Source organism: Streptomyces sp. NPDC040718 (assembly GCF_055593565.1).
In genome coordinates, this window is the sequence record NZ_JBVIXO010000019.1 from 56,267 (window position 1) to 113,807 (window position 57,541).

Sequence of the window (57,541 nt, forward strand, 5' to 3'; positions counted from 1 at the left end):
CCTGGCTGGAGCTGTGGCATCTGCCGAACCGGTTCGGGGTACCGGTCATGAGCTGCTACCTGTGGCGCGAGGACCAGCCGGCCCTGCTGGCCTCCGGCTCCGGCGCCCACCTGGACCCCCACGTCGCCCTGTCCCGGGCGATCACCGAAGCCGTGCAGTCCCGGCTCACCCAGATCACCGGAAGCCGCGAGGACATCCACCAGGCCGCCTACCGGCCCTCCGTGTACCGCCGGCCGCTGCCCGCCCTGGACCCGGGCATCGGATGGCGTGAGGTCGCCGCCCAGCACGCCACCGGTTTCGCGACGGACGACGGCGAGGCCGCCCACCTCGCCGCCCGCATCGCGGCCGTCACAGGCCTGGCCCCGCTCGTGGTGGACCTCACCCACGGACTCCACCAGCGGCGCGAGTTCGCCGTCGTCAAGGTGCTGGCCCCCGGCCTTCGGTACGACGCCCGGCACGTCATCCCCCGCCCGAGCCTGGAGGAAGCCGCATGACCGTCCACGTCTTCTGCGGGCCGACGGTCACTGCCGACCGCGTGCGCGAGGTCGTTCCTGGCGCCGTGACGCACCCTCCGATCCGCCACGGCGACCTGATGCGGCTCGCGGTCGGCCCCGGCGACACGGTGCTGATCATCGACGGGCTGTGGCACCAGAGCGCCCCCGTCCGGCACAAGGAGATCCTGGCCCTGCTGGCCGACGGCGTCACCGTGGTCGGCGCGGCCAGTATGGGCGCCCTGCGGGCCGCCGAACTCGCCCCGTACGGGATGGTCGGCGTCGGCCGGATCTTTGAAGACTTCCGCAGCGGCGTCCTGGACGCGGACGACGAGGTCGCCGTCCTTCACACGGACGACGGCTACCCGGTCTCGGAGGCCCTGGTGAACATGCGGACCGCTCTGACCCGGGCCGCCGCAGACGGGCAGCTCGACGACACTGAAGCGGACCGGCTCGCCGATCTGGCCCGCTCCCTCCCGTACACGTCGCGGTCGTGGACCGGGCTGGGCCGCCTCGCGGCCGGGGAGGGGCTCGGGCCGGCGTTCGGCCGGGCGGACGCCTGGCGGCTGGGCAACGGCTGGGACGCCAAGCGGGAGGACGCTGAACGCGCCCTCGCCCTGGTGGCCGCCGGGATACCTGCCGGGCCCGGCCCCGGGGCCTGGTCGTCCGAGCCGTGGGCGACGAGCTTCGTCCGGTACTGGCAGGCGGCCTTCCGGCCGGGGGCGATGGCGGGCGGTCGGCCGGTCAGCTTTCTCGCGCTGCTGCACTACCAGCAGCTCTACGATCTGGGGTTCGCGCTGCGGTGGCGGACCCGCGTCCTGGCCGCCCTGCCGCACGACAAGTGCGCAGGCGAGTGCCGCCCGTCCCAGCCCGCGGTGGCTGAGCGGGCCGGGCTGGACGCGATGGCCGCCGCAGGCGTGGACGTGGAGGCCATGCCGGAGGACCAGCTCGCCTACTGGCTCACCCTCGAGGAGATGCGGCAGCTTCCGCCCGGGGAAGCCCTGGTGAGGGTCGTCGTCCGCTCCGCCCGACTGGACGGCGCCTGGAAGGTGTGGCCCGCCACCATGGCCGAGGCCGGTGACCTCATCGGGTCCGTTCCCGCGGCGGCGGAGGCGGTGGCCGCCGCGTTCGCCTTGAACGCCGAGATCGAGGTGGCTGACCCCCACCGGACCACGGCCCACCTGAGCGGCGACCGGATTGCCTCGCATCTCGCCCAGCGCTGGGGGCTCCCCGAGGGCTCCGGCCGGACCGTCCTGGATGCGGCGGCCCGTGACCGGGCCTTCCGCGACTTCGCCGGAGCCGTCGAAGTGGCCCGAGCGTTCTACCTCTCCGCCCGTACGGACCCGGCGCCCACGGGGTCGCCGGCCGTCTCCGCGGCGAGGGAGAGCCCCCTCACCTGAGAGATCGCCAGCGGTACGACGGCGGCGGCCGTGATGACCACAGCGCCGATGGCCAGGGTCGTACGGAGCCCGACGAGGTGTGCGGCCGGACCGGCGAGGAGGTAGCCGAACGGCACCGGGAGGATTTGTCCGAGCGTCGAGTAGGACAGGGTCCTGCCCAGCCGGTCCGCCGGGATGCGCTCCTGGACCAGGGACGCCCAGGTGGTCATGCTGACCGCCAGCCCGGTCCCGGCCGCCGCCGTGGCCAGCGCGAGGACAGCCAGCGGCCAGGCCGCCGCCATCGCCGCCAGTGGCAGGGCCATCGACCCCGTGCCCGCGCAGACCACCAGCCCGACCTGACGCGGCTTCCACAGCAGGGCCACAGCTGCCCCAGCTACGAGCCCGGCAGTGAACCCCGAGACCACGACACCCCACGGTGCGGCGCCGCCCAATACCCGCTGCCCGTACACCGGGCCCAAGAGCTGGTACCCGGCCAGCCAGACGGGGACGATCACGGAGGCCTGGCAGACCATCACCCACAGCCAGCGGCGGGAGCGGAAGTCGTCCCAGCCCTCGCGCAGGTCGGCAGTGAACCCTGCTCGGACCTTCACAGTCTTGGCCTTGAGGCTGATCCGGGAGAACAGCAGGGCCGACGCGGCGAAGGTCACGGCGTCCCAGCCGATCGCCCAGCCGGGGCCGGCCACGGCAACGAGCACGCCCCCCAGGGCGGGCCCGGCCACCTTCACCGTGTTCTGCCCGATCTTCAGCAGAGCGTTCGCCGCGTGCCGCAGCTCGGCGGGGACGACTTCGACCACGATGCCGCCGGCCGCCGGGGTGAAGAACGCTCCCGCGGCCCCGCAGACGGCCGACATCGCCACCAGATGCCAGACCCGGGCCACACCCGTCAGCAGCAGCCCCACGGCCGCGACCTCGGCGAGAGCACAGACCACGTTCGACCACACCATGACCCGGGCCCGGGACAGTCTGTCCGCGACGACCCCGCCGACCAGCAGCAGCAGGATCTGCGGCACGACGCTGGCCGCGAGGACCGCACCGAGGGCGCCGGGCCCGCCGCCGATGGCCAGGACCGCGAAGGCCAGCCCGATCGGGGCCACCGCCGACCCCGTCCAGGACAGCAGACGGGCGGTGAAGTGCAGCCGGTACGGTCTGATCGTCAGCGGGGCGCCTGCCTCCCGGACCCGGGCCGCCCAGCTGATCTGTGGGACTGGCCCTGCCGAATTCCAGTGGTGCAGACGCGCCTTACGCAAGATCCAACTCCGCCCAGCGAACACGAAATCCCGGTGGAACGAGGCCACCGGGAAGCTGGCCACGACTCTAGGGCAACCCGAAGATCGTGTGTCTCAGACGCACCAACCGACCCTCGACGTATCCCGCCTCGACAGACGGATGAACGTGGCACCGGGCCCGGAATGGCTCCGACCGCAGGCTTGTGCTCGACGGTATCGATGAGCCTATGACCGCACCCGCAGACGATTCCACCGCTGGCCAGCACGTACGAAGATCTGGACGGCGGCGAAGCCTGATGGAACTCCGTGGGCCATCCTCGCGTGCCGAGCCGCCGAACGCGCCGCAGCGGCGGGAGCATGGCTCCATGAGTGAAGCCGCCCGCATTCGCGCCGTCTCCGACACCGACGCACCGGCCGCCGACCCGGCGGCCAGTCCCCTGACGGCTTCTGCGCTCCCGCCGATCATCGAAGCGGCCGCAGGCGCAGGCGGCGGCATTGGGGTGGCGGCGCTGGCCGGGTTCGTCGTCGACCGTGTCGCCGACGTCGCCAAGACCTACATCGCCGAAACGCAAGCTACCGAGCGCGTCCGCATCGAGCACGGCGGGACAGCGGCGGCCGGACCGGGAGAGCCCCCGCAGCAGCCGTAGCCACAGCCGGGCCGTGGGCGTCTCGGTACGGCTGCTGCGGGCCTCTTACCCCCGAGGGGTTGGCAGGCCGCCCACGGGCAGTCTGCGGACGTTCCCGGCCCCGTCCAGTGCTTTCCGCAGCCGCTGGATTTCGGCGTGCTGGGCCGCGAGTCGGGACAGGGCCAGCTTCCGGAACTCGGTCAGCTCGTCGATCGTCTCGTTCCGCGCCGCGACCCGCTCCCGCAGCTCGGCCACCTCGGCCTTCAACCGTTCGACCTGCGCTTCGCGCGGGTCCACGATCTCGCCCGCGTCCTGCTTGGCCCGGACACGCCGCTCGAACTCGTCGGCCAGGTGCTGGTACGGGCCGGGCCGTTCGTTCCCGGCCCGGTCCTTCTTCGGGTAGAACCCGGTGCGGGTCACCCCGGCCTCGGCGGCCAGCGTCTTGAGGTCGCAGCGGCCGCCGGGCGGGATCTCTCCCCGCAGCAGCCGGTCCATGGCGGCCCGTATCGCGTTCTCGTTGTGCTGCTTGGCCTGCTCGCTGATCCGTGCCATCACTGCCCCCCTGCCGCGCCGGTGCCGGCGGCGGCGTCGATCTCTTCCAGGACCCGCACCGTACGAGCCAGGTCAGCCTGCAGTCGCTGCTTCTGCATCCTCTGTGATCGTGGCAGGTCCCGGATCGTCGAGCGGAGGCTGTCGGCGCTGGCCGCCCACACCGGGCGATGCTCCGAATGGTGGGTGGCCTGCGGGCACCGCGCGGAATCACACAGCCCTGCCATCGGCTTGGAGTCCGCGGTGACCTCGGCGCCTGCGATCTTCAGGCAGAGGGCCTTGGACGGGTCCTTGAACCAGCAGTAGTTCGCGGCCCCGACGTGCAGGTACTGGGCCTGGTGCCGCAGCAGGTTGGTCAGCTGCCGGTCCGAGTCCATCACCGCCGGATCGTCGGCTTGGTGGTCAGTGAGCGCGGCGTCAACATGCTCGAACGCGGCGATCACGTCGCGGGCGCCGGGACCGGACGGCATGATGCCGGCCTGGAAGTCCCGAAACGCGGCCGCCGTCAGCTCCATGTGGTGCTCAGCCTCTTCCTTGCCGACCTCGGCAAGGAACATTCCCTGGGCTCCGCCGGGCCGGTACGCGTAGCCCTCGGTGGTGGCTACGTGTACATGTTTCAAATGGACTTTGGCGGCGATGAGCCCCCCGGGCCGGTAGGCCAATGCCATGGACAGATTTCGCCGGAGCCCTCGCGCGCTCACGGGCCCGTCCGGGATCGGAGCGAGGCCGAGCCTGGCCCCTTCCGGGCCGTTCACCCACTTCCTGAACCTGGCATAAATAGTGGTGCTGCAGAACTCCTTCGAACCGAACAGGGAGCCGTTCAGGTATCCACGGCGCCGGGAGATACGTGCGGCCAGGGCGACAGCCTGCCAGGCTTGCTCCACCACCACCCACTCCTCCGGTACACCGCCGAGTTCCTGCCCTTTGACGAGTCGGGACGCCAGCCGGTAGCGCATTGTGCCTCCGTAGGCGGGTGCCGGCGGAAGGCAGGAATCTTCGGTCAGCTCGGCTAGCTCACTGGCTCGCATTCCGCTGATCGCAGCGGTCACCAGCATGGCCGAGGCCTGGACAACGCTTCCCAGTTGGCGGAGGTCGCGATCATCAAGGGGAAGCGTCCACGGCACCATGCGGGTTTCGTCGGCACGTTGGATGAGTGCGGCGTCGCGCCCGTGGATGTGGGTGACGCCGACCTTGGATACGGCGTCCTCGAGAAGACGTCTGTACTGGGGCAGGCTGTTGGACAGGGTGTGCCACCCGGCCCCGCCATCGAGACCCAGCTGGTCGGTGTTGACCTCCAGCAGTGGATCCGACGGATCCCATCCCATGCTGATGCGTCTTCTAACCGTGTTGTTTGCGGCTTGGGGAAGCGGGATACCTCGACGAACGAGCTGGTGAACGTGGAGCACAACGGCCCGCTTATTGCTATCCGTGTACCGCCGGTTACCCGAGTCTGTGGGGCGGCTTACACGCGTCTGGCTCTCGAATGTCTCGGCCACGTGCGGGCCGAGAACTTCAACGATCCAAAGGGCAGCCGACAGCATCGGCTGAAACACGTGATCCGGGACGGGGCCCACGATGTTGCCGCCTCTGCGCTTGCATCCGGCGATCTCGAACGGTGCCCGACCGTCCCAGGGGATGAAGCCGGGCGCGTAGGCGTCACGGGAGAACAGTTCTCGGTAGAAGGCCAGGTACTGGACGGGCGTGATCCGATGCGAGTGCGTGTCGGGGGACACGGTGCCGGCTCCCGTGACGCGGCGTGAAGTCACATCGAAGTACCGATCGCAGTGCCCCTGATCCACATCGGCCAGTGCGCGAACGCCCTCGGCGGAAAGCCAGTTCAACCAGTTGCCCAGATGCTGGACCAGGCCATGCAGGTGACCGAGCGACCTGGGGGTGCGGAAGGCGTAAGGCAGGACGGCCACGAGTTCGTGATGCGGAGCCATCATCGCCATGACCAGCTCCTTCGCCGTCACCCGCCAAGCGGGATGGACGATCCGGGCAAAGTCCCACCGCAGTTTGTACCGGCGCAATCCCTTCGGGGCGTCGGTGAGCCCGGTCAGGTCCCACACGTCATCGTCGAACCGGGGTCTTTCGGACCCGGCGGTCAGTTGTAGTCTCGCCGTCGAACAAACGTCGGCGCCCGCGAAGGGGGACCGGTCCCGGCCGACTACAGCGGTGCCCGTCGCCGTCATGCGGTGGCCTCCTCAGGCCGTACAGGTACTTCGGTGTCGTTGTCGACCACGTCGGCCGCTGCCTGTTGCAACAGCCAGTTGGGGAATGAGGGCAGGACGTCCCGGTCCAGCCGGTCGGCGTATGGGCCGAACACGGCGATGAACTGTTCTGTGGTCATCTGCTGGGACTGCCGCGCGAAGTACGCGCGCAGCCGTAGGAGGTTGGCCGCGTGACGGGGCAGGAAGACGGCGAGGGGGCACAGCAGGCAAACCCACGGCCTGGCTGGGCATGGCTTTCCTGTAGGCCCGTGAAGTCCCGCGAGCGGGTCTTTGCATGATGCGGTGAACACGTCTCGTTCTCCGCTGAGGAGCTCGGCCAGCACGCCGTCTGTGACGCCCAGGCGAGCCGCTGTCTCCGGCAGGGCAGTTGCCGCGTTGGCGGCTTCCTCCAGGTCGAGAACGATAGGCGGCTGTGCCTTGCGGAGGAGGTCGGCCTGGCTCTCCTCAATGATCGTTTCGACCGCGTCCATCTGGGCTGGAGTCTGCGCAGTCAGGTAGTGGTCGCCCTCCACGGCCGAGCTGTGGTTCGGGTCGATCGCCGTGTTCCCGGTCCAGCCCTTGCGGCTGAGGATGTTCAAGTAGGTTGCGCGAATCCGTCCCGTTTGGATACGCAACGGCGCCCCCGAGTCATCCACCAACCCCATGATGTCGGCCAGCCCGGTTTTACTGGCCCGAAGGTTCTCTCTTCTCATGTCAGGCCCGTGGATGGCGTATCCGTTCGCGACGAAGTCAAGGTGGAGGCTTCCAGCCGGACTAGCACGCAGCCACAGTTCCCCGCGGGCACGTGCGTGGGCATGACGTCGCATCGGTGCGGAGTGTTCCAGCCAGCGTTCAATGAGCCGGACGGCGCGACCGTTGAGCGTGACCGATTCCGGTCCGCGCCTGCCCTTGAAATAGTCCAGGAGGACTGAGGTATCTCCGGACCAGGTTACGTTCTTGAGGCCGAGGCCAGAGATGCCGTCGGGCACAACACCGCTGTAGACACCTAGCAGCAGCGCATAAGCGGCTGTGATGGTGCTCGACGGGTACAGGGCCTCGCGGACCGGCCCCAGATCGGATTTACTCACGCGAAAGCGGCTGTGGCCCGTATGGGTGACGAACGCGGGGGTGGACATCGGGCCGTGATCAAGCAGCACGCGGGCGATGTCGGCCCGAGTGATGCTTCCTTTGCTTGGGTCCTCGCCCTCGACGGCTTCGCCAAGCACTTGACGGTGATCGTTCCAAGCCTCTCTGACTACCTTGCGCAATGCCTCAGTGAGACGCTGCCACTCGTCGTCGGTGTACGGCTGGAATGGCTGTGACCGGTTCAAGGGCTTGATGGCCCGTCCGTCCAGGTAGCGGACGACCTCTGGTGCCAGAGCGCCGCTGACCTGGTGGGCGGCGCGGAGCAGACTGCGGATGACGATGGCTTTCTTGGGGGGAATTGCCAACCAGTACCGCAGCATCAACGGGCTCGTGAGTTCGGCGAGTCCGCCATCGAACCCCTGTACATCGAGCCAGCGGAGCATGGCCCGCAGGGTGGACGTGTATGCCATGGCGGTGTTCCTCGCCGCGATGTTTCCGTGAGGGTGGACCAGTTCGGTGAACCCGGCTGCCAGCTCGGCTGCCAGCTTGGGGTTTGCGGTGGTATCGAACCAGCTGGTGTACCGAGCGGTGCGCGGCAGGATGAACTCGACCCTGAGCGGGTCATGGTGGACGTGGGCGGGCATCAGATGTCGTCTCCGAACTCGCTGGCGGCCTCGGCGTCATCGTCGATCGCGCGGCCGGCGGTCGTGTAGGCGTCGCGGTAGATCCGCTGCACGTCCAGGCGCCGCAGGTAGATTTCCGTGGTCGTCACGGAGGAGTGGCCGAGGAGATCCCGCAGGATCAGCAGGGGGTCTGTCTTGGTCAGGTAGAGCGCCAGGCCTGCGTTCCCGTTTGTGTCGGTGACCAGGGCTGCGGCCCGCTGGTAGTAGCCCTGGACCAGCATCTCCAGCGTGTCCATGGCGAACGTGTGGCGGAGCATGTGCGGCGACACGGTCGGGAACCGGGGCTCGTAGCGGTCCCGGATCCGCTGGGAGGTGCGCCGGAAAACGGTGTCCCAGTCCACGAACGGGATGCCGGTGGACTGCACTGCGACCAGGGGGGAAGTGCCGTCGGGGTTGACCAGCCGCAGACGGTCGGCGGGGGAGAGCCGCCGCCACGGGGTGCGGCGGCCGTTGATCCGGCCGCCTTCGTAGTCGGCGCCTTCGATTTGCAGAGGCGGGCCGTACCGGGCAGGTGGCCGGTAGGGGCCGCGGGTGACAGCCGCATCCCGGTCGAGCTCGATGTACTGGCGGATGTCGGCCAGGGCGCTGTAGCTGGTCCATGTGGCCCGAGCCTTCTGGCCCTTGGTGGTGGCCGCCGCGAGCGGGAACCAGACGGGTACGGGCGTTCGCCGTGCGGGCAGGGCGGGAAGCTCGTGTGTCAGGAGGTAGGTGAACTCCTGGGAGCGGAGTCCCGTGGCGCAGACCAGGCTGCCTACGGCGGCGTTGCGGGCCAGCTCGCGCCCTCGGAACCCGTCCGGGTTGCCGTCGGGGTCGAGGCCGGCCAGCGCCCTCAGGAACATGTCGCGGAACTGCGACTCCAGGTACTTCATCGTGACGTGCGGCTTGGCCCCGCGCAGGGTTGCGGTGTTCCGGCGAACGTCCACCGGGCCGACTTCCTTGGAGTAGCGGGTACCGATGGCGTACGTGAAGGGGATCTTCGTGCAGTGGTCGTTGTCCACGGCCCATGTGTAGAAGCAGGACAGCACGTTGATGCGATGGTTCCAGGTGGTGCGGTCCCAGCGCGCTTCGAGTGGTCCGGACAGTCGGAACTCGGCGAAGGCGCCGAGGGCTGACCGAAGGTCTTCCCGATCGGCGAAGGGGTGCACTCTGCGGTCCGCGAGGAACTCCAGCCAGGACCGCAGGGCCTGGGCGTAGGACCGCCACGACTTCACTGCGGGCACACCGGTGGTGGGGAGTTCGCGGAGCCAGGCATTCACCGCGACGGTGGGACGGGGCCCGTTCCCGTCCTCGAACAGCAGGTCGTCGTCGATCAGGACCGGCATGTTCTCGGGGATCAGAGGCTCGCGGCCGGTATCCCAGGATTCCCACCCGTTGCGGGTGAAGTAGGTGAGCAACATGCCCACACCCTAAGCACGCCGACATGCTCAACGGCAGTGGATAGAGGGACAGTTGCAGTCCCGCCATTGTGTTCATTGAGACAGTGTTAAAGTGCAGGGATTAGCAACACCTGGGCCCCGGGCTCGTACTCCTTCAACGCCCCTACCGCCCTCACCCACGACGAGACCCGCTTCGACGGCTGGTACTTCACCGGCGACTCCCTCAAGTCCGTGCTCGACGCCTACACCGACGTCAGCGGCAAACCCTTCATGGCCCCGATGTGGGGCTTCGAACTCGGCAACGCCGACTGCTTCAACGCCTCCAACCCCGACTACCAGGGCGACCACGGCCGGCCCCGCCACCAGACCACCCCCGACGTGGCCGGCTACGCCGCCGACGCCCGCGCCGCCGACATGCCCTCGGGCTGGTTCCTGCCCAACGACGGCTACGGCTGCGGCTACACCGCACCCCTGAAGTCCACCGTCGACGCCCTGAAGGCCAAGGGCTTCCAGACCGGCCTGTGGACCTCGACCGGCCTCGGCTCCATCGCCGACGAGGTGGGCAACGCGGGCAGCCGGGGCGTCAAGACCGACGTGGCCTGGATCGGCAGCGGCTACAAGTACGCCTTCCAGGGCGTCCAGCAGGCCGTCGACGGCATCGAGAAGAACTCCGACGCCCGCCGCTACGTCTGGACCGTCGACGGCTGGGCCGGCACCCAGCGCAACGCCGTCGTCTGGACCGGCGACACCCACGGCACCTGGGACGACATGCGCTGGCACGTCCCCGCCATCGCCGGCGCGGGCCTGTCCGGCCTCAACTACGCCTCCGGCGACGTCGACGGCATCTTCGGCGGCAGCCCGAAGACGTACGCCCGCGACCTCCAGTGGAAGGCCTTCACGCCCGCCTTCATGACGATGTCCGGGTGGGGTGCCGTCAACCCGTCGGCCGGCTACCAGGACAAGCAGCCCTGGCGCTTCGCCGAGCCGTACCTCTCCATCAACCGCAAGTACCTCCAGCTCAAGATGCGGCTGATGCCCTACCTGTACACGATGAGCCGCACCGCCCACGAGACCGGCGTCCCCAGCACCCGCGCGATGGTCCTGGAGTACCCCGACGACCCGGTCGCCCGGGGGAACCTGACCAGCGGCCAGTTCATGGCGGGGGACTCCTTCCTCGTCGCACCCGTCGTCTCCGACACGTCCGTCCGCGACGGCATCTACCTGCCCGCCGGGACCTGGACGGACTACTGGACCGGGAAGACGTACGCCGGCCCCGGCTGGCTGAACGGCTACCGGGCGCCCCTCGACACCCTGCCGCTGTTCGTCAAGGGCGGGGCGATCGTGCCGATGTGGCCGCAGATGAACCACTCCGGCGAGAAGCCCGTCGACATCCTCACCTACGACATCCACCCGCGCGGCGCCTCCTCCTTCAGCCTCTACGAGGACGACGGCCGCACCCGCGCCTACGCCTCCGGTGCCTTCGCCCGCCAGCGCGTGGACGTCACCGCCCCGGCGGCGGGCTCCGGCACGGTCACCGTCTCCGTCGGCGCCCCCACCGGCAGCTACGCCGGCCAGCGGGCGGCGCGCGGCTACGAGTTCAGCCTCCACGTGGCCTCCACCCCCGGAGCCCTCACGGCGGACGGCGCCGCGCTGCCCCGCCTCGCCGACAAGGCCGCCTACGACGCGGCCGCCACCGGATGGTTCTTCGACCCGGCCGACCGCGCGGGCGTCCTGTGGGTCAAGACCGGTACGAAGACGGGCGCGTTCACCGTCACCGCCACCGGGACCTCCGTCCCGGCCGCCGACCCGGTCCCGGTCACCTCGTCGCCCATCTCCCAGTCGGCCTGGACCCTGGTCTCCGCCGACAGCCAGGAGACCGCCGCCGAGAACGGGGCCGCGGCCAACGCCTTCGACGGCAACCCCGCCACCATGTGGCACACCGCCTGGTCCTCCGGCAAGGCGGCGGCCCTGCCGCACGAGATCCGGATCGACCTCGGCGCCCGCTACAGTGTCGACGGCCTCGGCTACCTGCCCCGCCAGGACGGCGGGGCCAACGGCCGGATCGGCGGCTACGAGGTCTACGTCTCCGACACCACCGCCGACTGGGGCACCCCTGCCGCCACCGGCACCTTCGCCGACACCCCGGCGGCCAAATCCGTCACCCTCCCCCCTAGGACCGGCCGCTACCTGAGGCTGCGGGCCCTGACCGAGGCGGGCGGGCGCGGCCCCTGGACCAGCGCCGCCGAACTCACCCTCGCCGGCCGCCCGGCACCGCTCCCGGCCGACGCCACCCTCGTCAACGCGGCCTCCTCGCGCTGCCTGGACCTCCCGCACAGCGACACCACCCCGGGCACCGCACCCACCCTCTACAGCTGCCACGGCGGCCCGAACCAGCGGTGGACCCTCCAGGGCGACGGCCGCCTCACCGGCCCGAACGGGGTCTGCCTCGACGCCGCCGACCCGGCGAAGGTCACGGTCCGGGCCTGCGCCGCCGGCCCCGCCCAGACCTGGCAGCCCGGCCCGGACGGCAGCCTGCGCAGCGCCGGCCAGTGCCTCACCCCGGTGGGATCGGGCACCGCCGACGGCACCGGACTCACTCGGGCCGCCTGTACCGGCACCGCCGCCCAGCGCTGGACCTTCACCCCCTGACCGCGGGTCCGGCCCGGCCCCCCACGCCGGGCCGGACCCGCCCGAGGCCGGGCGTGTACGCGGAGTCCCTCCGGCCCGGCAGCAGCCAGGCCGCGGCCAGGCCGAGGGCGGCCAGTGCCGCCAGGGCCGCCAGCGGCCGGGCCGCCGTACCGGCCCCCGAGGTGCCGGCCCCGGCGCCCGCCGCCACGGCGATGCCCAGGCTCGGGCCCACGTTCATCGCGGTCTGCTTGAGCCCGCCCACCACTCCCGCGTACCCGGCGGGGGCGTCGCCGACCACGGTGCCGGTGGCGGTGACCATCACCGCCGCGAACCCGGCCCCCAGCACCCCGAAGGCCGCCCCGCCGCCCCAGCCCAGACCGGCGATCCCCAGCACCACCAGCGCCGTCCCCGCGAGCGCCGTCCGCCGCGGCCCGTACCGGCGCAGCGCGGCGGCCGCGACCGGCGCCCCGGCCACCATCAGCGCGGTCAGCGGCAGTACCCGGATCCCGGTGGCGAGCGGGCTGAGGCCCCGTACGTCCTGGAGCAGGAACGTGGCCGTGAACAGCGCCCCGAACATCCCGGCCGACACCGCCAGCAGCAGCGCCACCGCCGCCGCCACGGGCCGCGACCGGGCCACCGCGACCGGCACCAGCGGCAGTTCCGCACGCCGCTCACCCCGTACGAACAGCGCCCCGAGCCCGGCCGCCGCCCCGAACCCCAGCAGCGTCGGCGCGGCCGTCCACCCGTACAGCGGTACGCCCGCCAGCGCGTGCACCGCCGCCGCCAGCGCGGCCGCGAGCAGCACCGGACCGGCCGGACCCAGCCGCCCCGCCTCCCGCGGCCCCGGCGCGGGCACGCGTACGGCGAGCGCGAGGCCGGCGATCAGCAGCGCGGCCGGCACGTTGAGCAGGAACACCGCCCGCCAGTCCATCAGCGCCACCAGCACCCCGCCCAGCAGCGGCCCCGCTGCCGCGGCCGCCCCGATCGCGCCGGTCCGCACCGCCACCGCCCGGCCCAGGCGCTGCGGCGGGTACACCAGCCGCAGCAGGGCCAGTGTCGCGGGCTGCAACAGCGCCCCGAACAGCCCCTGCACGGCGCGCAGCGCGATCACCCGGCCGACGCCGGGCGCCAGCGCGATCCCCGCCGACGCGGCGGCGAAGCCGAGCACCCCCGTCAGGAGCAGCCGGGTGTGCCCGTAGCGGTCCCCGAGGCGCCCGGCGACGACCAGGAACGCGGCGACGGCGAGCAGGTAGGCGGTGCTCGTCCACTGGACCTCCGCGACCCCGGCCCCCAGGTCGCGGCGCAGGGCCGGCTGCACCACGACGAGCACCGTGCCGTCGAGCGCGACGAGCATCGCCCCGGCCGCGCTGACCAGCAGCGCGAGCCGCTCCCTCATGCCGGCCCCGCCCCCAGGTGCGCGTCCACGACGGCGTCCACCAGCGCGTCCGGACGCAGGCCGCCCTCGTGGTCGGCACGGTCCGCGCCGGCACCGAGGACCAGCGGCAGGCTGCCGTAGCCCCACAGCTGCGCCACCCCGTGCAGCCCCGCCCACAGAGCGGCCGCCGTCACCTCCGGCTCCGCCGCCCCGCAGGCGCCGACCAGCCCGGTCAGCAGCGCGAACAGCGGCAGGGTCTGCTCCCGCAGCCGGGGGCCGCCCGAGGGCTCCTGGCCGGTGCTGTCCAGCAGGTCGTGCCGGAACATCAGCTCGAACATGCCCGGCTGCTCCAGCGCGTAGCCCACGTACGCCCTTCCGAGCGCGCGCACGTGCTCCCGGGGCGGGGGCTGCTCGGCGCCGACCGCGAGGAACCGGGTGCCGAGGTCGCCGAAGCCGCGCCGGGCGATGGCCGACAGCAGTGACTGGTGGGTGGGGAAGTAGCGCCGGGGCGCGCCGTGGGAGACTCCGGCACGGCGGGCGATCTCCCGCAGGCCGAGGGAGCCGGTCCCCTCGGCCGTGACCAGCTCCACCCCGACGTCGATCAGCCGCTCGCGCAGCGGCGCATCCGGTTCCATTGGCATAGACAGTGTCTACCACTGCTGTATAGACACTGTCTACCCAGGTCTGCCCGGCCTGTCGGTTCCGGCGCCGGCCGGCGGGTAGACGCCAGCCGCGGGGCTCACGCGAGGAGGTTGTCATGGGAACCGGAATCTGGGGCTACGGACACGAGGCCGGCTACGCGCCCGGCGCGGACCTCGTCGGCTACAAGGTCGAGGCCACCGACGGATCGATCGGCAAGGTCGACCGCCACACGGACGACGTGGCCCGCGCCTACCTGGTCGTCGACACCGGGCCGTGGATCTTCGGCCGCAAGGTCGTCATCCCGGCCGGAGTCGTCTCGCGCGTCGACAGCGAGAGCGGGACCGTGCACCTCGGCTGCACCCGCGACCAGGTCAAGGACTCGCCCGACTACGAGAAGAGCGGCCGCCACGAGGACGAGCCCGCCTTCGTCCAGCTGATCGAGACCCACTACTCCAACCCGCACATGTGAGGCGCACCGCACGTCCGAACCCCCTGGCGGCGCCCCCGCCCCACAGGTGATCATCTCCGGATGACCACAGAAACGATCACCGCCTCCGCAGGGGGCACCTGGACCCTCGGCGACCTCGAGGTCAACCGGGTCGGCTTCGGTGCCATGCGCCTGACGCAGAACGGCGCGGCGCTCCAGGCCGGCGCCGCGTCCAGTGACCGGGACCGGGCGATCGCCGTCCTCCGCCGCGCCGTGGAGCTCGGCGTGAACCACATCGACACCGCCGCGTTCTACTTCTCCCCGCTCCGCTCCGCCAACGAGCTGATCAACAGCGCGCTCGGCGGCCCCTACCCCGACGACCTCGTCATCGCCACCAAAGTCGGCCCCGCCCGGGACGCCTCGGGGGAGTGGGCCGAGCACGCCGTCGCCGCCCGGCTGCGGGGCCAGGTCGAGGAGAACCTGCGCCAGCTCGGCCGCGACCACCTCGACGTGGTCAACCTGCGCGTCATGCCCGAGCACACCGATTTCGCGGAACGCTTCGGAGCCCTGGCGGAACTCCGCCAGGCCGGGCTCATCCGCCACCTCGGCGTCTCCAACATCACCCCCGAACAGCTCGCCGAGGCCCGGGCCATCGCGCCGGTCGTCTGCGTGCAGAACATGTACGGCATCGGCGTACGGCCCGAGTACGACGCGTTCGTCCGCTCCTGCGGGGAGCACGGCATCGCCTTCGTGCCCTTCTACGCGATAGCCGGCGCCAATCGGGAGGGCGGCGCGGCCGGCTCCGAGAGCGAGGAGCTGCTCACGGTCGCCCGCGCCCACGGAGCAAGCCCCGCGCAGGTCCGCATCGCCTGGACCCTCCAGCGCGGACCCCACGTCCTGGCCATCCCCGGCACCGGCAACCCGGACCACCTCGCCGACAACGTCGCCGCCGGAGCCCTGCGCCTCACCGAGGAGGACCTGGCCCTCCTGGAGCGTCACCACCACGCGCCCGCACGGTAGGCCGGGCCCCGGCGCGGGCCGGCGCGGGCCGGCGCGGGCAGCACCGCGACCGGCCCCCGCCGGCCCGCCCGCGTCCGGCACAATCGGCGGATGAGCGAACAGACCCCCGCCGGGACCGCCGGCCCGCACGACCACGACCCCTACCTGTGGCTGGAGGACGTGGAAGGCGAGGCCGCACTCTCCTGGGTCCGTGAGCGCAACGCCGAAACCGTCGCCGCGCTGACCACGGACCCGGGCTTCAAGGTGCTGGAGCGCGAGGTGCGCGAGGTCCTCGACGACGACGGGCGCATCCCGTACGTGGTCCGGCGGGGCCGCCACCTCTACAACTTCTGGCAGGACGCGGGCCGGCTGCGGGGCGTCTGGCGGCGCACCACCCTGGAGGAGTACCGCACCGAGCACCCGGCCTGGGAGACCCTCCTCGACCTCGACGCCCTCGCCGACGCCGAGGGCGAGAAATGGGCCTGGGCCGGCAGCGCCGTCCTCGGCCCCGAGAACCGCCACGCCCTGGTCATGCTCTCCCGCGACGGCGCCGACGCCTGCGTGGTGCGCGAGTTCGACCTCCACACCCTGGAGTTCGTCGAAGGCGGCTTCGCCGTCGAGGAGGCCAAGACCCGGGTCGACTGGATCGACGCCGACCACCTCTGGATCGGCACCGACTTCGGCCCCGGCTCCATGTCCCCGTCCGGCTACCCCCTCCAGGTCCGCCGCTGGCGCCGCGGCACCCCCCTCGCCGAAGCCGAAAGGGTCTACGAGGCCCGGCCCCAGGACCTGTCCGCCACCGGCTGGCACGACGACACACCCGGCTTCGAACGGGACTTCGTGTCCCGGCAGATCGACTTCTGGAACGGCGAGCTGTTCCTGCTGCCCGAGGACCCCGCCGCGGCACCCGAGAAGATCGACGTACCCGACGACGCCGGTGCCGGGATTTACCGCCGGTGGCTGATCGTCCAGCCGCGCACCCCCTGGCTGGGCCACCCGGCCGGCAGCCTGCTCGCCTTCGACTTCGAGGACTTCCGGGCGGGCGGCCGCGGGGCGGAGGTCCTGTTCACCCCCGACGGGCGCACCGCCCTCGCCGGCTACAGCTGGACCCGCAACCACCTCCTGCTGCGCACCCGCGCCGACGTCTCCTCCCGCCTGGAACTGCTCACCCCCGGCCCGGACGGCTGGACCCGCGCGCCCCTGGACGGCGTACCGCCGCTGTCCACGGCCACGGTGGTGTGCACCGACCCGGACGAGAGCGACGAGTACTTCCTCGACGTCACCGGCTTCCTCCAGCCCTCCACCCTCTTCCGCGGAGAGGCAGGGACCGCCGGCGGCGAGGCCCTCAAGCAGGCCCCCGCCCTGTTCGACACCGACGGCCTCCGCGTGAGCCAGTACTTCGCCACCTCCCCCGACGGCACCCGGGTCCCGTACTTCGTCGTCGGCCCCGAGGACCGGCCCGGGCCCGGCCCCACCCTGCTCTACGGGTACGGCGGCTTCGAGATCTCGATGGTCCCGTACTACAGCGCCGTCAACGGCCGGACCTGGCTCGCCCGCGGGGGCACGTACGTCCTCGCCGGCATCCGCGGCGGCCGCGAGTACGGGCCCGCCTGGCACCAGGCCGCCCTCGGGGCCAACCGGGTCCGGGCCTTCGAGGACTTCGCCGCCGTCGCCCGCGACCTCACCGCGCGCGGCATCACCACCCCCGCCCAGCTCGGCATCGAGGGCGGCAGCAACGGCGGCCTCCTGATGGGCGCGATGCTCACCCGCGACCCCGGGCTGTTCGGCGCCGTCGTCTCGCACGTACCGCTGCTGGACATGCTCCGCTTCCACAAGCTCCTCGCCGGGGCCAGCTGGACCGCCGAGTACGGCAACCCCGACGACCCCGCCGACCGGCCCCACCTCGAACGGATCTCCCCGTACCACCGGATGACCGCCGACGGCCCCGCGTACCCGCCCCTGCTGCTGCTCACCTCCACCCGGGACGACCGCGTCCACCCCGGCCACGCCCGCAAGGCGGCCGCCCGGCTGCGCGAACTGGGCCACCCGGTCCTCTTCCACGAGCACATCGGCGGCGGCCACTCCGGCGCCACCGACCACCAGCAGACGGCCTTCAACGAGGCCCTCGTCGCCACCTTCCTCTGGGAGCGGCTCACCCCGCCGAGGTGACGCCCGGCGCGCTCCACCGGCCCCGCCGCGCCCGGCCTGGTGGAATGGACCGACCGGCGGCCCGCAGGGGGCCGCCCGCCGGTCGGAGGAGACGTGTCGGACCGCTACGGCCACGCACCGGACCCCGACGGGGCGCTGGAGGCCATCGGCACCACCGACGACGAGCGCACCACCTGCCGGGAACTGGCCGCCTTCCTCTTCCGCACCCTGTGCGACGCGGCGGCCGTCGACCTCACCGCCGAGGGCCGCACCGAGCGGGTGGCCGCCGCCGGCGCCACCGGGCTGCTGCGCGCCCCGGGACCCGCGGTACGGCCCGCCGTCGTCGCCCTGGACGGTGGCCACCCGCTGCGCAGCTGGACCCTGCGCCCGGGCGGCCCCCCGGTGCACGGCCTCTCCGTCGAGCTGGCCCGGCACGGGACCTCGTACGGCACCCTCCTCGCGGTGCGCACCGGCGCGGCGTTCACCGACCGCGAGGCCGCCGCCCTGCACTTCGCCGCGCGCGTCGCGGCCCTGCACATCCGCCACGCCAGGCGGCTCGCCGCCACCGAGTCCGTCGCGCTCGACCTCCAGCGGGCCCTCGTCGCCGACCCGGGCCGGCCCCACCCGAACCTGCTGGTCGCCGGCCGCTACCTGCCGGTCGGGCCGAGCACCCTGGTCGGCGGCGACTGGTTCGAGACCGTCCGGCTGCACTTCGGGCGGACCCTGCTGGTGGTGGGCGACGTCATGGGACACGGCCTGGACGCCGCCGTGGACATGAACGCCTACCGCTCCACCCTGCGCGAGGTCGCCTCCACCGAGCTCGCCCCGCACCGGGTGCTGCGCCAGCTCGACGCCCTCGTCGCCGAGGACGCCGCCCGGCGGGCCGCCACCTGCCTGCTCGTACGCGTCGACCCCGCGCGCGGTACCGCCCTGTACGCCGCCGCGGGCCACCTGCCGCCCGCCGTGTTCGCGGCGGACGGCACCGGCCGGCTGCTCGACGTGCCGGTGGGGCCGCCGCTGGGCACGGGGCTGGGCGGGTACGAGTCGGCGGCCCATCCCCTGGGACCCGGGGACACGCTGGTCCTCTACACCGACGGGTTGGTCGAGCGGCGCGGCGAGGACATCGACCGCTCCCTCGCCCGGCTCACCGGCCTGCGGCTGCCGGCCTGCGGGACGGCCGAGGAGGCCGTGGACGCCGTGCTCGCAGGCCTCGACGCCCGCCACGCCGAGGACGACGTCGCCGTGCTCGCCGCCCGGATCCGCGTCCGCGGCACGCCCGGATGAGGGGTCAGCCGAGGGCGCGGGCGACGAGGAGGGCGACGTCGTCGTGCGTGTCGGGGCGGCGCAGGGCCGACAGCAGCAGGTCGCAGGTCTCCTCGATGGGGCGGTGGGGGCCGGCGAGGAGGTCCGTCAGGGTCAGCAGGCGGGCGTCGATGTCCTGGTCGCGGGTTTCGACCAGCCCGTCGGTGTAGAGCACCAGCTCGTCGCCCTCGCCGAGGGTCACGGCGGTGTTGGAGAAGGGGACGCCGCCGACGCCGAGCGGCACCGCCGTCGGCAGCCGCAGCAGCCGGGGAGGGCGGCCGCCGCGCAGGTGTACGGGCGGCAGGTGGCCCGCGGTGGAGATGTGGCACAGCCTGCTGTGCGGGTCGTAGACGGCGTAGACGCACGTGGCCATGGCCTCGCCGAGGTCGCCGGTGGCCGCGTCGAGGTGGGTGAGCACCGTGGCGGGGTCGAGGCCGAGGCGGCCCAGCGCGCGGGCGGTGGCGCGCAGCTGGCCCATGGTCGCGGCCGCGTTGATGCCGCTGCCCATCACGTCGCCGACGACCAGCGCGGTCCGGTCCCCGGAGAGCGGGATGACGTCGAACCAGTCGCCGCCGGTCTCGTCGGCCGCGCCCGCGGGCTGGTACCGGTAGGCGATGTCCAGTCCCGGGGCCGCCGGGGGGTGCTGGGGCAGCAGGTGGCGCTGGAGGGCGAGGGCGGCGTGGCGCTGGCGCTGGTACCAGCGGGCGTTGTCGATGGACACGGCCGCGTGGGCGGCGAGTTCGGAGGCGAGGAGCACGTCGTCGGGGCCGAACGGCACCGGGTTGCGGGCACGTTTGAGGTCGAGGGTGCCCAGCACCTGGCCGCGGGCGATCAGCGGCACCGCCAGGTACGAGTGCACCCCCGCCTCGCCCAGCAGCCGGGCGGCGGCCTCGTCGCGGGCGATGCGGGGCAGGTCTTCGGGCCGGACGTGCGGGACGAGTTCCGGCCGGCCGGTCCGGGCGCAGCGGGCCACCAGCCGTTCGGGGCGGTACGAGGCCACGTCGCCGACGGGGTCGGCCGCCGCCTCGGCGGGGGTGCGGTACGCCGATTTCACCGCGAGCGCGCGGAACCGTACGGCCCGCTCGTCGGCGGCTCCACCCGGCCGGGGCCCCGTCAGGATGGAGTCGAGGACGTCCACGGCGGCGATGTCGGCGATCTCCGGGACGGCGACGTCGGCCAGCTCCCGGGCGGTGATGTCCAGGTCCAGGGTGGTGCCGATGCGCGCGGATGCGTCGGCGATCAGGGCCAGGCGCCGGCGGGCGTGGGCGGCCGACACGGCCGCGTGGTGCTGTTCGGTCACGTCCACCACCGACACCGCGACGCCGATCACCCGGCCGGCCTGGTCCTCCAGCCGGTAGATCGACACCAGCCAGGCCCGCTCACCGGAGTCCTCGGAGATCCGGCCGGTGGTGAAGTGGTCCAGCAGGGGCGCGCCGGTCGCCATGACCTCCCGCATGCTGGCCTCGACCGCCGACGAGTCCAGGAAGGGCAGGATGTCGGCGATCCGGTGCCCGATGTGCCGCTCGGACGGCACCCCGTTGATGCGTTCCAGGGCCGGGTTGACCAGGACGTACCGCAGATCGGTGTCGAGGACGGCCAGCCCGATGGGGGACTGGTCGACCATGCGCAGGGACAGGGCCAGATCCCGTTCGACGCGGCGGAGGGTGGCCTGCTCGGACGCCAGGCCCAGGGCGTAGAGGCGGCCGTTGGCGGCCTGGAGGCGCATGTTGCGGAACTCCACGAGGACCATGTGGCCGTCCCGGTGGCGCACGGGGAAGGAGCCCGCCCACGCGCCCTGGCCCCACATCACCCGGGCGAACAGCTCCAGGACCTCCTCGCGGTCCCGCTCCTCCACCAGCAGCGTCGCCGCGTACTGCCCGAGGGCCTCCTGCGCCGGGTAGCCGAAGAGGGTCTCGGCCTGGGGGCTCCACAGGCTGATCCGGCCCTCGGCGTCCAGGACCACGGCGGCCACCCCGAGCACGTCGAGCAGGCCGCCCGCCGCCGGAGATCCCGCTCCGGGGCCGCCGGACGGCGGTTCGGGCTGCGCATCGGCCATCACCGCGCCTCCTCACCCGGGCGGACTCCCCACCATGCTGATGCCCCGCCGGGGCCCTGGCGACCCGGTCGCGGCCATCAGGTGGTGGTGCCGCCCCCCACCCGCCCCGGCACCGCCGTCCGGTGGGGACGGCGGTGCCGGGCCGGCGGGTGCGCGCCGGTCAGTGGAAGAGCATGGACGCGCCGCCGGCCGCCGTGGTCACGGATCCCGGGCACAGGAAGCTGCCCGAGCTCTTGGTGGCGGTGAAGGCGCGGTTGAGGTACTTCCCGGTGGCCGCGTCGCGGTCCCACAGGATGTTGGTGGCCTTGTAGCGGCAGGATATGAAGCTCTGCTGGCCGGTGATGTCGATGAGGTCGGTACGGGCGGAGGTCCCGGCGGCGTCGAAGGTGAACGCCGGGTTGTTGTTGAGGCTGGCGGCGATCCCGCCGTCGCAGGCGAGGTTTCCGCCGGGCTTGTTGATGCTGGTGCGGTCGACGGTGAGGGCGCTGGGGGGATTGGCGCTGGTGCGGGCATTGGTCCAGGTGCAGGTGTTGCCCGCTACGACGATGACGCCGTCGACCTTCTGGTCGGCGGCGGTGCCGAAGGCGGCGGCGCTCGTGACACTGCCGGCCGTGGCCGCGAGGGCCAGTGCGGCGACGGCGAGTTTCGCACGGTGCATGATGTCGCTCCTCTGTGACACGTCCTTGTGGGGGTGTGGTGCGAGGGCGGTGCGGAGTGCGCCACGGAATGTGTCACAGCCGTCTTGAAATGTCATGCACGCGTCATGCATTGGCCTGAATGAGGCCCTGCCGGGGACGGGCGCCGGGACGGGGTGCGCCAGGGCGGGGCGGGTGGACGGGGTGCGGCGGGAGGGTCAGGGCACGTCGGTGTCCGTCGGCTCGGCCTCGTACACGTGCGGGGCGTCCCCCTGCCACTCGATGAGCGCCGGCGCGCCTCCGAGCACCACCTCGTCGGGGTCCGGGACCTCCGCGCGGCGCAGGAACTCGATCACGTCCGCGTCGGTGTGCGCCGTGCCGAGGGCCGCGTCTTGGTCCTGGACGCGCAGGGTGACCCGGCGGCCGCCCGAGGGGGAGATGCGGTGGACGACGATCGGCGCGTGCTCCATGCCTCCACCCTGGAGCCGGTCCGCCGCCGACGCATCCGGGGGCGGCCGGCCGCCCCCGTGTACGCCGCTGTACCACCGGGGGAGTAGGCGGGGAACGCTACGCAAGGGTGACGCCGGTGACGGGGGAGCCGGTCTAGCTTGACGGTATGGAAACGCGGAGCGAACGCCCGGACCCCGCGGACTGCCCGTCCTGGGCGGGCAGTCCGGCCGCTCCCTCAAAGACGGTGCCGCCCCTGAGCCCCACCGCGCGGGGCGGCACCGGGGTCCGTGAAATGATCACCAGACAGTCGCGTCGGGGGCGGCCCGTCGCCCCACGTGATCCGACCAGGGGGAGACCGACGATGGAACAGACCGGAGCCGTGGAGATCACCTCCGAGGCCGAACTGCGCGAACTCCTCGGCCCGGTGGGGCCCACGGCCGCCGGGAAGGGGCGGCGGTCCCTGCACGAGCACCACCGGCAGTGGATCGCCCGGTCCCCGCTCTGCCTCATCGGCACCTCCGCCGCCGACGGCAGCTGCGACGTCTCCCCCAAGGGCGACCCGCCCGGCTTCGCCAAGGTCCTCGACGACACCACCCTCGTGATACCCGACCGCCCCGGGAACCGCCGCGCGGACAGCTACCGCAACATCCTCGCCAACCCGCACGTCGGGCTGCTCTTCCTGGTCCCCGGCCGGGGCGACACCCTCCGCGTCAACGGCCGCGCCAGACTGCTGCGGGACGCCCCGTTCTTCGACACGATGACCGTCAAGGGCCACCGGCCCGCGCTCGCCCTGGTCGTGGAGACCGAGGAGGTCTACTTCCACTGCTCCCGCGCCTTCCTGCGCTCCGGCCTGTGGAAGACGGACACCTGGGACCCCGAGGCGGCCCCCTCCCGGGCGAGCATCTCCAAGGCCCTGGAGAAGCCGGAGCTGTCGCTGGAGGAGCTGGAGCGCTACTACGGCCCCGCGTACGGACAGAACGACCTGTACGGCTGACACACCGGGCCCCGGGCAGCGCCCCCCGGGGCCCGGCCGCGTGGCAGGCTGGACGACATGTGCGGCCGATACGTCTCCACCCGCGGTCCCGAGGACCTGTCCGGCCTCTTCCAGGTCTCCGGCCCCGCCCCCGACACGGTGCTGCCGCCCAGCTGGAACGTCGCCCCGACGGATCCGGTCTGGGCGGTGCTGGAGCGCGCCGACCGCGAGAGCGGGGTCCTGGAACGGCAGCTGAGGGCGCTGCGGTGGGGGCTGGTGCCGTCCTGGTCGAAGGGGCCGGGCGGCGCGGCGAAAATGATCAACGCCCGGGTCGAGACGGTGGGGGAGAAGCCCGCCTACCGCCGGGCCTTCGCCAAGCGCCGCTGCCTGCTCCCCGCCGACGGCTTCTACGAATGGGAGTCGGTCCCGGCCGCCGGCTCCGTGAAGGCGTACAAGCAGCCGTACTTCATCAGCCCCGAGGACGGCACGGTGATGGCGATGGCGGGCCTGTACGAGTTCTGGCGCGACCCCGCCGTCACCGACGGGGACGACCCGGCCGCCTGGTGGGCGACCTGCACCGTCATCACCACCGAGGCCACCGACGCCGCCGGCCGCGTCCACCCCCGGATGCCCCTGGCCCTCGCCCCCGCCGACTACGACGCCTGGCTCGACCCCGCGCACCAGGACCCCGACGCCCTGCGCGCCCTCCTCGCCGCCCCGGCCGGAGGCCGCCTGGCAGCCCGCGCGGTGAACACGGCGGTCAACAACGTGCGCAACAACGGCCCCGAGCTCCTCCAGGACGCCCGGGCATCCTGAACCGCCGACCCCTCACACCCCGCGGACAGGACACACACGGGCGCGCTCCCCGGACACCGGGGCCAGGGCCTCGGCAAGCCGATCATGACGGCACGGCCCGCCGGTTCCAGCCGCTACGCCCCCGGCGGCAGCACCACCACCGGCACCCGCTGGACCTGGTTGTTGCCGAACCCGCCGCGGTTCCAGGGCTGTTCGAGGGGCTGGGTGCGGCCCGACGCGTCCGTGGCGCGGACCACGAGCGTGTGGCTGCCGGGGACGGCCGTCCACGGGGCCCGCCAGGCCTGCCACGCCCAGCCGCCCGGCTCCCGCGCCGCCACCTCGGCGTCCGCCCACGTACGCCCGCCGTCGCCGCTGACCTCCACCCGGGTCACCGGCCCGTGCCCCGACCAGGCGCGCCCCTCCAGCCGCACGGGCCCCGGGCGCACCACCCGGACGCGGGACATGAAGTCGGGGAACCCCGGGGGGACCATCAGGGCCCTCGGCGCGATCCGGTTCACCGGCTCGCCGGGGTCCTCGGCGGTGCGCCGGTAGCGGTAGGCCACCGCCTGCTGGAAGCCGGTGAAGGGCTCCTCGGCCAGGGTGATGTCCCGCAGCCACTTCACATGGGCCATTCCGTACCAGCCCGGCACCACCAGCCGCAGCGGGAAGCCGTGCTGCGGCGGCAGGGGCGCGCCGTTCATCGCGTACGCGAGCAGCGCCTCGGGATCCGCCCCGGTGGCGGCCGGCAGCGGCAGGCTGCGCCGGTAGTCCCGCTCCACGCCCCGCTCCACCCCGTGGTCGGCGCCGGTGAACACCGCCTCCACCGCCTCCGGGAGCACCCCCGCCTCCGCGAGCACGGTCCGCAGCGGCACCCCCGTCCAGTCGGCGGTGCCCACCGCCTCGACCAGCCACGGCTGGCTCACCGGCCGGGGCGTCAGCCGCGCCCGCCCGTTGCCCGCGCACTCCATCGTGACCCGGCGGGTGACGGCCGGCAGCGCCCGCAGGGCGGCCAGGTCCAGCGACAGCGGCGTCCGCACCCGGCCGCCGACGCGGAGCCGCCAGCCGCCGGCGCCGGGGTCAGGGCCGGCGTCGGGGATGTCGTAGTGGACCAGTACGTAGTGCAGCCCGGGCGGGGTGACCTCGTACCGCAGTGCCTCCAGGGGCAGCCCGTGGTTGCGGGCGGCGAGGGCCAGCTCCTCGGCGCTGATGCCCTCGCCCTCGGCCGCCACCCGCCCCGGGGCGCTGACGCCGCTCAGGGACGCCTCTTCCATCCCCTCATGGTCGCGCGCCCGGAGCCCCGCCGCCCGCCGCGCGTGCGAGCGCCCCGCGCAGCGCGGCCGCCGAGGTGAAGCGGTGGCCCCGGATGCCGAGGGCGCGGGCGGCGTCGACGTTCTCCTGCCGGTCGTCGACGAACAGCACCCGGCCGGGTGCCGCGTCCAGTGCCCGCAGGCACCACTCGTAGGCGCCGGGCGACGGTTTGGCGTGGCCGATCCGGCAGGACAGGCCCCGCACCTCGAAGTCGGCGAGCCAGGGGTGCTGGCGTTCGTAGTGGAGGGCGAGCTCCTCCGGGATGTTCGACAGGAGCGCGATCCGCCGCCCGGACGCCGCCAGTTCCCCGATCAGGTCCACCATCTCCGCGTCCACCGCGCTCCAGCTCGCGATGTCGGCCTCCACGAGCGCGGCGACCCGCTCCGGGCCGAAGTCCGTCCCGAGCGCCGCGGCCACCAGGCGCCAGTACTCCGGCCCGTCCACCGCGCCGCTGTCGTAGGGCGGGCGCAGTGCCCAGTACGCCTCGCGGAACGCCTCCCGGGGCACGCCGGCCGCTTCGACCAGGCGTGCTTCGCCCTCCGGTGACTGGTGGCGGGCGATGACGCCGAACATGTCGAAGAGCAGGATCTCGGTCCCGTCCATCTCCTCACACCTTCCGTACGGTGACGCCGGCCGCGGCCAGGGCGTCGGCCTCGTCCTGCGGCGCCCCCTGGTCGGTGACCACGGCGTGCAGCGCGGAGGCGGGCAGCACGTGCGCGAGGGCGGTGCGCGAGAGCTTCGCGGACTCGGTGACGGCGATGACGCGGCGAGCGGAGGCGATCGCGGCGCGTTTGACGGCGGCGTCGGCCAGGTCGTAGGCGGTCAGGCCGTGCTCCGCGCTCAGGCCGCAGCAGCCGATGACGGCGGTGTCGAAGCGCAGGGCGGCGAGGGAGGCCTCGGTCAGCGGTCCGGTGAGGGCGAGTTCGCCCTTGCGCGGCGCCCCGCCCGGCAGCAGCAGTGTCATGCGGGGCGCGTCGGCGAGGGCGTTGGCGGCGTGCAGGGACAGCGGCATGACGGTGAGCCGGCGCTGGTGCAGGGCGCGGGCCACCTCCAGGCAGGTGGTCCCGCTGTCCAGGACGACCGATTCCCCGTCCGCCAGCAGGTCCCCGACCTCGGCGGCGATGCGCCGCTTGGCCTCCAGCCCGTCGCGGGCGCGCAGTGGGAACGGCGTCTCCTCCCCGCGGAGCAGCAGGCTCCGCGCCCCTCCCCGGTAGCGCTCCAGCACCCCCTGTTCGGCGAGGGCCTCCAGGTCGCGGCGGACGGTCATCTCGGAGGCGCCGGTGAGCTCCGCGAGCTCCGTGACGCTGCGGCTGCCGGCGGCGCGGACGGCGTCGGTGATCTGCCTCAGTCGGTCTGCACTCATACTCGAATTGAACATCCTCGATGTTCGAAAAGCAAGTTTCGAACATGAAATGTGTTTGTTATGTTCGATTGCATGCAGTCAATCGCACTCCAAGGGCCGCCCCCATCTCCGCGCCTGCGCAAGGGGCGGCGGGCCACCTTCGCCTACTTCGCCCTCAACGGCTTCCTCATGGGCATGTGGATCGTGCACATCCCCGCGGTGCAGGAGCGCACCGGCGCCGGCCACGCCCTCCTCGGCTGGCTCCTGCTCCTCCTCGGCGCCGGGGCCTTCGCCGGCATGCGGGTGGCCGGACCGCTCACCGACCGCTTCGGCGCGCACGTGACCGTCCCGGCGGGGGCCGCCCTGTGTGCCGTCGCGCTGGTGCCGCCCGCCTGGGCGGGCGGCGCGCCCGCGCTGGGCGCGGCGCTGCTGCTGCTCGGCTTCGGCAACGGCTGCCTCGACGTCGGCATGAACGCACACGCCGTCCGGGTGGAACGCGGCTACGGGCGCCCCGTCATGTCCGCCTTCCACGCGGTCTTCTCCGTCGGCGGCGCGCTCGCCGCCCTGGCCGGAGCCCTCGCCCTGGGGCTCGGCCTCCCGGCCGCCGCCACCCTCGGGGCCACCGCCCTCGGCGGTCTCGTCCTCGCGTTCCTCGCCGCCCCCGCCCTGCTGGACCCGGAGCCCGCGCCGGAGCCCGCGCCGCCCGGAACGCCGGCCGGGCGGCACACCCGCCGGGCCGCCCCGCGCGTGCGGATGCTCGCCGTGCTCGCCTTCCTGCTCATGCTCTGCGAGGGCGTCGCCAACGACTGGAGCGCGCTCCACCTGGAGGACTTGCTCGGCGCGCCCGCCGCCACCGCCGCCCTCGCCTACGGGGCCTTCGCCACCGCCATGACCGCCGGGCGGCTGCTCGCCGACCGCCTCGCGGCGCGCACCGGGCCCGTCGCGGTCCTGCGGTACGGAGCCGCCCTCGCCGCGGCCGGCCTGACCCTGGCCGTGGCCGCGCCCGGCGTTCCGGCGGCCCTGGCGGGCTGGGCCCTCTTCGGCGCCGGCCTCTCCGGCTGCGTCCCGCAGCTCTTCAGCGCGGCCGGCCACGCGGACCCGGAGGCCGCCGGGGCCAACGTCGCCCGGGTCGCGGGCCTGGGCTACCTCGGCATGCTCGCCGGCCCCGCGGTGATCGGCCCGCTGACCCGCCTCGTGCCGCTCGGGCCGGCCCTGCTGTTGCCGGTGGCCTGCTGCGTCTTCGCGGCGCTCGCCGCCCGAGTGCTCCGACCGGAAGGGCCGGCCGGGGCTCAGCCGATGGTGTCCGAGAGGTAGCCGCGCAGCGCGCGCTTGAGCTCGCGCACCATCGCCGCCCGCTCTCCGTCCTCGGCGGCGACCACGAGGGGCACCATGGCCTGGAAGATCCGGATCCCCACGAGGGCCGTGCGCGAGCGCTCGTCGGCGGGCAGTCGCGGCGCGCGGGCGGCGATCACCGCCTCGACCCGGGCCGGCAGCGCCGCCTGGACCGGCCGCGCCGCGTCGGCGAGTCCGGCGGGCATGTCCGTACGGGCGAAGAGCGCCTTGAAGCCGGGGTCGGCGATGTTGCAGGCGAGGATCGGGTCCACCATCCTGTCGAGCAGCCCCTCCAGGGGCGGCGAGGTGAAGCCGGCCTCGTCGAAGGCCTCCTGGTGGGCCGCGCGCGCAACCGGGTGACGTAGCGGTCGGCGAGCGCCTGGGCGCGGCCGACCCTGATCAGGGGCGTGCTCGTAGCGGCCCTGATGCGGCTGGCCGGCCCGGCCAACTGGTGGGCCCCGGCCCCGCTGCGCAGGCTCCACGACCGCATCGGCCTCTCCGGCCACGGGTGAGGGGCTCGGCAGCCGTGTCGCGGCACCGCACCGGGGCCGGCGCGGGTCGATAGTGGGGCTGTGAGCGACTCGGTGCGGGATTCCGGGGACCAGGACGCCGCCGGGGCGGCCGCCTGGTCCGGCAGTGAGGGAGCGCGGGCCTTCGCCGCGCTGGAGGCGGCCACGGACTGGCTGCTCGGCTACCCGTTCGTCTTCCGGGCCCTGTCCCGCCGGGGGATCGGAGCCGGGACGGTCCTCGTGGACTACGGGTGCGGACCCGGAAAGGTCGCCGGGCACGCCGCCCGGCTGCTGGGCGCGCGGGTGGTGGGCGTGGACACCTCGCCCGCGATGCTGGCCCTGGCCCGCGCCTCGGACACCGGGGCGGCCGAGTACCACCTGGTCGAGGGCGGCCGGGTGGCCGCCCTGGCGGACGGCAGCGCGGACGCGGTCATGTGCAGCCACGTGCTCGCCTCGCTGCCGGACGGGGAAACGGTGCTGTCCGTGTTCCGCGAGGTCCGCCGGCTGCTGCGCCCCGGCGGCCCGTTCGTCCTGCTGGCCACCGACCCGGCCTGCACCGGCGCCGAGTACGCCTCCCTGCGGATCGGGGAGCCGGGCGCGGTGTACGCGCCGGGCCAGGAGCTGACCGTACGGCTGCGGCGCACCGACGGCTCCTGGCAGGAGGTGCGCAACCACGCGTGGCCCGTCGGACTCCTGCCGGGGCTGCTGGAGCGGGCCGGCTTCCGGGACGTGGTCCAGCACCGTCCGACGGTCGCGGAGGCGGCGGAGGCGGCCGACGCCGCCCTGGTGGGCAGCCGCCCCTGGACGGCCGAACGGGAGAGTCCGCCCCTGGTGGTCACCACGGCCGTGGCCGCCTGAACCCGACCCGGGGGCACGCCACCCGAACAGGTTTATGTCAGGCAATAGTTCGACTTCAGAGGTATCAGGTCGAAAGTCAGACAATCCTGTGACTCGTATGGCAGCCTGCTGCGCACGGCAGGGGGTGCGAAGGCACCCGGCCGTGACCGGGGAGGTCACATGCGTGGATCACTGCTGCGTAAAACCCGTGCGGTGCTGACGGGTTCCCTGATGGCGCTCGGAGCAGTCGGCCTGAGCGCCGCTCCGGCCAGCGCCTGGACGGGAGGGAACGTCTGGGTCAACTTCGGCAGCTGGAACTGCCCGGCCGGCGGCTCCGTCGTCGGGGTGTACTGGGGGGTGGACGCCTATTCGAGCGGCCCGGCCGGAGGGGACTGGGGCGACAACGTCATCTACCCGCGCGTCCGGGTGGGATCGGGGGCGTACAACACCCTGAGCTACCAGACGATGTGCAAGAAGTGGGGCTGGTACACGTACCGCGGTGTGGTGAGCCAGCGGACGCTGACCCCGTACAAGTCGGGCCTGAGCTACACCTACTGACCGCCGACGGCGCCCCCACTCCCTGGACGCCCCTTCAGGGAGCGGGCGGGTAGTGCTCGCCGAGCACCGCGCCGAACAGCGTCGACACGTCGCCGGCGCTCAGCCCCTGCTCGCGCGCCTCGCGCATCCACTCACCGAGGCCCGTGCGCAGCGGGGACTCCGGCGCCGTCTGCGGGGTGGCCAGTGAGCGGGTGATGAACGTGCCGGATCCCTGGCGCACCTCGACGAGGCCGGAACGCTCCAGCTCCCGGTACGCCTTGAGCGTGGTGTTGGGATTGACCTTCGTGGTCGCGGCGACCTGCGCCGCCGTCGGCAGCTTGTCGCCCTCGGCCAGCGCCCCCATCCGCAGGGCCTGCTCCACCTGCTGCACGATCTGGAGGTAGGTGGGCAGGCCGCTGCGGCGTTCGATGCGAAACACGACCACGGTGCCCGCCTCCTTGCTGCTTCTCGGTCCATCGGGGGCCCCGGAGCCGGGGCCCGGGGGTTTCCGGGTTTCCGGGTTTCCGGGGTGGCGTTCCAGCCTAGGCCGTCCGCGGGGGTGGTCCCGCTCAGAGCGCCGAGTGCCGGGCCCACCGCAGGAACGCGCCCACCAGGAGCGCGGTCAGCCCCAGGAAGATCCCGGCCGCGGTCCACTGCATGCCCGCCATCTGGTCGGGGCCGAAGTACTCCCAGACCGAGTTGACGATGCCGAGCGAGGCCCGGCAGCCCTCGGGCGAGCTGTCGTGCACGCAGGTGCCCCAGCCGTAGAGCCTGCCGGAGGCCGTCCCGATCCACTGGTCCACCTGCACGACGTGGTCGAGCGCGGCCGGCTGGGCGGCGCCCAGCGGGTGGACGAGCGTCCGCGGCGTGGCGAGCCGCCCCTTGAGCAGCCCGGCCGCGAACAGGGCGGCGTACGAGGTGAGGAACGTCGCCACCATGGCCGGCAGCGACCGGCGGGCCAGAGACCCGATCGTGATGCCGAGCGCGGTGCAGAACAGGGTCGATGCGACCAGGACGGGGCCCGTGGTCTCGAACACCGCGCCGTTGAGCCAGTCCTCGGGCGCGAGGGGGCCGACGGAGTGCCACCACCAGGAGTAGAGCAGGCTCAGGGCCGCCGTCGGTACGGCCGCCAGCGCCAGGGCGAAGCACAGCTTCCACAGCAGCCAGCGGCCGCGCGGGACGGACTGGGTGGTGATCAGCCGGGCCGTCCCGTGCTCCTTGTCGGCGGAGATCAGCGGGGCGCCGAAGAGGACGCCGAAGAGCACGGGGAGGAAGCCGAGCGTGCTGCCGAAGGAGTCGAGGTCGTTGCGGGCCCGGTTGGAGACAGCGCTGTCGATGGAGTGGGGGGAGGTGGCGGGCCAGCCGGTGGCGTGCAGGGTGTCCAGCATGGCGGCGCGCTGCCAGACGATGCAGGCCGAGCCGAGGACCGTCAGCGCGGCGCAGGTGATCACGGCGGTGCGGTGCTGGCGGGCCAGCAGCCAGGCGAGCCCGCGCAGCCGGCGCGGGCTCGCGGTCGAGGTGGCGGGGCGGGACGCGCCCGCGGTCGGTGCGCTCACGCCGCGCACTCCTCTCGGTGCAGCGGGGCGGCGGCGGGGGAGAGCAGCGCGGGGGCCCCGGGGGAGCGGAGGTAGGCGAGCAGCACCTCCTCCATGCTCGGCTCCGCCTGCTGCCACGCCTCCTCCAGCGGGCCCTGGCGCCGCACCAGCGCGGTGAAGTGGCGCCCGGAAGTGCGTACCTCGATGACGGTGTGGTCGTTCAGGGAGGCGGGCGGCCCGGCCTCCGTGCTCACACCGCTGACCAGGGTGTGCATGGGAACCAGCTCGTCGGCCTCCCCGGCCATCCGGACCCGGCCGTCGGCGAGTACGAGTACGAAGTCGCACATCGGCTCGATCTCGCTCAGGAGATGGGAGGACATCACGACGGTGGTCCCGTGCTCGGCCGCCTCGGACAGCAGCAGGGCGCCCATCTCGTCCCGGGCCACCGGGTCCAGATCGGCCATCGGCTCGTCCAGCAGCAGCAGGTCGGGGCGCTTGCCGAAGGCCAGCGCGAAGGCCACGCGGGTGCGCTGGCCGCCCGAGAGGTCCCCCACGCGGGCGTCCGGCGGGACCATCCCCGCGCGGACGATCCGCTCGGCCACCGCCTGGTCCCAGCCCGGGTTGAGCTCCTGGCCCAGCCGCAGGGTCTGCGCCACCGTGAACCGCTTGAACAGCGGCTTGTCCTGCGCGAGATAGGCCCACAGCGGCATGGAGACGCGGGAGCCCGCGGGGGTGCCGAAGATCCTCAGGTCACCGGCCGAGGGCTGCGCGAGACCGGCCGCCAGGCTCAGCAGGGTGCTCTTGCCCGCCCCGTTGGGCCCCACCAGCGCGGTGACGCGGCCGGCGGGTATCCGGAAGGAGCAGTCCCGCAGCGCCCAGCCCCGCCGGTACTTCTTGCCCAGCCCGCGCGCCTCCAGGGCCCAACGGCCGTCGGCCGCGGCGGAAGCGGCCGCGCTGGAATCGGCCGCGCCGGAAGTGGTCGTGCTTCGCACAGCCTCCCCCTTTTCAGTGAATCCACTAGATGAGTAATGGAATCATGGGGTCGTGGTGCGGCCCTGTCAAACGGCGGCTGCCCTGATCAGGAGGAAACCGGCCCCGGAGCCGACGGGGACGACGGAGCCGACACCTGGTGCAGGCGCAGGGCGAGTTGGAGTTCCAGACAGCGGTCGGGGGACTGCCAGTCGGGGCCGAGGAGACGGCCGATGCGGTCCAGGCGCTGCACCACGGTGTTCACGTGGACGTGCAGGGCCTCCTTCGCCCTCGCCTGGCTCATGCCCGTCGCGAAGTACACCCGCAGCGTCCCCACGAGGTCACTCCCGCGCCGGGCGTCGTAGTCCAGCACCGGACCGAGCACGGTCCTTACGAAGCCCGACAGGTCGGCCCGGTCGCCCAGCAGTACCCCGAGGAACCCGAGGTCCGCCAGCGTGCTCCCGTCGCCGGCCCGGCCCAGCGCGCGCAGCGTCGACAGGCAGCGCAGCGCCTCCGCGTGCGCGGTGTGCAGCCCGCCCGGGCCGCCGCCGGCCCGCGCCGCACCCACCGTGACGGGCACGCCCACGCTCCGCCCGAGGGCCGCGGCGAGCCGGGCGGCGTCGGTTCCGGCGGCCTCCGAGGGCGCCAGCAGCACGGCGTGGTCGTGGTGGACCCCGGCCAGGCCCCGCCGCTCACGGGCGTGGTGCGCGGCGGCCGTGAGCAGGCGCGGCCGGGGCGCGGTGTCGCTGTGCAGGACGAAGAGGGCGTGCGGGCGGGCCAGGTCCACGCCCAGCCGGCGGGCCCGTACGGCCAGGCTCCCCGGATCGGCGGACGGGCCCAGCAGGTCCCCGAGCAGCTCCCCGCGTATCCGGTCCTCGGTCTGCGCCACCGAACGGCCCAGGAGCAGCAGCAGGGCCGTGACCGTCGCCGCGCGCTCGAACAGGCGCCGCCCGGCCTCGTCCAGGCCGGGGCGGCCGGTCAGCGTGATGCTGCCCAGGAGTTCGGGACCCGCCAGCACGGCGCACACCCAGGTGCCGCCCTCCGCGACGGCCCGGCCGCCGGACCGCGACGCGGCCACGGCCCCGGCCGGCGGCGGGCAGGGCCCGGCCTGCGCGCGGGCCAGCTCCCTGCCGTCGGGGTCGTGGACCAGGGTGCCGCCCTCCAGCAGCGCGCCGATCGCGGCCGCCACCTCGGCGACGTCCCCGCCGCGCAGGACGAGACCGGTCAGCCGGTCGTGCGCCCGCTCGGCCCGGCGCAGTGCGTCACTGTTCTCCTGGATGGTCCGGGACGCGGCGCCCAGTTCGGCCAGGGCCCGTCGGGTCTCCTCCAGCAGCCGGGCCCCGTCGATGGCGATGGCCGCGTGGTCGGCGAGCGAGGACAGCAGCGCCACCTCGCGCGGACTGAACTCGCGCGGGCTGCGGTCGGCGGCGAAGAGCACCCCGATCACCTTCGGCCCCAGCCGCAGCGGGACACCGAGGATGGCGTGCAGGTCCTCCTCGCCGACGGCGCTGTCGATGGGGCCGGTGTGCTGGAAGCGCGGGTCGCGCTGGTAGTCCCCGGTGGCGTACGGACGGGCCGTCTGGGCGACGAGCCCGCCCAGCCCCTCGCCCATCCCCAGCCGCAGCTGCTGGAACGCCGCCGACACCGACCCCTCGGTCACCCGCATGAAGGTGTCGCCCGCCGCCTCGTCGATCAGCGACAGGTACGTGACGTCCGTGTGCAGCAGCTGCTTCGCGCGGTGCGTGATGGCCCGCAGCACCGCGTCCAGGTCGCGCAGCGCGGCCAGGTCCCCGGCGGTGTCGAACAGCGCGGTCAGCTCCGCCTCGCGGGTGCGGTGCCGGCCCAGCGTCCGGTGGACCTCCAGCGCCACCCCCGCCGCCTCGTCCAGGGCCGCCAGTTCGGCCCCGGAGGCCCCGGCGGCGCGCGCGGCCGCCGAGGGCCGCGCGAACTCCTCGGCCGACGCCCCCTGGGCCAGCAGGCCGAGCAGCTCCCGTATGCCTTCCGTCACGGTGGTCACGCCGGTGAGCATACGGGCGCGGCCCCGGCCCCGGTCAGCCCTTGACGGGGACGGGCGCGGCCGTGCGGGACGGCCGGTCGAGGCTGCGGCCGCGCGTCTCCCGGGCGGCCAGCGCCGTCAGCGTGGTGATCAGCGCCGCCGCGCAGAGGTAGACGGAGACCGGCACGGAGGACCCGTACTCCTTGAGGAGCTCCACGGCGATGACGGGGGCCAGGGCGCCGCCGATGATGGAGGCGACCTGAGACCCCATGGAGGCCCCCGAGTAGCGGACGCGGGTGTCGAACATCTCCGAGATGAACGCCGCCTGGGGCCCGTACATCGCCCCGTGCAGCAGCAGCCCGGCGGTGACCGCGACGGCGATCACCGGGAAGGACCGCGAGTCCAGGAGGGCGAAGAACGCGAACGCCCAGCCCGCCATCCCGACCGACCCCACGAGGGTCACCGCACGCCGCCCGATCCGGTCCGACAGCGCGCCCCACAGCGGGATCGTCACGAAGTGCACCGCCGAGCCGATCAGTACGGCGTTCAGCGCGTCACCCTTGGGGAGGTGCAGGTGCACGGTGACGTACACGAGCAGGAAGGCCGTCAGCACGTAGTACGAGACGTTCTCGCCCAGCCGCACCCCGATGGCCGTGAGCACCCCGCGGCGGCCCGAACGCAGCACCTCCACCACCGGCGGCCGCTGCCGGACCCCCGCCGCCTCCTCGGCCTCGGCCCGGGCCCGCGCCTCCAGGAACGCCGGCGACTCCGACACCGAGACCCGTATCCACAGCCCGACCACCACCAGCACCCCCGACAGCAGGAACGGCACCCGCCACCCCCACGCCAGGAACGCCTCGTCGGACTGGACGGCGGCCAGCACCGCCAGCACCCCGGTGGCCAGCAGGTTCCCGCCGGGCGCACCGGCCTGCGGCCAGGACGCCCAGAACCCCCGGTTCCGGTCGTCCCCGTGCTCGGCGACGAGCAACACCGCCCCGCCCCACTCACCCCCGAGCGCGAACCCCTGCACCAGCCGCAGCACGGTCAACAGCACGGGCGCGGCCCCGCCGACGGCGGCGTGCGTCGGCAGCAACCCGATCGCGAAGGTGGCCCCGCCCATCATCAACAGGCTGACCACGAGCAGCCGCTTCCTCCCGATCCGGTCCCCGTAATGCCCGAACACCACCCCGCCGAGCGGCCGCGCGGCGAAGCCGACGGCGTAGGTGAGGAAGGCGAGCAGGGTACCGACGAGGGGATCGCTGGCGGGGAAGAACAGCGTGTTGAACACCAGGGCGGCGGCGGAGCCGTAGAGGAAGAAGTCGTACCACTCGATGGTGGTCCCGACGAGACTCGCGGCAACGATTCTCCGTATGCCGGACGGGCTCGTTCTGCTCGCTGCGGGGGAGACCATGTGCACCACTTCCAGGGTGTCTGCGGGGACGTCGGGTGTGGCCACAACGTAGAAGTCCCCAGGTCAGCGGAATATGTGGCGGACCATCACAATCACAGGCCACCTTGTGTGCCGCATCACCACACGACCGCAGCCGGCTCATTCCAGCCCCCGGAGAGAACCCCTCCGCATGGTGCCGGATCTGCGGAATTCCGTACGCTTTGGAAGGGCGGTGCTGACTCCCGTGCTGGTTCGGTGCTGCTGGTTCGGTGCTGGTTACGCAGCATTGAACTCCGACAATCGGCGCGGATCGGGTCCGCAGTTCCGCCGCATGACGGCGACCGTCAGGTGCGTCGCGAGGCGGTGTTCCGACCGTGCCGGCATGTGCGGCGTCCACGCTGCGCGTTGGCGGCGATGGCCGGCCGTGCGTGTTCGCGGCGAGGACGATGACGGCGATGACCAGGCCGAGCACGTCCACGGCCACGCCCCGCTTGCGGCCCGTGACCCGTTTCGCGGCGTCTCGGCCGGTGGTGGAGGCGGGGACCCCGGCGGCCGCACGGACACTTTCCGTGTCCGGGATCACCAGGGCCGGTCCTCTGATCGGCGGGCCTTCTCACGGACCTGGCAGCGCAGGAGTTCGTGGATGACCTGGTCCGTTCCGTCGTCCCGCCAGGCGGCGAAGTAGTAGTACGTCGCGCTCTTGGGCGGCAGGTCGTGCGGGAGGCAGGCCCCCTGGCAGCCGGCCCGGCCCTGGTAGAGGATCGCGTTCACGATTTTCTGCATGGCGTAGGCACCCTGGTGGCCGCTGACGGAGCGGTGCCGGTCCTTCCACGCGGTGATCACCGGCTCGATCAACGCCCACTGCCCGTCCGACAAGTCACTCGGGGACGCCCTGGACGAGTCATTCCGGATGATCAGTGGTCGTAGGTGATCAGCGATCGTGTGATGGGCTGGTCGGTCTTGTGGCTGTGCCGGCGCCGTCCTGCGGGTGGTAGAGCTCTTGGGCGCGGGCCAGGTCGACAGGGCCGTCCTGGTGCAGGTGCAGGAAGAAGTCCAGCTGCCACGCCTGCGCACTGCCGGCCTGGCGGTTGGTGGTGGTCACCCAGGGCGGGTAGACGCGGAAGGCTCGTTTCCCACCGGAACCGTTCGCCGATACGACACCGTGTTGGCGGAGAGCGTCCCTGGGAATCACGAACTGGCCGAAGTGGTGATGGTCGCGGGTGCTGATGACAAAGAGGTCGACGGGGTCCGTGGCGTCGAAGGGCTGGATGGGCCCGGCCGGGGACCTCGTCCAGACGGTGACGAACTGGCCGACCTTGGTGGGGGTCGTCTTGGCTGCGCGGAACCGGATGGAGAGGCCGTCGAGAGTGAACTCGTGGGCGGCGTAAGCGGCACCCTCGGCTTCGGCCACTGGCTGCGAGCAGGTGAACCCGCAGGGGTCGTAGACGAGTGCCTTCGCCGCAATGAGATTTTCGTGGGCCGGGGCGGTCAACCACGGTTTGAGGTGGAGATCGGGTGAGTGCTCGCGGTTCGTCATCATTCGTCCGCCCTGTCACGGTTGCTGGGACGTAGTCAGCTCGGCTTGGGGGACGTCGCTCTTGTCGAGGCAATCCGAATGCTGATGGTGTGCTTGGGAACGCAGACAGGGCGTCCAAGATCGTTGTGTGGCGAACAACCCAAACGCCCTGCTGACCGCACTGTACGTGAAGATCGATGACGAGACCGGTGGTACCCGATGGCGGGGGCGGCCGCTGCGGCTGACGGATTCCGAGCTTGTCACCCTTGCCCTCGCGCAGACGCTGTGGGGCTTCGCCTCGGAGTCGCGCCGGCTGCGGTTCGTGGACTCTCGACTCGGAGCGATGTTCCCGTACGCGCCCGGGCAGCCGGGTTGGGACGAGCGGCTGCGGTCAGCGTTGCCGCTGGTCAAGAAGGGGCGGTACGGCTGCTTGCCGCCGATACGGACTTCCGGTCCGACAACCACTGGATCGTCGACTCCACTCCACGAGACCGGCCAGACCGTCACGCGGTCCTTGACCGCTTACGACCACTGATGACATCGGAATGACTCGTCCAGGGCTGTCCCGTAATTGGGCAGCGCCCGCTTGCCGATCCCCGATCGGGCCGCGTCAGTGGCTGGTGACAGGATCGAGGGATGCTGATCAAGGGATACGACGTCGGCCCGTTGGTTCCGGGCGAGTCACTGCTGGTCCGTCCGGGCTTCTGGTCGAACTACCTTCTGGCGATGTGCAGCGACGGATGGTGTGCCGAGCGCCCGGAGCCGGAGTGGTTCGGCGACGACGGCGCCGATGTCGATGCGCTGTCCGACGTTCTCTTCGATCCTGAACGCTGGCCAGTGTTCAGGATGCCGGCAGAAGACGCCCCCGGAGCCGTAGTGGTCTACCGCAACCTGGATGGCGACTACGGCACCGACTACCTCCTTACCCATCCAGGCAGGAGCTACGTCGAGCAGACCGCCAGCTGGGACGGAGATTTCTCGGGCACTGGGCTGACATGGCGCGAACTGATCCGGATCGCCGACAGCCCCGCCTTTGCGGCCGAGGGCGTCCAGGACACGGCCACCCGCTTCCTGCTGCTGCTTCCCCTCCTCACCGACCCGGACGTGCCGGAAACAGCATCGGTAACGCTGGTCGCCGCCCTGGCCGCAATCGGCGCACCGCAAGACACGGCCTCCATCACGGCGGAGCATCTGCTGGCCCACCTCACGAGGAGATCCCGACACGACCCCACGTGGGCATCTCCGCTGAGCGCCAGCTGAGAGGCGGGCCTGCTGCCGGCTGGCCACGAAGGAACCGCTTCACGTCCTCATCGAGCGGGCCGCCGACGCAGGGCTCTTCACGGCCGGACTCGCCGCCGAACTCGACCGCAGCCGACTGCTGCGCGACAAGCTCACGCAGGGTTCCGAGTCGAGTGCCGCCCTCCACCCGCTCCGGGCCGTCGCAATGGTGCGTGCCGTCTTCGATGCCGTCTCCCTGCTCCTTCGCCCACCGTCCACGGCAGAGGCGACAGCCGCCGACGTGGACGGAGCACAGCCCGACGGCGGTCTTCGCCCGGCTGTGGGAGGACCACCTGCACGCACTGTTCCCCGACGGCTTCCGCGGTGTGGACTTCGACGGCGTAGACCTGGTCCTCCTGGACGCCGACGTCGCCGGCCTCGTGCAGAGAGAGCTGAAGGGCGGACTCGACGACAGTGGCATCGCCTACCTCTGGGGCTGCATCGCCGACCTCGACAAGATCGTTCCTCTGCTCAACGAGGAGTACTGCGCCTCGTACTTCACAGGACTTCGGGCTATGGCCCAGGTCGCAGCAGCGCCCTACGTACCCACTGCGACCTGACCGACGGCTCCGACGTCGTCGCCGGCAGGGCGGAGGGGGTCGTCGAGGACGTACGCCCCGGTGAGCGCCTGACCTACCGGCTCTCGCCCGTGCTGCCCGCGGCTTGCGGCAGCCCTCGACGCCGGCAGTCCCGACACAAGGAGTGCGGAACAACCGACTCGACCGGCCGCAGGGTGACCGCGAACCCGGCCCTCAGTCTCGACGGGCGCTACAACGGACCCGGTGGGCCCACGACTTCGGCGCGTTCGCCCCGTACGTGACCACCGAAGTCGCGCGCGACCACCTCTCCCGCAGCTGGTGTGGACGGTCACTCGTTTCCCCAGGGCTAGCTTCACGCAATTCCCCAGGGGCTGGCCTGGCGCAGCCGCTCGTCCTGCTCCTCGATGCATGCTTGGAGGACCTCGCGGGCGCCCTCCGCGGGACGGGCCGGCCCAGGGCCTCTTCGAGCGTCTGAGCGAGGTGGCCGGCCCGCCCTTCCAGGTCGGTCAGACGTGCTTCGGAGACCTGGTGGGCCTGCTGCCGTTCTTCCCGGCCAAGATGAGTGGGCATCCAACTCGGCTTGTCAGTCCGGGAGTTATTAGGACAGGGGTATGGGGGGAGAGGGCGATGGGCGACAGGGGCCCGAGCCGGGCCTGGGCCTCGGAGCGCAGGTTGTTCACGGTGACCTCGGCACGGAACCAGCGGGCCTGGTCTCCGTAGAGGAAGCGGTGCGCCTGGGCCAGGCAGCCGTCGGTGTGCGTACGGACCGTGTACCCGGTGGCGAGCGTGACCGACAGCTCGGCCGGGTCGGTCCCGAACACCGCATCCTGCCGCGGAGGCGTTCCTGCGGCGCCACGGGCCGTCAGGCAGCGGTTCACCAGCTTCTGCTGCGCGGCTTTGATCAGGTCACTGCGGGCCGGCTCCGACGTGGGCAGCTTCGGCTGGGTCGATACCGCGCAGCCACCAGCGCACAACACGGCCAGCACGATGCCCGTTGCCCCGCGACCAGTCGCCCGAATCCGGACAGCGCCTACCCTCACACCGCTTCAAACGATCAAGGGAAGCCGCGGACACGGTGAAGCGCGCTTGTCGATCGCGGAGGCCTGCGCCCCCGTCAACCGGATGCCGGCCGGCTAACGGCACGCCGCCGACCGGTTCGGCCTGCGAGCCACCGGCCGCCGGGTGCGGGGGTATCAGGACTGGACCCGATCGTCTCCCCGCGCCCCGTCCTCGAGGAGTACCTGTGCCGCGTCATCCCCGAGTTCACCGGCCACCAGCTGCGCGCTCCTGCCCGCCGCCCAGCCCGGCACAGGCCCGTCCGGGGGAACCGTCGGCACGCCGCGCCGCAGACGGAAGCGGGCCAGGGCGCTTTCCGCTAGACACCGGCCCATGATCGTCGGCTACAGCAGGACAACGACCGCCCTTTGGCGCGCGGGCGGGACCAGACCTCCGAAGCGGGCTGAAGGGGGAGGCCCGTGTCATTGAGACGGCTTCCCGGAGTGAACCGGCGAGGGCTCCTCGCGGCACGCGGCTGGTCGCGGGCCCTGCTCCTCGCGCTCGCCGTTACGCTCGCTGCGGGGGCGCCGGCCGCAGGGGCGGCCGCCGAGCCGCGTCCCGGCGTCCCGCCCACAGCCGCCGCCCCGTCACAGGCGGACGGCGAGAAGACGCTGACGCGGATTTCGCCGAAGCGGCGCGTCGACGTACGGTCGCTGCCGCGGCCCCGGGGCACTGCCAAGCCGCAGGTGCAGCCCTACCTCGCCCCGCCGAAGCGGCGGGCACCCGAGGGGCCGAGGCGGGAGGCGAGCCTGCCGGTCACCGGCGCGGCCGTGACCCCGAAGGACGGCACGTCCCCGAAGGCGGTGCCGTCAACCGCCGTCATCGAGCGGCTGAAGACCTTCCGTACGCTCGGGAACGCGGACAACGCCGCTGCCGCCCAGACCAGTCCCTCCGACACGCAGCTCGCGGTCGGGCCCACGCACATCGTCCAGTTCATCAACCGGTCGGGACGGATCTACGACAAGGCCGGCAACCCGGCCGGTGCCGCCTTCGACCTGGGTACGTTCTTCGGTTTCGCCGCGAATACGGGCGGAGATCCGCGGGTGCACTACGACGCGGGGTCGGGTCGCTTCTTCGCCGCGTACGAAGGGCTCCTCACCGGCGGTGACGAGGTCGACGTCGCGGTCAGCGACACCTCCGACCCCCGCGGGCACTGGACCGTGTACATCGCCGGCAGCAACACCGGCAACGTGCAGCACGACCGGCCCAAGCTCGGCTACACCAACGACAAAGTCACGCTGAGCTGGAACAACTACGACATGACCACGACCCCCCGGACCTTCCTGGGCGTGGGGACCGTAGTCGCCAACAAGGCTGACCTGCTGGCCGGGGGCACGGTCAGCCTCACCACGTTCGGTCAGGACAACACCAAGTTCGAGGTCGTTCCGGCCACCTCGCTGTCGGCGACCAACGACCAGCTCGCGATGGAGCACGACGGCACCGACGTGGTGGTGACCACGATCACCGGAGTGCCGGGGGTCAGCACGGTCGACCAGACCGAGAACACCGTCGCCATCGGAACCGCCGCCGCGCCGCCGGACGCGGCCCAGCCGGCCGGTGGCGACGCGTTCATCGAGACCAACGAGGACCGGATGCTGTCGGTCGTCTGGCAGAACAACCGGCTGTGGGGCGTCTTCAACGTGAGCTGCACCCCCGCCGGCGACACCGCGGTGCACGCCTGCCAGCGGTACGTCCAGATCTCGACCGGCGGCACCCAGACACTGGCGACCAACCTCGACCTCGGCATGGTGGGCGGGGACATCTACTACGGCTCGCTGGCCCTGAACGACGAGGACGACCTGTTCTCCGGATTCACCGCCTCCTCCTCCACCAGGTTCCCCACCGCGGTCGCCATCGCGGTGCCGGGCGGCAACTTCCCGGCGAACACCTTCGGCGACTTCTACGCCGCGGGCACCCAGGCCTACGCGTGCAACTGCGCCCCCAACCGGGTGCGCTGGGGCGACTACTCGGGCACCGCCCGCGACCCGAGCAACCCCAAGGACGTCTGGACCGTCCAGCAGATCGGTGCCATCGCCAGCACCGGGATCTTCGGCGGCGACTGGGGCACCGCGATGGACCGCGTCACGCTGTCCCCGCCCACCGTCACCAGCGTCACCCCCAACCACGCACCCGAACTCGCCCAGTGCGTGAACACCGTGACCGTCCGCGGTACGGAGTTCCCCACGAGCGGCGCCACCGTCCGCTTCGGCTCCGTCCCGGCCACGAACGTGAACGTCACCGGGCCCGAGGAACTGACTGCGGATGTACCCCAGCAGGCGCGGGGCACCGTGGACGTCACCGTGACCAACGCCAACGGCACCAGCCCGGTCACTCCCGCCGGCCGGTTCACCTACGACCCTGACACCTCCGCACCCACCACCTTCGCGAGCATCTCGCCGACCCCGAACAGTGCCGGCTGGAACACCACCAGCCCCGCGAACGTCAACATCGGGGCGCTTGACGGGGCCTGCGGGTCAGGCGTCGCGAAGATCACCTACAGTGCGAGCGGCGCCCAACCGGCCGGATCCACCGACGTCCCCGGCGCGGCAGCCACCGTGGCCGTCACCGCCAACGGCGTCACCACGGTGACGTACACCGCCACGGACGCGGCCGGCAACACCTCCGCACCGCAGACGATCACGGTGCGGCTCGACACCGCGGGGCCGACGATCACCATCGTTCGCCCGGCGGCCGGCACCTACCTGTACCGCCAGCCGGTCACCGCGTCCTACTCCTGCACGGACGCCGCCTCCGGAGTCGCGAGCTGCGTGGGCACGGTCCCCAACGGCAGCCCGGTCAACACCTCGACGCTCGGCTCCCGCACGTTCACGGTCAACGCCACGGACAACGCCACGAACCCGTCCACCAAGACCGTCACCTACAACGTGGCGTACCGGATCTGCCTGCTCTACGACCCGAACCGCCCGGTCCGCCTGCTCGGCCAGGTCGTGATCAGCCTGCGGATCTGCGACGCGAACGGCAACAACCTCTCCAACTCGAACATCACGCTGACGGCCAGCCGCATCACCGGCCCCGTCACCAGGCCCGTCACCGGCCGGTTCAGCTACACCCCGCTCCTCTCCTCCTACAGCCTCCCCGTCAGCACCCGGAACCTGCCGAACGGCAACTACAACCTCGAATTCACCATCAGCGGAGCGGACACCACGACCCACGTGGCACCCTTCACCCTGCGCTGATCCCAGGCTCCCGCCGGAGCGCACCGGCCCGGCCCCCAGGCTCTCGGGGCCGGGCCGGCCCACACCCCGAGGTCAGGCGGGCTTGCGGCCGTCCTGTCGACACGCAGCTTCAGTGATCGAAGACTTCGGGCAGCCGTCCGTCGACAGGAGCCCCGCCTCGGGAAGCGGCACGCTCGGCGAGAGCGCACAGCCGTGCCGGGGTGAGTCCTGCAAGGTCACGGAAGCCATGGCCCGTCACCACATGATCCTCCTGGAAATCTGCACATCGCGTGCGTGAGCGTGCCTGCCACCTTCACCATTCGTCGGTATGCCGGATATGCCCCATGTGATTGGTGATCCTTCGTCCTGGTTGGTTCCGTGTGGTCGGCGAGCTGCCCGTATCTGTTACTCGATCTTGCGGAGAAGTTGTCACCATTCGGTGAATGAAGCGGTCGCCCACCCCTGAAGGGGCATCAGCCGGATTGGCTGGCCGGCGCTTTCGCGTGCTTTCATCATGTCCGCTGCGGCAGCGCAGGGAATGGCGTCCGAATTCTCGGCCTGCCAGGCTGCCGCAGAATCCCCCCAACAAATGAAAGGTGCGCATAATGCGTAACTACGTTGAGACCCGTGAGATCGCCGACGACGAGCTGGACGCCGTTTCCGGCGGCCTCGTCAGCGTGTCCGGTGGCCTGGCCGGCGCCGTGACCAGCGACGTCAGCGACGTCGTGGGCCTCGCGGGCTCCCTCCACACCGTCCAGGCCGCGCAGGGCGTCGTCTCCCACGTCCCCGGCCTGGTCTCGGGCATCACCGGCGTTTCGGTGAACGTCGGTCGCGCCGGTCTCTGATCGGGACAGATATCCCCATGAACCCCGGAGCGTCCCCCCCATGGCTCCGGGGTTCGTGCCCGGCCGCCCGCCTGCCCGGCCGATCCGAATGCAGTTGAAGGAATAGTTCGTGCAGTTTCGTCAAAAGGCGCTTTCCAAGCTGCAATCGCCCGAGGAACTCGATCTGCCCGTACGCTTCGCGCGCCCACAAGGGCGGCTCGTACTGGCCGTCACGCTCGCCGTCATGACCGCCGCGAGCTTCTGGGCCCTCACCGGCACCGTGTCCTCCAAGCTGAGCGCACCCGGCATCCTCACCCACGCCGAGGGCAGTTACGTACTGCAGAGCCCGGTCGCGGGACAGGTGACCGGCGTCCTCGCCGAGGAGGGCCAGCTGCTGTCGTCCGGCGCGCCCCTGCTGACCGTCCGTACCGACCAGGGCGACCGGCCCGTTCGCGCGGTGACCGGCGGCAGGCTGACGACCCTGGTCGCCAAGGTGGGTTCGGTCGTCACGACCGGCGCGGACGTGGCGACCGTGGAACGCGTGCAGGACCCACAGGATCCGCTCGTGGCCGTGCTGTACGTGCCGGCCGGCAGCAGCTCGACGATCCCGGTGGGCGCCCCGGTCGACCTGAGCGTCCAGTCCGTCCCCCAGCCCCGCTTCGGGGTGCTGCGCGGCCGCGTCAAGGCGGTCGGCCGCGCGCCCCAGACGCAGGCTCAGATCAGCGGCTTCCTCGGCGACATGGGGCTCGCCGAACAGTTCGCCCGGCAGGGCAATCCGGTCGCGGTGTTCGTGCAGCTGGAGCGTTCCTCCACCACCAAGACCGGCTACCGGTGGTCCTCCGGGGACGGGCCCCCGTACGCCATCGGCTCGACGACGCCGGTCACCGGCGCAGTCCACCTCGCCGCCCAGCGCCCCGTCGACTGGCTGCTGCCGTGACCGCCCCGCAGTCACAGGCGCCCCAGCTGCCTCCCGCCGGACGCCGCCGCCAGCGTCCCGAGCCCAGGCGCGGCACGCGCCGCAGGCCCGCCGCCAGGGGCAAGACGCCCAGGACCGTACGCACCCCCACCGTGCTGCAGATGGAGGCGGTGGAGTGCGGAGCCGCCGCCCTGGCCATGGTGCTCGGCCACTACGGCCGCTTCGTCCCGCTGGAGGAGCTGCGCATCGCCTGCGGCGTCTCCCGCGACGGCTCCCGCGCCAGCAACCTCCTCAAGGCGGCCCGTGGTTACGGGCTGAAGGCCAAGGGCATGCAGATGGACCTGGCCGCGCTCGCCGAGGTGAGGGCCCCGGCCGTCCTCTTCTGGGAGTTCAACCACTACGTCGTCTACGACGGCACGGGCCGCCGCTTCGGCCGCAGGGGCGTGTACGTCAACGACCCCGGCAAGGGCCGCCGGTTCGTACCCATGGACGAGTTCGACACCAGCTTCACCGGTGTCGTGCTCACCTTCGAACCCGGCGACGGTTTTCGCCGCGGCGGCCGCAAGCCCGGCGTCCTGGGCGCGATGCCGGCCCGCCTGCGCGGCACCTCAGGCACCATGGCCGCCGTCGTGATCGCCAGCCTGCTGCTGGTGGCGGTCGGCGCGTCGGCGCCCGCCCTGAACCGTGCGTACATCGACATGTTCCTCATCGGGGACCAGACGTCCCTGCTGGGCGTGCTGTTCGCGTCGATGGCCGCCACCCTGGTGCTCACCGCGACGCTCACCGCACTCCAGCAGGCCAATCTGCTGCGCGGGCGCATCATCTCCTCCACCCTGGGCAGTGCCCGCTTCCTGCGGCACCTGCTCAGACTTCCGGTCACCTTCTACTCCCAGCGCAGCCCCGCCGACCTGGTCCAGCGCCTGCAGTCCAACGACGCCGTCGCCGAGACCCTCGCCCGGGACCTGGCCGCCGCGGGCGTGGACGCCGTCGTGGTCCTGCTCTACGCGGTGCTGCTGTGGACGTACGACCCCCAGCTCACCCTCGTCGGCGTGATGATCGCGCTGCTCAACGTGGTGGCCATGCGGATCGTGATCCACCTGAGGGCCACCGGCACGCAGAAGCTGCGCGCCGAGAGCGCCCGGCTGACGAACACCTCGTACAGCGGTCTCCAGCTCATCGAGACGATGAAGGCCACGGGCGGCGAGAACGGCTTCTTCCGCCGCTGGGCCGGACAGCACGCGGTCACCCTCGACGTGCAGCAGCGGCTCGGCGTGCCCAGCGCGTGGCTGGCGATCGTCGCGCCCACGCTGGCCGCGCTCAACAGCGCGCTGATCCTGATGATCGGCGGCCTGCGGGCGGTGGACGGGCACCTCTCCGTCGGCCTGCTCGTCGCCTTCCAGGCCCTGGTGACCAGCTTCACCGCGCCGATCTCCCGGCTGGGCGGCGTCGCCGGACGGATCCAGGACTTCGCGGCCGACGTGGCGCGCCTCAAGGACGTCGAGAACTTTCCCGTCGACGCGGTCTTCTCGCGGCGCGAGCCCCCCGGCGGCACCCGCCGCCTCAAGGGCCACGTCCAGCTGGACCACGTCACCTTCGGCTACAGCCCGCTGGACGCCCCGCTGCTCAAGGACTTCTCCCTCTCGGTCGGCCCCGGCCAGCAGGTCGCGCTCGTCGGCGGCTCCGGCAGCGGCAAGTCCACCGTCTCCCGGCTCATCTCCGGCCTCTACACCCCCTGGGAGGGGACCATCCGCATCGACGGGATGCGGCTGAAGGACATCCCGCGCGGCGCGCTGGCCGCCTCCGTCTCCTTCGTCGACCAGGACGTCTTCCTCTTCGAAGGCACCGTCCGCGACAACGTCACGCTGTGGGACCCCTCCATCCCGGACGAGGCGGTCGTCGCCGCGCTGCAGGACGCCGCCGTCCACGACGTGGTCGCCCGCCGGCCCGGCGGCATCCACAGCCGGGTCGAGCAGGACGGCCGCAACTTCTCCGGCGGCCAGCGCCAGCGCCTGGAGATCGCCCGGGCGCTGGTGCGCCGCCCCAGCATCATGGTCCTCGACGAAGTGACCAGCGCTCTGGACGCGGTGACCGAGCAGGTCATCATCGACAACCTGCGCCGCCGCGGCTGCGCCTGCGTGGTCATCGCCCACCGGCTGAGCACCGTACGCGACAGCGAGGAGATCGTCGTCCTCGACCGGGGCACGGTGGTGGAACGCGGGCGGCACGAGTACCTGGTGGCCGCGCAGGGCCCGTACGCCCAACTGGTCAAGGAGCACTGAGGTGACGTACCCCCAACACGCAACGGCTCCCTCCCCACACCCCGGCTGGGCCCCGGCCCACTACTCCGACGCGGTCGTCGCCGCCCTCGGCGCACTGGGCTCGCCGGTCGACTGCACGGGCCTGCGCAGCCTGTCGCTGGAGGGCCCGCTCGTCCTCTGGCTCGTCGTGCACGGCGAACTGGACCTCTTCGCCGTCGACGCGGCACAGGCCGGGCACTGGCACTTCCTGGGCCGGCTTGAGGCGGGCACCCTCCTGCTGGGCCCGGCCGAGGGGCCCGAGCACACTCTGGTCGGCCGGCCCCAGCAGGGGTGCCGGCTGCGCCGCATCGAGCTGCGGGAGCTGCCCGGCCCGGAGTACGGCGCCCCGCTCCAGCAGTGGTGGGCCAACCAAGCCGACCCAGCCGGCCAAGGGGTGCACAGCGCCCCCGCGCCACAACTGAGCCCGCTCGACGACGCCTTCGCGCGCGGCATCGGCCGCGGCCTGCGCGTGCTCTACCACGCACCGCTGGACGGCCGCGCCACCACCGGGCAGGGCGGAGCCGACGACGACATCCTGTGGATGCAGATCACCCCCGGTGCCGTCCAGTACGGAGCCGCGTACGAGACGGAGGCGGTGGGCACCCTCCTCGTCGACGTGGCGATGTGGCAGGGCATGGTCGACCAGCAGTACCGGCTGCTGTACGCCCTGGACCGCTGGATCGAGCAGCTCGAACGCGACCACGAGGACCGTACGGCTGCCGGCATCGAGGCCGGTCAGACCGCCCGCACCCAGGCGGACCGGGCGCTCCTGGCCTCCATCGGCCGCTCCGGAGGCCGTTCCCGCCGGAGCGCGGACGCCGACGCGACCTTCGCCGTGTGCCGCCTGGTCGCCCGCGAGGCCCGCATCACCCTGTCCGAACCGGGGTCCGAACCGGGCGAGGCGTCTTCCGCCTCCGAGCGGATGGACCCCGTCGAGCGGATCGCGCTCGCCTCGCGGATCCGCACCCGCACGGTCAGGCTCAGCGGACCCTGGTGGCGGGAGAACAGCGGCCCCCTGGTGGGCCTGCGCGAGCAGGACGGCACGCCGGTCGCCCTGCTGTGGCGGCGAGGCCGCTACGAGGCGTTCGACCCGGCCACCGGCACGCGCGAGCGCATCGGCAGGGGCGACGAAGCCGCCTTCGAACCGCGCGCCGTCATGTTCTACCGCCCGCTGCCCGACGGGCGCGTGGGCCTGGCGGCCCTGCTGCGCTTCAGTGTCCGCGGCACCCTCCCCGAGCTGCGCAGCCTCGTCCTGGGCGGGCTGGTCGCGGTGCTCCTGGGCGCCCTGGTGCCCATCGCCACCGGCCAGGTGCTCGGCCGGTACGTGCCCGACGCCGAGAACGGCCTCATCGTGCAGACGGCCCTGGCCCTCATCGCGACCGCCGTCGTCTCGGCCGCCTTCATGCTGCTGCAGAACATCTCCATCCTGCGCATGGAGGGTCGCATCGAGGCCACCTTGCAGCCCGCGGTGTGGGACCGCCTGCTGCGGCTGCCGACGAAGTTCTTCGCAGGCCGCTCCACCGGCGAACTGGCCGGAGCGGCCATGGGCATCAGCGCGATGCGCCGCGTGCTGTCCGGCATCGGCCCGGTCTGCGTACAGGCCGGCGCGGTGGGCACGATGAACCTCGTACTGCTGCTCGTCTACAGCGTCCCGCTGGCCATGGCCGCCATCGCCATGCTGGTCTTCATCGCGGCGGTCTTCCTGGGCCTGGGGCTGTGGCAGCTGCGCTACCAGCGCCGGCTGGTCAAGCTCGGCAACCAGCTGAACAACCAGGCCTTCCAGACCCTGCGCGGACTGCCGAAACTGCGCGTCGCCGCGGCCGAGAGCTTCGCCTACGCAGCCTGGGCGCGAGAGTTCGCCCGTACCCGCGAGCTCCAGCAGCGCATCGGCCGGATACAGAACGTCATCACGGTGCTCGGCGCGGTCTACCTGCCGCTGTGCACGCTGGTGATGTTCGTGCTGCTGGCCGGACCGGCCCGTGGCGCCATGTCCGCCGCCGAGTTCCTCACCTTCAGCACCGCCCTGACGATGCTGCTGTCCTCGGTCACGCAGCTGACCGGCGCGCTCATCTCGGCTGCCGCGGTGCTGCCGATGTTCGAGCAGGTCAAGCCGCTCCTGCGGGAGGTCCCCGAGGTGGCCCGATCCAGCACCCGGCCGGGCGAGCTGACCGGCGCAATCGAGGCCGCGAACCTCTCCTACCGCTACAGCGACGACGGCCCGCTGGTCCTGGACGACGTCAGCTTCCAGGTCCGGCCGGGCGAGTTCGTCGCGATCGTCGGGGCAAGCGGCTGCGGCAAGTCGACCCTGCTGAGGCTGCTCATCGGCTTCGACAAGCCATCCGAAGGCAGCGTGCTCTACGACGGCCAGGACCTGGCGGCGCTCGACCAGGCGGCCGTGCGCCGCCAGTGCGGCGTCGTCCTGCAGAACGCCCAGCCCTTCACCGGCTCGATCCTCGACTGCATATGCGGCACCGGGGCGTACTCGCCGGAGGAGGCGTGGGAAGCCGCCGCGCTGGCGGGCCTGGCCGAGGACATCAAGGCCATGCCGATGGGCATGCACACCATGCTGTCCGACGGCGGCGGCACCGTGTCGGGCGGCCAGCGCCAACGGCTGATGATCGCCCAGGCCCTCCTCCGCAAGCCGCGCATCCTGTTCTTCGACGAGGCCACCAGCGCGCTGGACAACGAGGTCCAGCGCGTGGTCATCGAATCCACCCGCACCCTGCGCGCCACCCGCCTCGTGATCGCCCACCGGCTGTCCACGATCATGGACGCCGACCGGGTGATCGTGATGTCGGACGGCCGCGTCGTCCAGCAGGGCCCGCCCGCGGCACTGCTCGCCGACCCGGCCGGACTCTTCCACGACCTGGTCCGCCGCCAGCTGCGATGACCCGCGGACCGATCTGTCAGGCCCCGGTCGTCAGGTGCCCTCTTCGCCGCCACGGGGCGGAACAGCCCGTCATGGAAGGCCGAGACCATGCACGCGATCAGGTTCTCCGCGTGGTCCCGGAGCGCCTGAGCGAGCATGGTTGACCGTCGCCCCTCGGTCTCCTCGGCCGACGCCGCACGGATCCTCCAGGGGTAGCGCTGCCGGACGCGGCCCGCTTTCCGGTCTGCGCGCCTCTCGGCCGACCGCTTCCCGCACGATCACCCGGTTGGCGCATCGCACGGTGAGCCCGGCTGAACGCGCGGAACTGCGGTGCCACCTGTCCAATGACCGGGAAGCGGCCTTTCGCCCCAGTCGTCCTCAGGGAGCGCCATGAATCTGCCGTCCGGGCCGCCCTCGGCCCGGCGGCGGCGCCGGGAGGGCCACCGGCGGGAGACGACCCCGGAGGAGGCAGGATGCCCGGCTCTGCTGACGTGCCCGCCCGCCCCGCGGCACGGGAAGCGCACCGGCGCGATGCGCTGTTCCACCGGCCCGCGCGCGCCCTGCGCAGGGACCTGGCCCAGTTGCTGTGCGCGGTGACCGGGCTGGTGCTGGGCCTGCTGGCACCCCTGGTCACAGCGGGGCCCCTGGTGGCCGCCGGGCGGGTGGTCAGCGTGTTGTTCACCCTCGGCTTCGGCGTGGTCAGCCTGGTCAGCATCATCTACTCGATGCTGTTTCTGGTCGTACAGTTCTCCGCGAGCACGTTCACACCCCGCCTCGGCCTGTTCCGCGACGAGCCGATCGTCTGGCGGGCGTTCGCCTTCACCGTCGGCGTGTTCGTCTTCTGCGTCACCTCGGGCCTGGCCATCGGCACCCGCGAGAGCGTCTCCGTCTTCGTCCCGTGCGCCGCCATGATCCTCACTCTGGTAGCGCTCGGCCTGATGCGGACGCTGCAGATGAAGGCGTTCCATTCGATCCAGCTCGGCCACGCGCTGACCGCGATCACCGACCGCGCACACCGTCTTCACGACGGCCTGTACCCACACCCGCACGCCCCGCACGGGACCTCCGCCCCGCAGTCCGGGGCGACCGGCGCGGGCGTGGCCGTTCGCTGGGCCGGGCCGCCGGCCGTGCTCCAGGGGATCGACGTGCCGGCCCTCATGGCCATCGCGCGGGAAAACGACTCCACGGTCGCCTTCCGGGTCGCGCCGGGTGCGACCCTGTCGGGTGGCATGGTGTTCGCCGAGGTGACGCTGCCCGGTCCGGCTGAGGCGGAGCTGCGGGCAGCCCTGTCGACGGGGGTGGAGCGCACCTTCGGACAGGACCCCGAACTGCCGTTCAGACTCCTCGCCGACATCGCGCTCCGCGCCCTGTCCCCGGCGGTGAACGATCCGGCCACGGCCGTGGAGGCCTTGGAGCGCCTTGAGGACCTGCTGACCCGCCTCGCCGGCCGTGACCTGGACGTCGGCCGGTTCCACGACCACGCGGGACGGCTGCGGGTGAGCGTCCCGGTGCCCGGCTGGGGCCGGTACGTCCGGATCGCCGTGGACGACGTGGTCATCGCCGCCGCCGGATCCCCGATGGCCTTGCGAGCGATGCGTGACATGCTGCGAAGACTGGCGGAGCGGACCCCCCAGTGCCGTCGTGCCGTGGTGGAAGACCGGCTCCGGTGGGTCGAGCGGACCGGCGGCGACACGTACCCGCTCGTCTGGACGGCGGCCGAAGGCGAATAGCCCCGGGCCTGGGCAGGCGTCGCGCTCGCCACGGACCCGCGCCCGGTCACGGCGTGCCCCGCCTCCGGCATCGCGCCACTGTGTGAGACGAGCCCGTAGACGGCGACCCGCGGCCTCGCACGGACGTCCGGGCCGGATGCTCCGGTCCGGCCCCGGCCGTGGTCCCGCCCCGTGTGGCGCGCACCCGGGAGCGAGCCGAGAATGAGACTGCCGGACCGGGTCCATACGATGTCGCCCGCAGGATCCGCGGCGATCCCCGCCCGGGCTGCCCCAGCCCGCAACGGCAGTCACAGCGAAGAAGTGACGCGCGAGCTCGACGAGCGGCGTCACTCCGTGCACGCCGGGACGCGCAGTTCCCTCCTGGCGTGCCGTAAGGACCCAGGTGATCGCAGATGTGCCGATGGCTCGCCTATTCGGGGACACCCATGCTGCTCGACACCATCCTCTACAAACCCGCCCACTCCCTGATCGACCAGAGCCTGCACTCCAAGCTCGGCGTGGAGACCACGAACGGTGACGGGTTCGGTGTCGGCTGGTACTCGCAGGACGACGCCACGCCGGCGCTGCTCAGAGACGTCGGCCCGGCCTGGAACAACCGCAATCTGCGGGAGATGGCCGACCACGTCCGCGCTCCCCTGTTCTTCGCCCACATCCGCGCCTCGACCGGCACGGCGGTGCAGCAGTCGAACTGCCACCCGTTCCGGCACGGCCGCTGGATGTTCATGCACAACGGCGCGGTCTCCGGCTTCCACCTGATGCGCCGGGACCTCACCATGCTCGTCGACCCCGCGCTGTACGCCGACATCGAGGGGACGACCGACTCGGAGGTGATGTTCTATCTGGCCCTCACCTTCGGCCTGGACCAGGACCCGCCGGCCGCCGTGGCCCGGATGGCGGGAACGGTGGAACGCGCCGGGCACGACCACGGAGTGGAGTTCCCGCTCCAGATGACGCTCGCCATCACCGACGGCGAGAGCATCTGGGCCTTCCGCTACTCCAGCGCGCACGCGTCCCGGTCGCTGTTCTACAGCAGCAGGGTGGACGCACTGCGCAAGCTGCATCCCGATGTGGCGTTCCTGCGGGAGATCTCCGAGGAGACCCGCCTGATCGTGTCAGAACCCCTCGGTGATCTGCCCGGCGCGTGGAACGAGGTGCCGGAGAGCACCTACGGCATCGTCCAGCCGGGCGCTGACGCGATGTACCCCTTCGTCCCAGTGCCTGCATGACACGGCCACCGGACCCATCGGCCGGCGGGCCGCCGCCGTCCGGCCGGTCAGCTCCCGGAACCCTTGTGGAGGGCCGATGCGCCCCTACCCGCCGATCGCCGAACACGGTCTGATCGGGGACCTGCAGACCTGTGCCCTCGTCTCGTCCGAGGGAGTGCTCAACTGGTTCTGCTCACCACGCTTCGACTCACCCAGCGTCTTCGCGAGCCTGCTCGACGACGACCGCGGCGGCTACTTCGCCATCACGACCGACGCCGCCGGCCGGCCCCGAGGCGAACCGCCGGACAACGCCGGCGTCGTCACCCGCCAGCTCTACATGGCCGACACCGCGGTCCTCATCACCCGCTCCCTCACCCCCGAAGGCGTCGGCGAAGTCATCGACTTCATGCCCGTCCACGAGCCGCACACCGCCACCGACCGGCACCAAGTGGTGCGCATCATGCGGGTGGTACGCGGAACCGTGCGCTTCGACCTGGAGTGCCGCCCGCGCTTCGACTACGGCCGGGCGTCCCACGAGCTGACGTACGACGGCGCCACCGCCCGCTTCGACGGGCCCGGCATCACCGCGCACCTGCAAGCCCTGGGCCCCGTGGCCCTGGAGGCCGACGAGACGGACGTGCGGGCGGCCGTGACCCTGTCCGAGGGAGAACGCGCGGCCGTCCTGCTGACGGTCTGCGACGCGGGCAGCGCGGCCCCACCGCCCGTGAGCCCGGGTGACGTGGTCAAGGCGTTCGACGCCGTGCGCGGGTTCTGGCACGGCTGGATCGGACGCTGCGCGTACCGCGGCCGGTGGCAGCAGATGGTCAACCGCTCCGCCATCACCCTCAAGTTGATGACGTACGCCCCCACCGGGGCGCCCGTCGCCGCCGCCACCATGGGCCTGCCCGAGCAGGAGGGCGGCGAGCGCAACTGGGACTACCGCTACACCTGGATCCGTGACGCCTCGCTCGCCGTGCGTGCCATGCGCGACCTCGGCCTCACCGAGGAAGCACACGCGTTCCGGAGCTGGCTCATGCGGCGGGTGGGGGACGGTGGAGCCCCCAACGGCGAACCCCTGCAGATCATGTACCGGGTCGACGGGGATCCGTACTTGGGCGAAGAAGTCCTCGACCACCTGGAGGGCTGGCGGGGCGCGGCTCCGGTGCGCGTGGGCAACGGCGCTGCGGACCAGCTGCAGATGGACATCTACGGGGAGGCCGTCCACGGACTCTCCCAGGCCGGCGCGGCCGGCGACCTGCTGGGCTTCGACGACTGGCAGCGCTGCGCAGCCCTGCTCGACTGGCTGTGCGAGAACTGGGACCGCCCCGACGAGGGCATCTGGGAGACCAGGGGCGGCCGGAAGGACTTCACCTACAGCCGCCTCATGTGCTGGGTCGCCCTCGACCGCGGCATCCGCCAGGCCACGGCCACCGCCCGGCCCGGGGACCTGCCCCGCTGGACCGCCACACGGGACGCGATCCTCGAACAGGTCATGACCCTCGGCTGGAGCACGGAACGGCAGGCGTTCGTCCAGGAATACGACAGCAACGTCCTGGACGCCTCACTGCTGCTCATGCCCCTGGTGGGCTTCATCACCCCCAAGGACCCGCGCTGGCTTTCCACCCTCGACGCCATGGACCGGGAACTCGTCTCCGACAGCCTCGTCTACCGCTACGATCCGGCGGCCTCCCCGGACGGCCTCCAGGGCTCGGAAGGCACCTTCTCGCTGTGCACCTTCCTGTACGTCTACGCCCTCGCCAGGGCAGGCCGTCTCGATCAGGCCCGCTACGCCTTCGACAAGATGCTCACGTACGCCAACCACGTCGGGCTCTTCGCCGAAGAGGTCGGTCTCACCGGCGAACAGCTCGGGAACTTCCCCCAGGCCTTCACCCACTTGGCGCTCATCACCGCAGCACTCGCTCTTGACTCCGAACTCGACCGAGCCGCGGGCGTCGCCTGACGCCCGCTCTCCGAGGGGGTGCGCCGCCTTGGTGCTCGACCTTCTTCTCATCGGCTCGGCGGTCACGCTGTTCCCGTTGCCCATCATGGCCTTCGTGCTGGTGGTGTCCGCACCCCGGGGGGTGCGGACGGGCCTGGTGTTCATCCTCGCCTGGCTGGGGTGTCTCGTGGCCGTGATGGCGGTCGTCCTCCTCCTCACCGACGGGCGGCCGCCACCGCCCCGCTCGGTGCCGTCGGCCGCGGCACTGGTGGCCACCCTGCTCATCGGTGCGGGCCTGGCCGGGTACGGCGAGCACCGGCGGCGCCGGCGCCGCCGGACCACCTCGTGGAACCCGCGACCATCCGCGGCTCCCGCCCCGTCCGCGACCTCCCGGACGCACAATGCCACCGGATGGTCCGCGGCAGCCCTGGCCGTGCTCCTTCAGCCATGGGGGATGGTCGGCGCCGCCGCCGCCACCGTGGTACGGGCCGACCTCTCCCACGGTGCGTCCTTCCTGGCGCTCACGGCCTTCTGCCTCCTGGCCACCTCCACCCTGCTGGCCATGGAGCTGTACATGGTGTTCTCGCCCGAGCAGGCCCAGCACTCCCTGCTGCGCCTGCGAGCGTGGCTGGAACACCACAAGGAACCGGCGATCGTCGTCACCTGCCTCCTCCTGGGCCTGTGGCTCGTCGGCAGGAGCCTCTACCAACTGACCAGTTGACCCCACGACCGTGCCGCCGTGCCCTCGGCGGCCGTCCCGGAAGCCCGGCCTTGGGCAAGGAAGCAGGCGAGCCATGACAGAGCCCAGCGCCCGACCCACCGGCTCCGGCAGCGGCCGGCAGCCGCAGGAGGCCGACCGGCTGCGCGAGGTACTCCGTGCTCCCGGCTACCTCAAAGTGCTGGCCTTCGCCGCTCTCATCGGCATCCCGGTCTCGCTGGTCGCGTTCTGGTTCCTCGTGGGACTGCACGAACTGGAGCACCTCCTGTGGGCGGACCTTCCGCACGGGCTGGGCCGGGACGCCCCGCCGTGGTGGTGGGCGCTCCCCCTGCTCCTGGCCGCGGGAACCGTCGTCGGTCTGGTCGCCGCGCGCCTGCCCGGCGCCGGCGGACACGCCCCCGCGTCCGGCCTCCACACCGGCGGGACTCCGCCCACCTCACTGCCGGGTGTCCTGCTCGCTGCGGCCGCGAGCCTGCCCTTCGGAGCCGTTCTGGGACCGGAGGCCCCGCTGATCGCTCTGGGCGGCGGCCTGGCCCTGCTCTTCCGTGACCTCACGCGTGTTCCGGCCACCCCGCAGAGCACAGCGCTGCTGGGCGCGGCCGGTGCCGCCGCCGCCATCGCCGCGATCTTCGGCAACCCGCTGATCGCGGCCGTACTCCTGATCGAGGTGGCGGGGGTCGGCGGGCCGCAGCTGTTCGCGGTCATGCTGCCCGCCCTGCTCTCCAGTGGAGTAGGGGCCCTGGTCTTCACCGGCTTGGGACGCTGGACCGGGCTGGAGACGGGCAGCCTCGGCCTCACGCTGTCCACGCCCGTCCCCCGCCTGGACGCGGCGGACGTGCTGTGGACGGTACCCCTCGCCCTCGCCCTCGCCCTCCTCCTGCACCCGGTCCTGAGGGCGGCCCTGCGCGTCGCCGCGTACGTCAAGGGGGGCGTGCTCTCGCGCACCGTCCTGTGCGCCGTCGCGGCAGCGGCATGCGCAGCCGGGTACGCCCTGATCACCGGCCGCACCCCCGCGGACGTCGCCCTGTCGGGCCAGACCACCCTGGGGCGACTGGCGGCCGACCCGCACGCCTGGGGTGTGGGCGCGCTGCTCGCCGTCATGCTGTTCAAAGGGGTCGCGTACACCCTGTGCCTGGGCAGCCTGCGCGGCGGCCCCGTGTTCCCCGCCCTCTTCCTCGGAGCCGCCGCCGGAGTCCTGCTGGCCCCGATGCCCGGTCTGGGCCTCGTACCGGCCATGGCGGCGGGCATGGCGGCGGCCACGGCCGCCACCCTGCGGCTACCGGTCAGCAGCGTGGTCCTCGTGGTGCTGCTGCTGGGCAGCTCCGCCATGATGCCCGTCGTCATCCTCGCGGCGGTGATCGCCTTCGTCACCACCGAACTGCTGCCCGCCGGCGAGGGAGCCGGCGCGGACGTGTGAACGGCCGGCGGCGGATCGGTGGTGCGACGCTCACGCTGTGCTGCGCGGTGTACGCCGGCTTCCGCGTCTGATCCGGGCCACAGCCGGCCGGGGTCGCGACGGGCGTCAATCGAGCGGTACGGCCGCGAGGCGGTCGACGGTCTGGGGGTAGAGCCGGTTGCCGCGCTGGACGATCATCGTCGGGCCGTCGGGCATGTTCACGGCGCCCGCGGCGAGCGTCCACGCGACA

Annotated in this window: 47 protein-coding genes and 3 pseudogenes (2 of these 50 cut by a window edge); 27 read left to right on the top strand and 23 right to left on the bottom strand. The window is 72.5% G+C overall.

Annotation, left to right across the window (positions count from 1 at the left end; translation table 11 throughout):
• Positions 1-494: the final stretch of a YcaO-like family protein gene (locus ACZ597_RS32060; protein ID WP_471338002.1), read on the top strand. 676 nt of this gene lie to the left of the window's left edge; 494 of the gene's 1,170 nt are visible here — the last part of the coding sequence; the start codon falls outside the window, past its left edge; the stop codon is at positions 492-494.
• Positions 491-1,891 carry a TfuA-like protein gene (locus ACZ597_RS32065; protein WP_471338006.1) on the top strand — a complete coding sequence of 467 codons (1,401 nt, stop codon included), beginning with the start codon at positions 491-493 and terminating at the stop codon, positions 1,889-1,891. The genes ACZ597_RS32060 and ACZ597_RS32065 overlap by 4 nt, the downstream gene beginning before the upstream one ends.
• Here ACZ597_RS32065 and ACZ597_RS32070 read toward each other — a convergent pair.
• Positions 1,813-3,138: an MFS transporter gene (locus ACZ597_RS32070; protein ID WP_471338009.1), complete on the bottom strand. Its 1,326-nt coding sequence runs from the start codon at positions 3,136-3,138 to the stop codon at positions 1,813-1,815. The genes ACZ597_RS32065 and ACZ597_RS32070 overlap by 79 nt on opposite strands.
• A 344-nt stretch (positions 3,139-3,482) precedes the next feature.
• On the opposite strand from ACZ597_RS32070, the gene ACZ597_RS32075 reads away from it, so the two are divergent.
• Positions 3,483-3,764 carry a hypothetical protein gene (locus ACZ597_RS32075; RefSeq protein ID WP_471338013.1) on the top strand — a complete coding sequence of 94 codons (282 nt, stop codon included), beginning with the start codon at positions 3,483-3,485 and terminating at the stop codon, positions 3,762-3,764.
• Positions 3,765-3,809: 45 nt separating this feature from the next.
• Here the strand turns inward: ACZ597_RS32075 and ACZ597_RS32080 are convergent, their stop codons facing one another.
• Genes ACZ597_RS32080 through ACZ597_RS32095 form a run of 4 tightly spaced genes read right to left on the bottom strand, consistent with a single transcriptional unit; the run spans position 3,810 to position 9,668 of the window.
• Positions 3,810-4,295 carry a hypothetical protein gene (locus ACZ597_RS32080; protein ID WP_471338018.1) on the bottom strand — a complete coding sequence of 162 codons (486 nt, stop codon included), beginning with the start codon at positions 4,293-4,295 and terminating at the stop codon, positions 3,810-3,812.
• Positions 4,295-6,484 (bottom strand): site-specific integrase, encoded by a 2,190-nt coding sequence (locus ACZ597_RS32085; RefSeq protein WP_471338024.1) that lies wholly within the window; start codon positions 6,482-6,484, stop codon positions 4,295-4,297. The genes ACZ597_RS32080 and ACZ597_RS32085 overlap by 1 nt, the downstream gene beginning before the upstream one ends.
• The gene (locus tag ACZ597_RS32090; protein ID WP_471338028.1) at positions 6,481-8,232 is read right to left on the bottom strand and encodes a hypothetical protein; all 1,752 of its coding nucleotides are present in this window, start codon (positions 8,230-8,232) and stop codon (positions 6,481-6,483) included. Before ACZ597_RS32090 ends, ACZ597_RS32085 begins: the two co-directional genes overlap by 4 nt.
• Complete coding sequence (locus ACZ597_RS32095) at positions 8,232-9,668, bottom strand: site-specific integrase (protein WP_471338031.1); 1,437 nt, start codon at positions 9,666-9,668, stop codon at positions 8,232-8,234. Before ACZ597_RS32095 ends, ACZ597_RS32090 begins: the two co-directional genes overlap by 1 nt.
• Before the next feature lie 210 nt (positions 9,669-9,878).
• Between ACZ597_RS32095 and ACZ597_RS32100 the strand changes: the two genes are divergently transcribed.
• Positions 9,879-12,296 carry a TIM-barrel domain-containing protein gene (locus tag ACZ597_RS32100; RefSeq protein ID WP_471338034.1) on the top strand — a complete coding sequence of 806 codons (2,418 nt, stop codon included), beginning with the start codon at positions 9,879-9,881 and terminating at the stop codon, positions 12,294-12,296.
• Here ACZ597_RS32100 and ACZ597_RS32105 read toward each other — a convergent pair.
• Both ACZ597_RS32105 and ACZ597_RS32110 read right to left on the bottom strand, forming a co-directional pair.
• Positions 12,286-13,671 (bottom strand): MFS transporter, encoded by a 1,386-nt coding sequence (locus ACZ597_RS32105; RefSeq protein ID WP_471338038.1) that lies wholly within the window; start codon positions 13,669-13,671, stop codon positions 12,286-12,288. The genes ACZ597_RS32100 and ACZ597_RS32105 overlap by 11 nt on opposite strands.
• Positions 13,668-14,285 carry a TetR/AcrR family transcriptional regulator gene (locus ACZ597_RS32110; protein WP_471338041.1) on the bottom strand — a complete coding sequence of 206 codons (618 nt, stop codon included), beginning with the start codon at positions 14,283-14,285 and terminating at the stop codon, positions 13,668-13,670. The genes ACZ597_RS32105 and ACZ597_RS32110 overlap by 4 nt, the downstream gene beginning before the upstream one ends.
• Before the next feature lie 122 nt (positions 14,286-14,407).
• Between ACZ597_RS32110 and ACZ597_RS32115 the strand changes: the two genes are divergently transcribed.
• The 4 genes from ACZ597_RS32115 (at position 14,408) to ACZ597_RS32130 (ending at position 19,150) form a co-directional block, all read left to right on the top strand.
• Positions 14,408-14,761 carry a PRC-barrel domain-containing protein gene (locus ACZ597_RS32115; RefSeq protein WP_471338044.1) on the top strand — a complete coding sequence of 118 codons (354 nt, stop codon included), beginning with the start codon at positions 14,408-14,410 and terminating at the stop codon, positions 14,759-14,761.
• A gap of 60 nt (positions 14,762-14,821) precedes the next feature.
• Positions 14,822-15,739, top strand: coding sequence for an oxidoreductase (locus ACZ597_RS32120; RefSeq protein WP_471338048.1), 918 nt, complete (start codon positions 14,822-14,824; stop codon positions 15,737-15,739).
• A 90-nt stretch (positions 15,740-15,829) separates the two neighbouring features.
• Positions 15,830-17,887 carry a prolyl oligopeptidase family serine peptidase gene (locus ACZ597_RS32125; protein ID WP_471338051.1) on the top strand — a complete coding sequence of 686 codons (2,058 nt, stop codon included), beginning with the start codon at positions 15,830-15,832 and terminating at the stop codon, positions 17,885-17,887.
• 93 nt (positions 17,888-17,980) lie between these two features.
• Positions 17,981-19,150 carry a PP2C family protein-serine/threonine phosphatase gene (locus tag ACZ597_RS32130; RefSeq protein WP_471338054.1) on the top strand — a complete coding sequence of 390 codons (1,170 nt, stop codon included), beginning with the start codon at positions 17,981-17,983 and terminating at the stop codon, positions 19,148-19,150.
• Positions 19,151-19,154: 4 nt separating this feature from the next.
• On the opposite strand, the gene ACZ597_RS32135 is transcribed toward ACZ597_RS32130, so the two are convergent.
• The 3 genes from ACZ597_RS32135 to ACZ597_RS32145 all read right to left on the bottom strand — a co-directional run bounded on the left by ACZ597_RS32135 (position 19,155) and on the right by ACZ597_RS32145 (position 22,329).
• Complete coding sequence (locus tag ACZ597_RS32135) at positions 19,155-21,224, bottom strand: SpoIIE family protein phosphatase (protein WP_471338057.1); 2,070 nt, start codon at positions 21,222-21,224, stop codon at positions 19,155-19,157.
• Between the two features lie 160 nt (positions 21,225-21,384).
• Positions 21,385-21,882, bottom strand: coding sequence for a hypothetical protein (locus tag ACZ597_RS32140; RefSeq protein ID WP_471338060.1), 498 nt, complete (start codon positions 21,880-21,882; stop codon positions 21,385-21,387).
• A 195-nt stretch (positions 21,883-22,077) separates the two neighbouring features.
• Positions 22,078-22,329, bottom strand: a complete 252-nt coding sequence (locus tag ACZ597_RS32145; RefSeq protein WP_471338063.1) for a hypothetical protein — start codon at positions 22,327-22,329, stop codon at positions 22,078-22,080.
• Between the two features lie 341 nt (positions 22,330-22,670).
• On the opposite strand from ACZ597_RS32145, the gene ACZ597_RS32150 reads away from it, so the two are divergent.
• Both ACZ597_RS32150 and ACZ597_RS32155 read left to right on the top strand, forming a co-directional pair.
• On the top strand, positions 22,671-23,303 hold the full coding sequence (locus ACZ597_RS32150; protein ID WP_471338066.1) for a pyridoxamine 5'-phosphate oxidase family protein: 633 nt from the start codon (positions 22,671-22,673) through the stop codon (positions 23,301-23,303).
• A gap of 57 nt (positions 23,304-23,360) precedes the next feature.
• Positions 23,361-24,098 (top strand): SOS response-associated peptidase, encoded by a 738-nt coding sequence (locus ACZ597_RS32155; protein WP_471338070.1) that lies wholly within the window; start codon positions 23,361-23,363, stop codon positions 24,096-24,098.
• Between the two features lie 113 nt (positions 24,099-24,211).
• Here the strand turns inward: ACZ597_RS32155 and ACZ597_RS32160 are convergent, their stop codons facing one another.
• The 3 genes from ACZ597_RS32160 to ACZ597_RS32170 are packed head-to-tail and all read right to left on the bottom strand — an operon-like array spanning position 24,212 to position 26,748.
• Positions 24,212-25,348, bottom strand: coding sequence for a sulfite oxidase (locus ACZ597_RS32160; RefSeq protein WP_471338078.1), 1,137 nt, complete (start codon positions 25,346-25,348; stop codon positions 24,212-24,214).
• Between the two features lie 4 nt (positions 25,349-25,352).
• Entirely contained in the window at positions 25,353-25,988 is a 636-nt protein-coding gene (locus ACZ597_RS32165) for an HAD family hydrolase (protein ID WP_471338085.1), read from the bottom strand.
• 4 nt (positions 25,989-25,992) lie between these two features.
• Complete coding sequence (locus tag ACZ597_RS32170; protein WP_471338091.1) at positions 25,993-26,748, bottom strand: DeoR/GlpR family DNA-binding transcription regulator; 756 nt, start codon at positions 26,746-26,748, stop codon at positions 25,993-25,995.
• A gap of 72 nt (positions 26,749-26,820) precedes the next feature.
• Here ACZ597_RS32170 and ACZ597_RS32175 point away from each other — a divergent pair, with 72 nt between their 5' ends.
• Entirely contained in the window at positions 26,821-28,041 is a 1,221-nt protein-coding gene (locus tag ACZ597_RS32175) for an MFS transporter (RefSeq protein ID WP_471338098.1), read from the top strand.
• Here ACZ597_RS32175 and ACZ597_RS32180 read toward each other — a convergent pair.
• Entirely contained in the window at positions 28,017-28,334 is a 318-nt protein-coding gene (locus ACZ597_RS32180) for a hypothetical protein (protein ID WP_471338106.1), read from the bottom strand. The two genes, ACZ597_RS32175 and ACZ597_RS32180, sit on opposite strands and share 25 nt — an antisense overlap.
• A 297-nt stretch (positions 28,335-28,631) precedes the next feature.
• On the opposite strand from ACZ597_RS32180, the gene ACZ597_RS32185 reads away from it, so the two are divergent.
• Positions 28,632-29,426, top strand: a complete 795-nt coding sequence (locus ACZ597_RS32185) for a class I SAM-dependent methyltransferase (RefSeq protein WP_471338113.1) — start codon at positions 28,632-28,634, stop codon at positions 29,424-29,426.
• Positions 29,427-29,618: 192 nt separating this feature from the next.
• Positions 29,619-29,963, top strand: a complete 345-nt coding sequence (locus tag ACZ597_RS32190) for a hypothetical protein (protein WP_471338119.1) — start codon at positions 29,619-29,621, stop codon at positions 29,961-29,963.
• A gap of 34 nt (positions 29,964-29,997) precedes the next feature.
• Here the strand turns inward: ACZ597_RS32190 and ACZ597_RS32195 are convergent, their stop codons facing one another.
• From ACZ597_RS32195 to ACZ597_RS32225, 7 genes and pseudogenes are all read right to left on the bottom strand, one after another.
• Positions 29,998-30,387, bottom strand: a complete 390-nt coding sequence (locus tag ACZ597_RS32195) for a GntR family transcriptional regulator (protein WP_471338125.1) — start codon at positions 30,385-30,387, stop codon at positions 29,998-30,000.
• 124 nt (positions 30,388-30,511) lie between these two features.
• Positions 30,512-31,498, bottom strand: coding sequence for an ABC transporter permease (locus tag ACZ597_RS32200; RefSeq protein WP_471338130.1), 987 nt, complete (start codon positions 31,496-31,498; stop codon positions 30,512-30,514).
• Positions 31,495-32,394 carry an ABC transporter ATP-binding protein gene (locus ACZ597_RS32205; RefSeq protein ID WP_471338279.1) on the bottom strand — a complete coding sequence of 300 codons (900 nt, stop codon included), beginning with the start codon at positions 32,392-32,394 and terminating at the stop codon, positions 31,495-31,497. The genes ACZ597_RS32200 and ACZ597_RS32205 overlap by 4 nt, the downstream gene beginning before the upstream one ends.
• A 161-nt stretch (positions 32,395-32,555) precedes the next feature.
• Positions 32,556-34,475 carry a helix-turn-helix domain-containing protein gene (locus ACZ597_RS32210; protein ID WP_471338139.1) on the bottom strand — a complete coding sequence of 640 codons (1,920 nt, stop codon included), beginning with the start codon at positions 34,473-34,475 and terminating at the stop codon, positions 32,556-32,558.
• Between the two features lie 22 nt (positions 34,476-34,497).
• On the bottom strand, positions 34,498-35,853 hold the full coding sequence (locus tag ACZ597_RS32215; protein WP_471338282.1) for an MFS transporter: 1,356 nt from the start codon (positions 35,851-35,853) through the stop codon (positions 34,498-34,500).
• 403 nt (positions 35,854-36,256) lie between these two features.
• Positions 36,257-36,744, bottom strand: a pseudogene (locus tag ACZ597_RS32220) (transposase); the annotation flags it as partial.
• 19 nt (positions 36,745-36,763) lie between these two features.
• Positions 36,764-37,372 carry a MepB family protein gene (locus tag ACZ597_RS32225; RefSeq protein WP_471338146.1) on the bottom strand — a complete coding sequence of 203 codons (609 nt, stop codon included), beginning with the start codon at positions 37,370-37,372 and terminating at the stop codon, positions 36,764-36,766.
• Between the two features lie 124 nt (positions 37,373-37,496).
• On the opposite strand from ACZ597_RS32225, the pseudogene ACZ597_RS32230 reads away from it, so the two are divergent.
• The 4 genes and pseudogenes from ACZ597_RS32230 to ACZ597_RS32245 all read left to right on the top strand — a co-directional run.
• Positions 37,497-37,846, top strand: a pseudogene (locus tag ACZ597_RS32230) (IS982 family transposase); the annotation flags it as partial.
• 138 nt (positions 37,847-37,984) lie between these two features.
• Entirely contained in the window at positions 37,985-38,608 is a 624-nt protein-coding gene (locus ACZ597_RS32235; RefSeq protein WP_471338151.1) for a hypothetical protein, read from the top strand.
• A 203-nt stretch (positions 38,609-38,811) separates the two neighbouring features.
• A complete protein-coding gene (locus ACZ597_RS32240) occupies positions 38,812-39,186 on the top strand; it encodes a hypothetical protein (protein WP_471338286.1) in 375 nt (124 codons plus the stop codon).
• Positions 39,186-39,284 (top strand): annotated as a pseudogene (locus tag ACZ597_RS32245) (metalloregulator ArsR/SmtB family transcription factor); the annotation flags it as partial. The gene ACZ597_RS32240 and the pseudogene ACZ597_RS32245, both read left to right, overlap by 1 nt.
• A 387-nt stretch (positions 39,285-39,671) precedes the next feature.
• On the opposite strand, the gene ACZ597_RS32250 reads toward ACZ597_RS32245, so the two are convergent.
• The gene (locus tag ACZ597_RS32250) at positions 39,672-39,986 is read right to left on the bottom strand and encodes a hypothetical protein (RefSeq protein ID WP_471338154.1); all 315 of its coding nucleotides are present in this window, start codon (positions 39,984-39,986) and stop codon (positions 39,672-39,674) included.
• Positions 39,987-40,640: 654 nt separating this feature from the next.
• Here ACZ597_RS32250 and ACZ597_RS32255 point away from each other — a divergent pair.
• The 10 genes from ACZ597_RS32255 (at position 40,641) to ACZ597_RS32300 (ending at position 57,312) form a co-directional block, all read left to right on the top strand.
• The gene (locus tag ACZ597_RS32255; protein WP_471338157.1) at positions 40,641-43,418 is read left to right on the top strand and encodes an OmpL47-type beta-barrel domain-containing protein; all 2,778 of its coding nucleotides are present in this window, start codon (positions 40,641-40,643) and stop codon (positions 43,416-43,418) included.
• A gap of 584 nt (positions 43,419-44,002) precedes the next feature.
• On the top strand, positions 44,003-44,242 hold the full coding sequence (locus ACZ597_RS32260) for a hypothetical protein (RefSeq protein ID WP_469112906.1): 240 nt from the start codon (positions 44,003-44,005) through the stop codon (positions 44,240-44,242).
• A gap of 109 nt (positions 44,243-44,351) precedes the next feature.
• The gene (locus ACZ597_RS32265) at positions 44,352-45,158 is read left to right on the top strand and encodes a hypothetical protein (protein ID WP_471338162.1); all 807 of its coding nucleotides are present in this window, start codon (positions 44,352-44,354) and stop codon (positions 45,156-45,158) included.
• Positions 45,155-47,416: an NHLP family bacteriocin export ABC transporter peptidase/permease/ATPase subunit gene (locus tag ACZ597_RS32270; protein ID WP_471338167.1), complete on the top strand. Its 2,262-nt coding sequence runs from the start codon at positions 45,155-45,157 to the stop codon at positions 47,414-47,416. The genes ACZ597_RS32265 and ACZ597_RS32270 overlap by 4 nt, the downstream gene beginning before the upstream one ends.
• A 1-nt stretch (position 47,417) precedes the next feature.
• Positions 47,418-50,324 (top strand): NHLP bacteriocin export ABC transporter permease/ATPase subunit, encoded by a 2,907-nt coding sequence (locus tag ACZ597_RS32275; protein ID WP_471338172.1) that lies wholly within the window; start codon positions 47,418-47,420, stop codon positions 50,322-50,324.
• Between the two features lie 452 nt (positions 50,325-50,776).
• Positions 50,777-52,033, top strand: coding sequence for a DUF2254 family protein (locus ACZ597_RS32280; RefSeq protein ID WP_471338175.1), 1,257 nt, complete (start codon positions 50,777-50,779; stop codon positions 52,031-52,033).
• A 392-nt stretch (positions 52,034-52,425) separates the two neighbouring features.
• A complete protein-coding gene (locus tag ACZ597_RS32285; RefSeq protein ID WP_471338180.1) occupies positions 52,426-53,259 on the top strand; it encodes a class II glutamine amidotransferase in 834 nt (277 codons plus the stop codon).
• Between the two features lie 76 nt (positions 53,260-53,335).
• The gene (locus ACZ597_RS32290) at positions 53,336-55,198 is read left to right on the top strand and encodes a glycoside hydrolase family 15 protein (RefSeq protein WP_471338185.1); all 1,863 of its coding nucleotides are present in this window, start codon (positions 53,336-53,338) and stop codon (positions 55,196-55,198) included.
• 28 nt (positions 55,199-55,226) lie between these two features.
• The gene (locus ACZ597_RS32295) at positions 55,227-55,898 is read left to right on the top strand and encodes a GAP family protein (RefSeq protein ID WP_471338188.1); all 672 of its coding nucleotides are present in this window, start codon (positions 55,227-55,229) and stop codon (positions 55,896-55,898) included.
• A 73-nt stretch (positions 55,899-55,971) separates the two neighbouring features.
• Entirely contained in the window at positions 55,972-57,312 is a 1,341-nt protein-coding gene (locus ACZ597_RS32300; protein WP_471338191.1) for a chloride channel protein, read from the top strand.
• Between the two features lie 105 nt (positions 57,313-57,417).
• Here ACZ597_RS32300 and ACZ597_RS32305 read toward each other — a convergent pair whose 3' ends face one another.
• On the bottom strand, positions 57,418-57,541 hold the 3' end of the coding sequence (locus tag ACZ597_RS32305; protein WP_471338198.1) for a serine/threonine protein kinase. 2,030 nt of this gene lie beyond the right edge of the window; only the last 124 of its 2,154 coding nucleotides appear in the window; its start codon lies beyond the right edge, outside the window; the stop codon is at positions 57,418-57,420.

Excerpts from the sequence above, each read along its gene's own strand:
- ACZ597_RS32215 (WP_471338282.1), bottom strand. The coding sequence starts at position 35,853 with ATGGTCTCCCCCGCAGCGAGCAGAACGAGCCCGTCCGGCATACGGAGA.
- ACZ597_RS32125 (WP_471338051.1), top strand. The coding sequence starts at position 15,830 with ATGAGCGAACAGACCCCCGCCGGGACCGCCGGCCCGCACGACCACGAC.
- ACZ597_RS32280 (WP_471338175.1), top strand. The coding sequence starts at position 50,777 with ATGCCCGGCTCTGCTGACGTGCCCGCCCGCCCCGCGGCACGGGAAGCG.
- ACZ597_RS32095 (WP_471338031.1), bottom strand. The coding sequence starts at position 9,668 with ATGTTGCTCACCTACTTCACCCGCAACGGGTGGGAATCCTGGGATACC.
- ACZ597_RS32180 (WP_471338106.1), bottom strand. The coding sequence starts at position 28,334 with ATGGTGGACCCGATCCTCGCCTGCAACATCGCCGACCCCGGCTTCAAG.
- ACZ597_RS32090 (WP_471338028.1), bottom strand. The coding sequence starts at position 8,232 with ATGCCCGCCCACGTCCACCATGACCCGCTCAGGGTCGAGTTCATCCTG.
- ACZ597_RS32225 (WP_471338146.1), bottom strand. The coding sequence starts at position 37,372 with ATGATGACGAACCGCGAGCACTCACCCGATCTCCACCTCAAACCGTGG.
- ACZ597_RS32115 (WP_471338044.1), top strand. The coding sequence starts at position 14,408 with ATGGGAACCGGAATCTGGGGCTACGGACACGAGGCCGGCTACGCGCCC.
- ACZ597_RS32085 (WP_471338024.1), bottom strand. The coding sequence starts at position 6,484 with ATGACGGCGACGGGCACCGCTGTAGTCGGCCGGGACCGGTCCCCCTTC.
- ACZ597_RS32150 (WP_471338066.1), top strand. The coding sequence starts at position 22,671 with ATGGAACAGACCGGAGCCGTGGAGATCACCTCCGAGGCCGAACTGCGC.
- ACZ597_RS32285 (WP_471338180.1), top strand. The coding sequence starts at position 52,426 with ATGTGCCGATGGCTCGCCTATTCGGGGACACCCATGCTGCTCGACACC.
- ACZ597_RS32105 (WP_471338038.1), bottom strand. The coding sequence starts at position 13,671 with ATGAGGGAGCGGCTCGCGCTGCTGGTCAGCGCGGCCGGGGCGATGCTC.
- ACZ597_RS32235 (WP_471338151.1), top strand. The coding sequence starts at position 37,985 with ATGCTGATCAAGGGATACGACGTCGGCCCGTTGGTTCCGGGCGAGTCA.
- ACZ597_RS32065 (WP_471338006.1), top strand. The coding sequence starts at position 491 with ATGACCGTCCACGTCTTCTGCGGGCCGACGGTCACTGCCGACCGCGTG.
- ACZ597_RS32240 (WP_471338286.1), top strand. The coding sequence starts at position 38,812 with ATGCCGTCTCCCTGCTCCTTCGCCCACCGTCCACGGCAGAGGCGACAG.
- ACZ597_RS32170 (WP_471338091.1), bottom strand. The coding sequence starts at position 26,748 with ATGAGTGCAGACCGACTGAGGCAGATCACCGACGCCGTCCGCGCCGCC.
- ACZ597_RS32075 (WP_471338013.1), top strand. The coding sequence starts at position 3,483 with ATGAGTGAAGCCGCCCGCATTCGCGCCGTCTCCGACACCGACGCACCG.
- ACZ597_RS32165 (WP_471338085.1), bottom strand. The coding sequence starts at position 25,988 with ATGGACGGGACCGAGATCCTGCTCTTCGACATGTTCGGCGTCATCGCC.
- ACZ597_RS32145 (WP_471338063.1), bottom strand. The coding sequence starts at position 22,329 with ATGGAGCACGCGCCGATCGTCGTCCACCGCATCTCCCCCTCGGGCGGC.
- ACZ597_RS32135 (WP_471338057.1), bottom strand. The coding sequence starts at position 21,224 with ATGGCCGATGCGCAGCCCGAACCGCCGTCCGGCGGCCCCGGAGCGGGA.
- ACZ597_RS32210 (WP_471338139.1), bottom strand. The coding sequence starts at position 34,475 with ATGCTCACCGGCGTGACCACCGTGACGGAAGGCATACGGGAGCTGCTC.
- ACZ597_RS32110 (WP_471338041.1), bottom strand. The coding sequence starts at position 14,285 with ATGGAACCGGATGCGCCGCTGCGCGAGCGGCTGATCGACGTCGGGGTG.
- ACZ597_RS32175 (WP_471338098.1), top strand. The coding sequence starts at position 26,821 with ATGCAGTCAATCGCACTCCAAGGGCCGCCCCCATCTCCGCGCCTGCGC.
- ACZ597_RS32260 (WP_469112906.1), top strand. The coding sequence starts at position 44,003 with ATGCGTAACTACGTTGAGACCCGTGAGATCGCCGACGACGAGCTGGAC.
- ACZ597_RS32155 (WP_471338070.1), top strand. The coding sequence starts at position 23,361 with ATGTGCGGCCGATACGTCTCCACCCGCGGTCCCGAGGACCTGTCCGGC.
- ACZ597_RS32140 (WP_471338060.1), bottom strand. The coding sequence starts at position 21,882 with ATGCACCGTGCGAAACTCGCCGTCGCCGCACTGGCCCTCGCGGCCACG.
- ACZ597_RS32160 (WP_471338078.1), bottom strand. The coding sequence starts at position 25,348 with ATGGAAGAGGCGTCCCTGAGCGGCGTCAGCGCCCCGGGGCGGGTGGCG.
- ACZ597_RS32120 (WP_471338048.1), top strand. The coding sequence starts at position 14,822 with ATGACCACAGAAACGATCACCGCCTCCGCAGGGGGCACCTGGACCCTC.
- ACZ597_RS32290 (WP_471338185.1), top strand. The coding sequence starts at position 53,336 with ATGCGCCCCTACCCGCCGATCGCCGAACACGGTCTGATCGGGGACCTG.
- ACZ597_RS32300 (WP_471338191.1), top strand. The coding sequence starts at position 55,972 with ATGACAGAGCCCAGCGCCCGACCCACCGGCTCCGGCAGCGGCCGGCAG.
- ACZ597_RS32080 (WP_471338018.1), bottom strand. The coding sequence starts at position 4,295 with ATGGCACGGATCAGCGAGCAGGCCAAGCAGCACAACGAGAACGCGATA.